The following is a 57671-nucleotide window of genomic DNA, read 5'->3' as shown; positions in this document are numbered from 1 at the left end:
TGCGACCACGCAACTCGGGGATCTCGTGTCCCATCCGCTCGCGTTTGGTGCGGAGATAGTCCTCGTTGTGGTGGTTCGGCAAGGGCGTCAACGGAATTCGGGCAGCGACGGCAATCCCCAGTTCAGCCAGGCTCGCGACCTTGTCGGGATTGTTGGTCAGCAGCCGCACCGACCGGACACCGAGATCGCGAAGAATCTGCGCTGCCGCACCGTAATTGCGGGAGTCGACAGGGAGGCCGAGTTCGGAGTTCGCGTCGACGGTATCCCGCCCGGCATCCTGGAGGCGGTAGGCCTGCAACTTCGCTGCCAGCCCGATCCCACGACCCTCGTGGCCGCGCAGATAGACGACCACTCCCCTGCCCTCGATCGCGATCCGTTCCATCGCCTCGGACAACTGCGCACCGCAGTCACAGCGACACGACCCGAAGACGTCGCCGGTCAGGCACTCCGAATGCACGCGCGTCAACACCGGTGCACCACCGGATATGTCACCGTGGACAAGCGCGATGTGCTCACCCTCGTCGAACGCGGCCCGGTATCCGAAGGCGGTGAAGTCGCAGGTCTTCGTCGGCAAGTACGTTTCTGCCACCCGTTCGACCAAGACCTCGTGGCGGCGCCGGTATTGGACAAGGGCATCGATCGAAATCATCGCCAGCCCATGGGTATCGGCGAAGCGTCGCAGTTCCGGTGTGCGCTTCATCGAACCGTCGTCGTTGACCAACTCGACGAGCACTCCCGCAGGTCGGAGGCCGGCCAACGTCGCAAGATCGACTGCGGCCTCGGTGTGGCCGCGCCGCACCAGCACACCGCCGTCGCGATACCGCAGCGGGAAAATGTGACCCGGCCGCGACAGGTCCCCTGGCACAGCACCGGGATCGGCGAGCACCCGAGCAGTTCGCGCCCGGTCTGCTGCCGAAATGCCCGTGCTGACGCCCACCCGCGCATCCACCGAGACCGTGTACGCCGTGCGCAACGGATCTTGATTGTGCGGCGTCATCAGTGGAATGTCGAGACGGTCGAGGAGTTCCCCGGTCATCGGTACGCAGATCACCCCACTCGAATGGCGAATCGTGAAGGCCATCAACTCCGGTGTCGCCTTCTCGGCCGCGAAGATGATGTCGCCTTCGTTCTCGCGATTCTCGTCATCGACGACGACCACCGCTTTGCCTGCGGCGATGTCGGCGATCGCCCGCGCCACGCTGTCGAACTCGACCGTGCTCATTGCAACTCCTTACCGAAATCTCTCCAACACAAGGGCATTTGCCATTCCGCCTGCCTCGCACACCGTCTGCAATCCGAGCCGGTGGTCGGCGTCCTCCATCGCGTGCAGCATCGTGGTCAGCAACCGACATCCCGTCGCGCCGAGCGGATGGCCCAGCGCAATCGCTCCCCCTCGCGGATTCAGCCGGGCGCTGTCTGCACCCAACTCCAGCTGCCACGCCAGCGGAACCGATGCGAACGCTTCGTTGACCTCGAAGTGGTCGATCTCCTCGACACTCGAGCCGGTGCGCTGCAAGATCTTCCGCGTTGCCGCGATCGGGGCCGTCAACATCAGCATCGGATCGTCACCGCACGCGTAGAACCCCCGAAACCGAGCCCGCGCTTGCCAACCCATACGTTCGGCGGCCCGCTCACTGGCAATCAACACCGCACTTGCACCATCGGTCAGCTGCGACGAGCTGGCGGCGGTGAGCTGCCAGTCCAGGTCGGGAAAGCGTTCGGCGTACTCGTCGGTCCGGAAGGCAGGCCGCAGATCGTGAAGGGAGTCGACGCTGGTGCCTGGCCGAATTGTTTCGTCCCGCTTCACAACTCGGCCTGGCGCGCGGATGGGTACGATTTCGCGCACGAAGGCACCCGACGAGTCCGCCGCGTGCGCCAATTCGTGTGAGCGTGCCGCGAACTCGTCCAGCTGTGCGCGGTCGAGACCCCACCGCTGCGCGACGAGTTCCGCTGCGACACCCTGCGGTAGCAATCCTGGTGAGTACCGATCGTGCACCGACGGCCCGTAGCTGTCTGCGCCCTGACGATTCGACCCGATCGGAACCCGACTCATCGACTCCACACCAGCGGCAATCACGATGTCGTACGACCCCGCCATGACGCCCTGGGCGGCGAATTGCACTGCCTGCTGGCCAGATCCGCACTTGCGCTCGATCGTGACCGACGGAACGTGCTCGGGCAGACCCGCTGCCAACCACGCCATCCGGCCCACGTTTCCCGATTGCTCGGACGACTGCGTGACGCAGCCGACGAGCAAGTCGTCGACGTCGGACGGGTCGACCCCCGACCGCGCGACCAGCGCGGAAACAACCTGGGCCAGAAGCTCGACGGGATGGACGTCGGCCAACGATCCGCCCGGACGGCCCCGACCCATCGGCGACCGCACCGCATCGATGACGAGCGCAGGACTCACCACCTCGATACCACCAGCTTCTGATCGGTGTAGAAGGCCAGGGGCGCATCGCCACAGACGTGCATATCGCCGTAGAACGATGCGCCGTAGCCGCCCATGGTGACGTTGGCCGGCGGTGCGGGAAACGAGTTGATGCCGACGTTGCCCGCGCGGACCCGGCGTTCGAAGGCAGCGGCCACCGCACCCGACTGTGTGAAAATGGATGCGGCGTTACCGAATTCGGTGTCGTTGGCGAGCGCGATCGCAGCGTCGAACGACTCGACCCGGTGGAAGTTGATGACCGGTCCGAACAACTCCATCCGCTCGACCGGATGCGCGGGATCGAGTCCGGCAATAATCGTCGGACCGATGAAGTAACCGTTCTCCGTCTCTGCGCCGCCGGACGGCTTCACGTTCCGGCCGTCGAGGACGAATGTCGCACCGAGTCTTTCGGCTTCCGCCAGTGCGCCCAGGATTCGCTCCTTGCTCGCCGCGCTCACCACCGGGCCCATCGTCACGTCGTCGTCGAACCCGTTGCCGACGACGATCTGATTGGCAATGGCGACAACGCGTTTCAGCAGTTCGTCGTAGACTTCGCCGATCACGACGACCCTGCTGCCCGCCAGGCACCGCTGCCCGGCCATTCCGTACGACGACGAGATGATGCCTGCGGCGGCCTTGTCCAGATCGGCGTCGGGAGCGACGACGATCGGGTTCTTGGCACCGCCGTTGGCCTGCACCCGTTTTCCGGAAGCGGCCGCTGCCTCGTAGATGGCCTTTGCGGTCGGTGACGAGGTGATGCACGACACGGCCGCCACCGACGGATGCGATATCAGGTGCTTCACCACATCTGCGCGGCCATGGAGCAGGGTCAGCACACCTGCGGGCACCCCGGCCTGCTGCAGCAGCCGAATTGCTGCGGTCGACGCGATCGGATCTTGCTCGGAGGCCTTGATGATCAACGTATTACCCGTGACAAGTGCCCAGGCGGAGAACTGCACGGTGTTCATCACGGGAAAATTCGACGGTGTGACTGCGACGCACACTCCCAGCGGCTCGCGCACGCGGCGGGCGTCGAGTCCCGTTGTCACGTTGATGTTTTGACCGTGATACAACATCGGCGCAGCGAGTGCGGTCTCGAGGAAATCGAGCGCACGAGCGACCTCTCCCCTGGCTTCGTCCAGCAACTTACCCTGGTCGAGTGTGATCGTTCGCGCCAAGTTCTCGGCGTTCTCTTCGAGAATCGTCTTCATGCGGTAGAGGATTCGCACTCGTTCGCCGAGCGGTCGCGCTCCCCACTCGACGAATGCACGCGTCGCAGCCGCGACCGCAGCTTCGGCATCCTCGATCGTCGCAGGCAGGAGATCGGCGAGCTTCTCGCCGGTCGCAGGATTGAAGATCTCGATTGCATCGCTTCCGGATCCCGGCCCCCACTGGCCGTCGATCAGGTTGGCGGCGGCCGGCTTCGTTTCGATTGTCGTCATATCAGTGCCTCTTTCTCGAAAGTTCTCTCAGGACAGGGTGTGTAGTTCGCGCGTTTCGGCACCGTGCCGGACGCCGATATCGCCACCGACGTTGTGTGCCTGCAGGCGCGGAAGAACCTCGGAGGCAAGCAGTTCGAAATTGCGCCGAGCGACGTCCGGCGCCATCCCGCCGAACGAAGGGGCGACAAGGACGGCACCGGCGTCGAGGCGTTCGACATAGTCGAGAATGCGGGACACAACCTGATCCGGCGTGCCCCACACCTGCAGGTCTGCCAGGAAGTCGCAGAAACCGTCCACGCCGTGCTTCTCGATGTTGCGGCTCAATCCGGCGTAGTACTCGTAGCCCTCGATCTTCGCGAACCCGACGTTGTCGAATTCGTAGTGCTGGACCGTGGATTCGGCGTATCGGCGGAGATAGACGGAACGCATCTGTTGCGCCTCGGCCTCGGTCTCGCCGACGCCGACGAACACACAGAGAACTGGCTTTGCCGGCTCCTCACCGTTGATCTCCAGGTAGCGGTTCCGGTAGGCCTTCATCTCGGCTTCCGCTTTGTCCCATGGCTTTTGTGCAATAACCATCAGGCCGACCTGGAGGCTCGCCATCAGATCGATCGACTGCGGTGAGACCGCCGACGCGAAGGTGCGACCACGAAACGATGCGTACGGTGCCGGACGAAGTTCCATCGCGGGCTGCTTGTACAGCTCGCCGTCGTACTCCATCACTCCGGACTCGAACCCGTTGAGGATCGCCTCTGCGTATTCGGCGAAAAGCTTTCGCGACTGCCCCATTTCGACGCGGAATCCGTCGAACTCGACGCGTCCGAGTCCCCGACCGATTCCCACGACGGCTCGGCCTTCCGACAGATGATCCAGCAGGCAGAAGCCCTCTGCGACTCGGACCGGATCCTGCCATGGCAGTACGGACACCATCGTGCCGAGCTTGATGGTGGACGTCTTGGCGGCCAGCCACGAAAGGAACTGCGGCACATCGGGAGTCATGCCGTAGGCGGTGAAGTGGTGTTCAGGTGTCCACACCGAATCGAAGCCGACCCCTTCCGCACGCAGAGCCAGGTCCAGTTCGTGCCGAAAGGCCTCTTCGTCGGTCAGCTTTCCGTCCAGGTTCTGGAAAACGAGAGTCAATCCTGTGTGCATATCCGCTCCTTCGATTCAGTCGTTCCGACTAGTTGGTATTTGGTAGACGCGACGAGATATCGAGTGCCGCCGCATCGTGGCTGTTCTAGTGCGGGCGCAGTTCACCGCGGAGCAGGTCTGCGGCTACTTCGCCGATCAGTACTGTCGCTGCGTTCGTGTTCGCCGAGACGATGCTCGGCATCACCGAGGCATCGGCGACACGCAAGCCGGCGACACCGTTCACACGTAGCTGCGGATCGACCACCGCCTCGGAATCCGCGCCCATCCGGCAGGTACCGGAAAGATGAAAGAAGCTGCTGACCGATTCACGAACGGCCTGTTCCAGTTGCGGCCGATCGAGTTTCAGCAAATCCGTTGTCTCGCAGTCTCCGCCCCACTCGTCGAATGCGCCGGACCGTGCGAGAACGTCCACCGCCTCGATTCCGGCAATGAGCTGACCCATGTCGTAGTCGTCGGTCAGATAGCGTGGGTCGATCAGGGGCGGCCGTGCCGGATCGGCGGATGCGAGGCGGACCGTTCCGCGACTGCGTGGCCGCATGTGACCGATCCCGAAGGTGAATCCGTTCGGCACGGCCTGCTGCCATGGCAGGTGGTAGTCGACCTGGATCTGCACGATCTGCAACTCGGACCGAGTCTGGGCCGCATCGGTTTTCATGAACAACGTGGATTCGGCGTAGTTGCCGCTCGGCACGGGCAACGGTCGATCGGCACGCATCCGCACGCCGGCGAGCAGAATGTGGTCTTGCAGGTTGCGTCCAACTTCGGCCGAATCGACGACAGTCCCGATCCCGAGGTCCTCCAGCTCGGCAGCAGGGCCGATGCCTGCGAGCATGAGCAAACGGGGCGTAGCCACCGCACCGGCGCACAGAACTACCTCGCTCGCAACAGAATCCGTGATCGCCCGACCGTCCCAGGTATACCGGACGCCGGTGCAACGGCCACCCGACACCACGAGGCCGGCAACGTCCGCGCCGGTGCGAACCGTCAGGTTCGGGCGGTCGAGCGCGGGCCGCAGATACGCCGTCGCCGTGCTCTGCCGGACACCGTCCGCGATCAGCAGATCGTGACATCCGGCCCCGAGCAACTCGGGTCCGTTGAGGTCCTGCGACACTACGTGACCGACCGCCCTCGCAGCCTCGACGTGTGCCAGGGAGAGCGGGTGTGGAGCCTCGATGGGACGTGGGGTGAGCGGCCCGCCGCGGCCGCGAAACCGTGGGTCGCCGTGCGGTGCATCCTCGGAACGGATGAAGTACGGAAGAATCGATTCGTAGTCCCAGCCCGTGGCCCCCGCCGCTGCCCAATCGTCGTAATCGAGTCGGTGGCCGCGCAGATGCGCCATGACGTTGATCGAACCCGATCCGCCGAGAACTCGACCGCGCGTCGCAGGAACGGTGCGTCCAAGCGTTTCCTGCGGGACGGTCGTGTAGCCCCAATCTGCTTCGCTGCCAGCCAGACTCGGCCATGCTCCCGGTGCCTCGATGTCGGCCCGGCGGTCCGTGCCACCTGCTTCGAGCAGCAGAACCTGGACTGCGGGGTCTTCGCTGAGTCGGCCTGCCACAACACATCCGGCGGTTCCGCCGCCGACGATGATGAAGTCGTAGGTACTCATGGCGCGATCCCTCTCTCGAAAGCAGCTACATACTGTCTAGCCGGTATGTAGTGGATTGATATCGAGGCTACTTCCGGCATTGCCGGCCGGTCTATTCGTGTAACTACGCATTTCGTTGCGTTCTCTACGTACGTAAGTCCGCCGAAGACGGCCCGCTATATACCGATTGGTATGCTACGAGCTCTTGTCGCCGCCACGACTCGTGACCCACGCTGCGATCTGCGTCCGGTTCGCAAGCCCGAGCTTGGACATGATCCGATCGACGTGCTTCTCCGCGGTGCGAACCGAAATCACCAACGACGCAGCGATTTCCCGGTTGGTCAGACCGCGAGACACTAGCTCGCCCACTTCTCGTTCCCGCTTCGTCAAGGCTGCGAGCTCGTTGTCCGACTCGTCCGGTGCCGATTCGGGCGTCTCACGTAGCGCAAACGCGGCTGCCGCGTCCGCGGACATGGCAGCCCCCGACGCGTAGGCGACGCGAAACCCGCGTTCCGACGCCCGGCGCCGTACGGTGTCCTCCCACTGCAAATGAAACGCCCACAGCCGCTGAATACCTTCGAGAGGCATGCCGACCTGACGGAGTAGAGCGTCGGCCGCCCCGAGCAACCGAGCGGCTCGGTCGACGTCGCCGTCGGACGCCGCGATCCACGACATAGCCTCGAGGCATACGGCTATGCCGAGTTGGTCACCCAATTGCCTTTTCAGAACCAGGCTTTCGCGCTCCAGCTCGAGCGCTGCGGCAACGTCGCCCTGGCGCAACTTGTCGATTCCGTACGCCCACAGCGAGAACGAACGCCACCACGACTCACCCATCGCTGTGGTGAGGTCGTTGCATCGGCGGTGCCACCGTGCCGCGCTCTCGGTCTCCCCTGAGAAGCTGAGTGCGAGGCCGACCTCGAACGTCGAATGAATCTCGCCGTTGCGGTGACCCAGCTTCGCAAACGTCGCTACGGCCTGCTCGACACGCTCGACGGCGAACGGTAGATCGCCGCGAAACAGCGCACTCAGTCCCCAGGTCTGGGCAACGAAGGCTGCGAGGACACCGTCGCCGGTGTGAGTCGCGATCTCCTCTGCCTGCTCGAGAAGGGCGGGGACGACGTCCTGGTCACCTTGCAGTACGGCGAGCCAGGCACTGAGCCGAAGACCACGTCCACGGTCGACGGTCGGCTCGACCGCCACCCCACCGAGCTCGTCGAGCCACTGCCGAGCCTCTGCCAGAAATCCTCTTGCCAACCAATAGTTTTCGATGGACCAGACCAGCCGCAGGCCACTCTGCGCATCGTTCGTGAGACACGAATTGAGGGCAGTACGCAGATTTGCGTGCTCCCAGCGCAATCGCTCCAACCACTGCGCCTGACGAGGACCCGACCAGTCTTCGTCTGCTCGCGACGCTAGCGCGACGAACCACTGCCGGTGTCGACGTTCCAATTCGATCGACTCGGCCTCGTCCAGTCGTTCCGCTCCGTACTGCCGAATCGTCTCCAGAATCTGGTATCGCGGCTCACGGGCTTCCGCCACACGGGTGAGGATCGACTTGTCGACGAGTCCTGACACCAGATCGAGCACCGCGTCACGTTCGATAGCGCCACCGGATGTGACCGCTTCGGCGGCCGCGAGGTCGAAGCCGCCGGTGAACACAGCGAGCCTGCTCCACAGCAGCTGCTCCTCCGGCGAACAGAGATCGAAAGTCCAGTCGATCGATGCACGCAGCGTCTGATGCCGTGCCGGCGCCGTGCGGCTGCCGTGTGTGAGGAGACGGTAGCGATCCCCCATGCGGGCAAGCAGTTCGGACAGTGGCAGCACCCGAAGGCGAACTGCCGCAAGCTCGATCGCGAGTGGTATCCCGTCGAGCAACTGACACAGTTCGACCACCTGCGGTTCGGTCTCGGTGTTCAATTCGAATCCCGGAACCGCCGTGAGAGCACGGTCGACGAACATCGAAACAGCTTCGCTTTCGGCGATAGCGGTCCGGCTCGGCGTCCCGTACGGATGCGGTGCCGACAGCGGTGGAACCGACAGAGGTGGAACCGAAACCGAGGCTTCACCATCGATGTTGAGCGCCTGCCTACTCGTCGCCACGATTCGTAACCGTGGACACGATCGCAAGAGAGCGTCGACAAGTGTTGCGGCAGCGTCCACGAGATGCTCGCAGTTGTCGAACACGAGCAACATCTGCCGATCGCGCAGATGGTCGACCAGCGTAGACAACTGCCAGCGGGAGGACGTTTCCCTGATGCCGACCGCAGCATTCACCGTGTGCCCGAGCAGGGCGGGATCCTGAACGTCGGCGAGAGCCACCAGCCGGATGCCCTCTTCGAAGGCCCGTGCCGCGTCACGTGCGAGTTGGAAAGCGAGCCGGGTCTTTCCGACGCCACCGGTACCGGTCAGGGTCACGAGCCGCGCACGCTCCAGCGCATGCCGAGCGAGTGCCAACTCGTGACGCCGACCGATGAATCGCGTCAGCTCCAGCGGCAGATCCCCTGGATCTCCTGAGGCGCCGTCGCCGGGTAGGGGCAGGACCACTCCCGTAGTCTCCCCTACCCGGCGCGCTCCCGCGACGATCGGACGAAACGAGGACAACATGTCCTCGTCCAGACCGACACGTGCGGTTGCCTCGCCGTGCACGAGTTCAGGCCGCCAGGTCATGATCGCGACACCGTGATCGCCTCAGAGTCCGATCACGACGGTCTTGAGTTCGAGGAACTCGTCGAGGTTTTCTCGGCAGGTTTCCCGGCCCCATCCCGATTGCTTGTACCCGCCGAACGGCAGTGCGGCATCGACAGCCTGGTAACAATTCACCCAGACCTGGCCGGCCTCGATCGCCCCGGAAAGGCGGTGCGCGCGAGCGAGATCGCGCGTCCACACCCCGGCCCCGAGACCGAACTCGGAGTCGTTGGCGAGACCGAGCACCTCGTCTTCGGAATCGAACGGGATCACCGACAGCACCGGCCCGAAAATCTCCTCGCGAACCAGACGTGACCGAGCATGAACGTTCGTCAGAATGGTCGGTTCGACGAAGTAGCCCTCTGCGCCGTGGCGCCCACCACCGGTCACGACGTCGACGCCTTCCTTTCGGCCGAGATCGATGTAGCCGAGCACCTTGTCCCGATGCTCCGCCGAGATGAGCGGTCCCATCTCACTGGACGGATCGAGGCCGGGGCCGAGCTTGATACTGCGGGCTCGCTCCGCCAGACCGGCCACGACCTCGTCGTATACGCCGCGCTGCGCATACAGTCTCGAACCTGCGACGCAGCTTTCGCCCTGGCAGGCGAAGATCGCGAGCGCTGACGACGGAATCGCCTTGACCAGATCGGCGTCGTCGAAGATCAGGTTGGGCGACTTGCCGCCCAACTCCAACGACACCCGCTTCAGCGTTCCCGTGGCAGCCCGCGCGATGGCCTTGCCTGTTGGTCCGGAGCCGGTGAAGCTGATCTTGTCGACACCCGGGTGCTCGACGAGTGCCGCGCCGACAGTCTCGCCGTAACCGGTCACATAGTTGAACACGCCCTCCGGAATACCCGCTTCCAGAACAAGATTCGCCAACAGCGCGATCGAAAGCGGCGTCTGCTCGGCAGGCTTGACGACAATGGTGTTCCCTGTCGCCAGCGCTGGTGCCAGCTTCTTGACGGCCATCATCAGCGGCAGGTTCCACGGCACTATCGCAGCGACGACACCGACCGGTTCACGCACGGTGTACGCGTGATACGGACCGCCGAAGTTCATCGGAAACGACACGGGAATCGTGTCGCCAGTGATCTTGGTCGGCCAACCCGCGTAATACCTGAGCACGTCGATCGAGAAGGCGACGTCGACATACCGCGCCTCCATGATCGGCATCCCGGCGTCGAGCGATTCCAACTCGGCCAATTCCTGTGCGCGCGCCTCGATCAGGTCGGCCAGCCGCCAGATCAGTTTGCCGCGCTCCTGTGGCGTGATCCGACTCCATGGACCGCGCAGGGCTGCACGCGCGGCGGCGACCGCGCGATCGACATCTTCGATGTCGCCGGCTGGCACCTCCGCAACGACCTGTCCGGTCGCCGGATCCTCGACCGACAAGGTCGCGCCCGATGCTGCCGAGACCCACTCCGAACCGATCAGCATCTTGTGCGCGTCCTGTACCCGAGTGCGCAGGTCCGGTGAGAGCAGTGTGGTGGTCATGCCGACACCACAAGCTTCGATGCGCTGAAGTTCTTCATCAGCGGAAACACTTCGCTGCCCATACGTTTTATGTCCTCGACGTAGTCCGGGAAGATCAACATGTAGCCCGCGACGTCGATCTCGGCCCACTCATCCAGTTGGCGCGCAATACTTTCCGGCGAACCGGTGATGAAGTCGGTCGACATCTGCACTGCGCCTTTCTGATCCATGCTTGCCAGCAGCTCGGACGTCCCGCCCTGAGCGGTGTCGGTGACGGCTCCGCTCACCATGTATTCGATCGCACCGAAGTCGGCGTGGTCGACGAAGTTCTGCAGCTTCGCCTCCGCTTCCTCGTCGGTATCGGCGATGACCACACCGAGCGCGACATATGGCTTGATCGAGCGCTGCGCCTCCTCCATCTGCTGGTTGAACCGATCGACGACTTCCGCGAGCGCCTCCTTGCCCCCCAACGCCAGGCGGAAGGCGTAGTCGGCGTAGCGCGTCGTGAACTTGATGGCGTCGTCGGAGGCACCGGCGCAGACGATGTTCATGTGGTGCGGCGGCTTCGGTCCCATCCGCAGGTCCTCGTACTGGAAGTACTCGCCCTGGAAGTTGGTGACGCCGTTCTCCCAGAGTTCCCGTACCACCTGGCAGTACTCGCCGGCGTACTTCCAGCGGTAGCTGTTGTACTCGTAACCCGGCCACACCTTCATAACTTCGAGTTCCCTCGGGTGCCAACCACCTGGAACGATGTTGAGCGAGAAACGGCCGTCGCTGATCGAGTCGATGGTCATCGCCATCCGAGCCGCGATGGCCGGGTGGATCGCGAGGATGTTGACCGAGCCGATGAGCTTCATAGTTGTGGTGTCGCGTGCCAGGGCGGCCATCTGGGTCATCGACTCCAGGGCGTCGTCCCAGAACCCCGTCGTTCCGCCGTGGCCGCGCAGGCACGACAGCGACAGTGCGAACGAGAAGCCGTTCTCCTCACCGGTCTGAATGATCTCGCGCATGTGGGAGTAGGTCGGTGAGTACTGCGGTGCGGTCTCGGACATGATGTAGCCGTTCCGAGCGCTAGGAATGAAGATCCCGAATTCCATTGCAAGACTTCCTGTCTGTTCGAATGTTGGTGGTGGTTGGGTAGGCCCGCAGATCAGCGGACCAGAGTGACTTCGTCGGCGGTCGGGTCGTCGCGCCGGACCGAATCCGTGTGCTCCGAGTAGGCGGCAAGACCTATGACGGCTCGGTCCAGTTGTCCGTCGAGCCCCTCGTCGACTCGAGGGTCCCGCAGACCGACTGTCTTCTCGACCGCGACCACGACGACGAGCGCCGAGACGAGTCCGAGAGCGAGGAAGACCCCGACTCCGATGAGTTGTTGCACGAGTCCGATGGAGGCGTGCTGGAACGCGTAATCGCCTTCGAGCCCGAAGTATCCGCCCTGCTTGACGCCGCTCGCGAAGATCGCGGTCATAAGGGCGCTGTAGATCGCGGGGCCGAGCGTCAGCGGCACGACCTTGGGATCGTCGAGCTTCAGACGAATCATCAGCTTGTAGCCCGCGAGCACGATCAAGGGCGCGAAGAACGCGGTCACACCGGCCTGCCATGGCTTGACCACGTCGATCAGACCTGCGACTCCGATCCAGCCGCTCACCGGCGCGACGAGGAAGAAGAACGGGTTGTTGCTGATCTTCCAGGTCAACAGTCCGCCCATCGCGGACGCCGCGAACGCCATCATGAGGTTGGTGACGACGATCCCCATCCCCGAATCGTTCAAGGTGATTCCGAAGTACCCGGCACCCGGCACCAAGAATCCGTTGACCAGCACATATCCGCACAATCCTGCGAGAAAGAGGAGCATCCCGACGACGGTGTACACGAGGTTGTGCGGTGCAGGCGGCACAGCTGACGTCCCACTGAAAACGCCGACCCGCGGCTTCGCTCGCCACACCAGTACGAGCGCCCAACAGCCGAGCAGGATGTAGAAGAACGATCCACCGAAATCGTGTGTGCCTGCATTCGAGAGCGGCCCTACCGGTCCATAGACGAGGTAACCGCCGAAGGGGACGACCAGTGCACCGAAGACCAGAGCGACCAGCGCCAACGGCATCGTCTTGACACGTTCGATCACGGCGCCGGCCAGCAATGCGGCGAGGAAAGCGGCGAACAATATGAAGATCGCAAAGAACGCGTGGTAGGAGTCAGCGCCGGGAACGACTGCGGGATCGATGTTTTGGGGCAATGTGTTGATATTCGGTCCGCCGAGCCACCAGTCCCCGATCGCCTTGCTCAGTCCGTTCGACACACCGAACGCCTGGTTGAACTGCCAGTCCCAAATTGCGAAACCGACGATCGACATTCCGGCCGCGGCAACGAAGGCGGCGGCCAACTTCTGGATGAGCGTGTGCATGACGTTGCCCGAACGGCTCAGCCCTGCGTCGAACAGAATCACACCCGCGAGGGCGAGCATGATGGCGATAACGCCGACGACGTACAGAATTGTCGTCAGTTGCGCACCGATCGACACTTGATCTTCGTACATTTGCGGTCCTTTCCGTGGGTGCGGTGGCTACTGCTTCGGTCGACGAGCGATGGCGTCGATTTCGACCCGGCAATCGCCTGCGATACCAACGACGAACGTGGTGCGCGCGGGAAACGGCCCTGGCGAGAAGACCTCGGTGTACGCCTCCCAGAACTCCTTGCGGTACGAGTCGTCGCTCAGGTAGCACGTCGTCTTGACCACATCGCGGAGACTGCTTCCCGCTGCTTCGAGCAGGCCACGAATCTCGTCGAGCGCGATCTTGGTTTCGGCGGCGATCGTGTCGGCTTCGGGCTTGCGCCTTACAGTTTCGAGGTCGAGCGCCATACCGCCGGCGAAGACGAAATCGTCCGTTGCAACGCCGGGAGTCATTCCGTATCGGGGGTACGGCAGGTTCCACGGATTCAGATATTCGGGCACAGTTTTCTCTCTCCTACAGTGAGATGCGTTGCCGGCGTGCCCATATCGTGCGAAGTGGCAGCCGTCACACCAGAATCCACGTGCAGCAGAGGCGGCGCGAGCAGGAAACTACGTATCTACTACGTATTCGCGCTCGTACGCGCCCTTGTCTCCGGCCCCGAAGACGACTGTGCGCGGTTGGGGAGTCGAAGGACTCGCCAACCGCGCACAGTGTGATTCGTTGCTGCTATCCGGATTTGGCCGTCGGTTCCACGAGCCCCTCCAGCAGAATGTCCGCGTAGATGTTGCCGAGCTCCTTGGGAGTGACGGAGCCGCCGAGATCGAGCCACACGTGCGTCCACGCGCCCATGCCGATGATCCCGAACGCAACCAACCGCGCAGCGCCGACTTTGCGGAATACTCCCTCACGCATTCCGCGGTCGATGACCTCGACGAAACAATGCTCGAATTCGTCGCGCTTGCGCTGGATCTCGGCGAAGACGTCGCCGGACAGAAAGCGCCTCTCCTGCAGGAACACGGTGATCTCCGACTTGTAGATCGACATCGGCTCCAGGAGTGCTTCGCTGATCAATCGCCGAAGCGTCTCGTCGGTGCTCTGCTGTGTGTCGGCAAGAACCTGGCGCGCGCGGCCGAGTTGATAGTTGATGAACTCGTCGTGGACCCGGCGAAGCAGGTCTTCTTTGCTGGCGAAGTGGTGGTAGAACGCACCTTTCGTCAGTTCGGCGTCGTCGACGATGCTCTGGACCGACGTTGCCGCGTAGCCGTTTTGCTCGAACAGCCCGACTGCACTCTTCAGCAGCGCGCGCCGTGCACCGTCGGGGTCGCGAACCCGACGCCCGTCGGGTCGGCTGCTCGATTTCTTCGGTGGTACCACCCGTTCACCTCTCTGCACCACGGCTCGATAACGCACACTCACGTGCGACGAATATACGCGGACCTACCGACGAGTCGGTAGGATGAGGAGTGCTGGGCTAGGTAAACCATTGTGCGCCTTAGCTTTATGCTACCTAGCCAACTTGCCGGCATGGCTGGGCAGTTCGCTGATTCGATCGCAGTGCTTCTGCTCCGCCCGAGAGCCAGTCGCCGACCACGTCCGGGAGCCGACTGAGCTCCGCCTCCAAGACGAACAAACCACGAGTCGGAACAACCGCGCCGAGTTCGACAAGGAGGGGACGCAAATGCACTTCGCAGGCAAGAGCATGTTGTGGCGCACCGCCGACCATCACCGGGATCGCCACGACACCGTCGAGTGCACCCGCGCCGTAGCGGTCCACAAACGACTTCAGCAGTCCGGTGTAGGTCGCCTTGTAGGTTGGCGAGGCAACGACGAGTACCTGCACTGTGCGCAACGACTCGAGGTCGTTCTGCACCTCGGTCGCATCGGGATCATGCACTGACGCTGCATGATCCGCTAGTTCGACGACCTTTCCGACGCTGCCCGACAGAGCGGATGCCACCTGGTCTGCGACCTCCAGAGCAACGGTTGTCGTCCGTGACCCCAGCCGCGGATTTCCGACGACGACGCCGACCACGGGCGTCCTCGGCATCAGACGCCCGCAGCGGTGAAGAAGGCCCGACGTGCGTACGCGAGCGCGTGGCAGTCGTCGCTTGCCTGACCGTCGACGACTGCGCCGACGACGATCACATGGTCCCCCGCGTCGACGAGTTGCTCGACCCTGCAGACGGCAAAGGCGGCACTGTGCTCGTCGAGTATCGGCCCGCCCGCCACGCCCACCGGTGCAGACCACCTGTGACCGTCGAACTTCGAGTCGGACTTGACCGCGAAGTCGAGCGCCACGTGCTCACGGCCACTCGCGATATAGTTCACCGTGAAGGCACCACTCGAACGCACCGCCTGCAAAGTGTTGGAGCCGAGATCGAGGCACGCGAGCACCAACGGCGGGTCCAACGACACCGAACACACTGCCGACACCGTCAGCCCCTGTGGTCGATCATCGGCGCCGGTCGCGGTCACGATGGTCGCGGGTCCGGGCGCGCACGCCATTATCTTTTTGAATGTGTCCTTGTCGATCGTCTTGTCGATCATCGTGAATTCTCCTTCGCGAGAGGTCTGGTCGAGCGTCCTGCGGCGCGGATGGCGTCCCGCACACCAGGGTTGAACGAACTTGCTGCCTGCGCCCACGACTCGAAGCCGACCGACACAGCGAAAGGACTACTTGCGGCGACGGCCACCGAGCGCTTGATGTCTCGAGCGAGTGACGGTTCCAAGGCGACTATGTCGGTAGCGATGGCGAGCGCGGCAGCCTGCGGGTCGGCAGCAAACACATCGGCGAGTCCCTGTGTGTGGGCCTCCGCGCCGTCGAAGGTGAGTCCGAGTAGCAGCGCCCGCAAGGCGCGCCCCGCACCGATCCGGTGCGTCAGAAACGAAGTGGCTCCCCCACCGGGATGGAGACCGAGTTTCGCGAAGCTTGCGCCGAACGTGGAATTGGGTCCTGCGACGACGATGTCGCACGCCAGCGCCACGTTCATACCCGCACCGATCGCGTGTCCGTTGACCGCTGCGACTGTCGGATACGGGAGTTCGCGCAGCCAAAGGAAGCTCTCGTAGTACGACAGTTGGCGTGCGCGGATCTCCGACGGCGACGCACCATCGACATCGAACAGCGCAACCAGGTCCGCGCCCGCACAGAACGACGAACCGGAGCCCGTGACGACGAGACAGCGAGCAGCGGCATCCTGCCCCAATTGTGTTGCGGCAGCATTCAGTTCCTCGCGCATGGCGGGACCGATCGCGTTTCGCTTGGCAGGGTCGTCGAGCAGAAGAACCCGCACCCCGTCTGCGCGGCACTCGATCCGAACCTTGGGAGTATCCGTCGGTGTTGCCATGATCAGCTCGAGGTCGACCGGACCGCGACGGCCTCGATCTGCACACGGAGGTCCGACGCGATACCGAGGACGAACGTCGAACGAGCCGGATACGGCCCCTCACCGAAGGCGGCACGGTAGGCCTCGATGAACTCCCCTCGATAGGCGTCGTCGCGGAGATAGCAGGTCGTCTTGACGACCTCGCGCAGAGTGACCCCCGCCTCGGCAAGGATGGTGGCGATGTTGGCAAGACAGATCCGGGTTTCGTCCGCGATCGTCGTGGCATCGTCGCGTCGACGCATCGTGTCGGGATCCATAGCGAGGCCGGCCGCGTACACAAGCACGTCGGTCGCTGTGCCGGAAGACAATCCGACGCGGGCGAAATCGCCGATCGCGGGCGGGTTGAGGTAGTCGATCACGTGGGTCTCCTTCAGGTGTTCACGATCGGTCATGTGTTCACGATCAGATCGAACGACCGGTTGTAGAGGATGTCTTCGACAACCGGGCGCGGAATGGGTAGGGGCATAGCGAGATCGGAGATGGCGAGGAAATCCTCGGCTGCTTCCCTCGGGTCGAAGGACGGGAAGTCCGAACCGAAGACGAGGCGATCCGTCACGTGCCCCTCTATCGCCAACCGTAGTCCGTTGTACATCTGCCAGGTCTTGATCGGCAGCGTCGACACATCCGCAAAAACGTTGCGGTTCTTCATCATCAACTCGACACACTCGTTCATCCATGGCTTGCCGAAATGAGCGAGCAGCAGGTTCGTGTCCCGGAATTCGCGCGCAACCTTGTCCAGCAGAGTCGGACTCGCGAATTCGTTGAACCCGTCCGGCGCGAAGACGCTCGCCTGGTGGAACATCAGGAAGATGCCGAGATCTGCCGCCGCCCGATACACCGCGTATGCCTCGTCGGAATGTGGGTGGAAGCCCTGGTAGGGCGGCGACAACTTGACTCCGTGCAAGCCGTACTCGCGCACCGCAAGTCGCAGTTGGTCCGCTGCATCGGGCTGGGTTGGGTCGACACTGCCGACTGCGATTGCACGATCGCGGTTGTCGGCCAGATACTCGCCGACGAATTCGTTCGGTACGAACATCCCGATACGCGCGACCTGCAACCCGATGATCAGAAACTTCTCGACACCCGACGTCGCCATCACGCGGCTGTGTTCGGCCAGATCTGCCGCACCGAATCCGGGACGGCCGACGAGCTCGGTACCTCGATCGGTCCAGACCGGTCCGAGGTGCTCGGGCAAGTAGATGTGCGTGTGCCAGTCGGTGAACGTTCTATCCGCCATCGTCGACTCCTTCTCGCGCCGAACAGAATTCAGCGTGTCGCAAGCGTCGCGGGTGCGATCTTGCGTAGCTCGGGCATGACGCCGCTGGCAAAAAGCTCGAGGGACCGGTCGACGTCGGAGTGCGCGACGCCGGGGAAGCCCATCTGCACGAGCCAGTTCTGGATGCCGTGGGATCGGCTCAGCCTGCACATCCGCTCGGAGACGCTCTGTGGCGAACCGATCATCAGGTGGTCACGCTCCATCAACAGATCGAATGGATCCATTGCGCGGTAGCGAGGATCGGCTGGATCCTCGTCGGCGTCGAGCCAGACTCCGATTCCCCTTACTCGGCAGACAAGTTCGAAGAATTCGACGACGCTCGCCTCGGTGATTCGACGCGCCTCCTCGTCCGTGTCCGCAACGTAGGTCAACCGAAGGACGCCGACGTCCTCCCCTAGCGCTGGTGCGTGCCCGGTGACTGCCTCGCGCTCGGCGCGATAGACGTCGAGGAGATTCCGCAGGACCTGTCCGGTCGGGTACCACGTGATGGGCTTCAATTCCGTATGGGCCGCACCGCGGAAGCCTTCGAGGGATTCGGTTACCGCGAATTGCGGCGGGGTGGGCTTTTGCAGCGGTTTCGGAGTCATTCCGAACGCGACCAGTTCGCTGTTGTCGTCCACCCAGCCATCGGGCATCGGCGCACCCGGTGAATGAATGAACTTCGTTCCCGGCTCCGGGAAGGTATAGCGCGGACCCTTCCAACTGAACTGATCCTCGGTCCAGATTTTGCGGACGATCTCCAGGTTCTCGGCAAAGATCTCGCGACTGTTGTCGCTCCCGTTCCAGCGGTTCGCTGCAGGGTTCAGATTCATCACCTCGATCGGCAGGATTCCACGGCCGAAGGCGACGTCGAGTCGCCCACCGCTGAAGTGGTCCAGCAGCGCCAAATCCTCCGCTACGCGCAGCGGGTGCCACAGCGTCAAGGACACCGCGGCCATTCCGAGCCGGATCCGCTCCGTGCGTGCCGCGAGATCGGTTGCCAGCATGATCGGGTTCGGGCTCGCGTCGGTGCCGTCGACGTCGAAGTGGTGCTCGCCGAGCCAAATACGATCGAAACCCAACTCGTCCGCCAGCACCGCGTGCCGTCGCGTCTGCTGCAGGACCTCGTGCCACGACAGTTCGCCCGAACGGTTGGTCAGCGCATAGAGCAGGTCCAACTTCACGATTCCTCCATTACTAGATTCCGACTAGTCGGCACCGCATCTATTGCTGCCCGCCATTTGGTGAATCGGCGGGCATCCGGCGCCTGTCGATACAGCTCATCCCGTCAGCTGGATGACCACTAGCGTAGAAATACGTAATTCGCAGGTGAGCGCGTCCGTACGCATTTCGATTCGAAAATCGGCGACCGCCATGGAGACGCGTCCGGCGCACTCAGGTTGGCGCAGTTGACATTTGACGTTCCGACTAGATGGTATTAAGTTTCGCCACCAGTGCTCGAAACAACTACTCGAGAAAGGATTCCAATGAGTGGATTGAGTTTCGACGATGCCGAGATCGGCATGCGGTTCGATACGCCCCGACGAACGGTGACAGAGGCGGACGTCGTCAATTTCTGCGGAGTATCCGGTGATTTCCACGCCCTCCACACCGATGCCGAAGGTATGCGCGACAGCCAGTTCGGCGCCCGAATTGCGCACGGCGCACTCGTGCTGTCGATCGTCACCGGGCTTCGCGGCCGGCTGGGAGTTTTCACCGACTCACTGTTGGCGTTCGCCGAGATTCGGCGGTGGCGATTCGTCCGTCCGGTACTCATCGGCGACACCATCTACGCAACCAACGAGATCGTCGAGCTGAGGCCGACATCGAAACCGGATCGCGGGGTAATGGTGCAAAAAGTCGAGGTGTTCAACCAGCACCACCAGGTTGTCCACGAAGGCGAAATGGTGTCGATCGTGAAGCGGACGGTGCACGCGTGAAAGTCCGAACGCACGACTCCGAACGTGCAGCCGTGTTGACCGACATCGGGCCCGACGAGGGTGTGATCTTCGAAGCGCGAACAGGATTGGGCGCGTGGAGCGACGCCGAGGACGAATTGGCAGAGGCATTCGAGTTGAGCCGCGCCGCTGCGCTGACCGACGCTCCCGTCGTGTTTCTCGTACAAGCCAACGCGATCCTCGGACGTGCGGCGCCACTCGATTCAGCCGTCGCGACCGGCCTCCTCGGTGGTGCCAGAGCACTCGCATTCGAGCGCCGAAAGTCCGCCGGCTATTCGGTCCTCGTCGCCGTCGGCGACAACGTCGAACCGGCAACGGTCGCCACTGCCATCGATCTGCTGGTAGCCACACGTGGCTCCAACGGTCAGATCTTCACCCTCGGCGCCGAACACCTTGGAGCACTGCTGCCATGAGCACCGCACTCGTAACCGGCGCTGCCCGCGGAATCGGGTTCGCCATCGCCCGCAGACTCTCGACCGCCGGCCACCGCATCATCATGGTCGATCTCAGTCCCCAGATCCAGCACAGCGCAACCACTCTCGGCGCAATCGCTGTGCAAGCCGACATCGCCACCCCCGATGGCCGAGACGCGATCCGCGATGCCGTCCGGCGCAGTGGTGAACCGCTGGACATACTCGTAAACAATGCCGGGATCACCCGAGACGCACTCCTCGCCGACCAGACCGAAGAGATGTTCCGCCTCGTCGCTCGCGTGAACCTCGGCGCGTGTTACGAGCTGACGTCCGCGCTGGTAACCGAAATGGCAACTGGCGGAGCGATAGTCAACCTCGGTTCGCGAGCGCACCTCGGCAACGTCGGACAGTTCAACTACGCCGTATCCAAAGCCGGGGTTGTGGGGCTGACGCGGTCCCTTGCACTCGCATATGCCCCGCGCGTTCGCGTCAACGCCGTCGCGCCGGGCTTCGTGGCAACCGATATGACCGATGCGATGCCCGAACATGTCCGTGAACGCATCATCTCGCGCATTCCACTACAACGACCCGGCAGCCCCGACGACATCGCGAGCGCAGTCGCCTGGCTCGGTTCCGCCAGCGCCCGGTACGTCACCGGGCAAGTCGTCTACTGCTGCGGCGGACGAAGCCACGGCTGACCTGATGGAGAGAACTGCTGTGACAAAGCATCGACTCGTTCCAGTCGTCGGAGACGATCCCCACTCCCTCGACGACCTCCGAACCGAGGTTCGCAATTTTCTGGCCGAACAATCGGCCGAGGGCAAGATCAGCCGGGGGGTCGACTCCTGGCTGACAGGCTGGGACGAAGACTTCACCCGCGCATTGGCCGAGCGCGGGTGGCTCGGCATGACCGTCCCGACCGAATACGGCGGCCATGGTCGCAGCTTTCTGGAGCGGTTCGTCATCACCGAGGAACTTCTCGCCGCGGGCGCACCGGTCGCCGCGCACTGGATTGCCGACCGACAGATAGTCCCCGCACTCCTCAAGTACGGCAACGAGATTCAGAAGCGCACGTTCCTCCCCGCCATCGTTCGCGGCGAGCGCTTCTTCGCGATAGGGATGAGCGAACCGGACTCGGGATCCGACCTGGCAAGTGTCCGAACGAAAGCCACTCGCGTCGACGGCGGCTGGACCATCTCCGGAACCAAGGTCTGGACCTCGGGCGCCCACCTGGCGCACGCGTTCATCTGCCTCGCCCGGACCTCCCCTGTCGACTCGACACATCGACACGACGGGCTCAGCCAGTTCGTCGTCGATCTGCATTCGGTAGGCGTCGGCATCCGCCCGATCGTTTCGATGTCCGGCGATCACCACTTCAACGAGGTCGTGCTCGACGACGTATTCGTTTCCGACGACATGGTTTTCGGCATCATCGGAAACGGCTGGCAGCAGGTCACATCGGAGTTGAGCTTCGAACGCAGCGGACCCGAACGCTTCCTGTCCACCTTCACCTTGCTCGCCGAAACAGCCGAACAGATGGGGTCTGGAGAGGTGCCTCGTCATTCGGACCTCGGCCGCCTCGTCGCCCGGATCTCCGGATTGCACCAGATGTCGACGGCCGTCGCGGGAGCGCTCGAACGGCACGAACCAGCCGACACCGCTGCCGCTGTTGTCAAAGTCCTCGGCACCACCACCGAAGGCGACATCGCCGACTTCGCCGATCTGCTGACCGGCGATGGCACGCCGGACAGCTACCGCGCGATGGTCGAACGAGCCGTTGTCCAACGTCCCGGCTTCACCCTCCGTGGCGGCACCAACGAAGTACTGCGCGGTGTGGTCGCGCGAGGATTGGGGATGCGCTGATGAATGCACACACCGCCGTCGATCAGGATCTCGTCGACATGATGGATGCCGTCTTCGCCCGGCACAGGGAACAGTATGAGCCAGGCGCCGAGTGGGATCAGACGCTGTGGGCACGGCTCGGCGAACTGGGTCTGACGAGGCTGACAGGACGCGAAGACGCCGGAGGCAGCGGCGCTGGGTGGTTCGAGGCCGCAGAGTTGTTGCGAGCGGCCGTGTCCCACGCTGTGCGCGTACCGATCGCCGAACACGACCTGCTCGCGGGCTGGCTACTGGACGTGGCGGGACTGCCGGTCGACAATGCTCGGCGCACAGTCTGTGTACTCGACGACAACGGCGTGGCACGGGATGTGCCGTGGGCCGACGAAGCTGACCGCATCGTGGTGGTGTGGCGCGCCGATAACGCTTACCTGGTCGGCGATGTCGCACCATCGGACCTGCGAATTGTGAACGGCGCCAACCTCGCCGGTGAACCTCGTGGGACTGTGAGCACAGACGTCGGGACTCTGACCGGTTCGCGCGTGTCCGACACGGTGTTCGAGCAATTGCATCTTCGCGGTGCACTCGTGCGTGCGCTCCAGATCTGCGCCGCGCTCGACGCCATTCTCGAACTGTCGATCACGCACGCGACCGACCGCACTCAGTTCGGCCGACCGCTCGCCAAGTTTCAGGCCGTGCAGAATCTGGTTGCCGACATCGCTGGAGAGGCGGCTCTCGCGCGAGCCGCAACCGAAGCTGCTCTCGCAGCTGCGGTGCGCGCCGGCTGGTCCGGTGCCAACGTCGAATTCCTTGTCGCCGTGGCTCGTTCGTGTGCGGGACACGCCGCGTCCGTCGTCGTTCGCAATGCCCACCAGATTCATGGCGCCATCGGCACAACACAGGAACACCGCCTGCACGAGTACACGAAGCCCGCCCTGGCCTGGCGCTCGGAATTCGGGTCGACGCACTTCTGGGACGACAAACTCACCGAGGCCGCCAGCACCGCGGGGCGTGACAACCTATGGGACCTCGTCACCGGCCTACCAACCGAAAGGACCACATGACCGAGCCCGCTACCACTGCACACGAACTCATCGGAGACGTCGCGCCGAAGCTCGCGGCACTCACAGACGACGTACTCTTCGGTGACGTCTGGACCCGCGACGCTCTGTCACCCCGCGATCGCAGCCTCATCACCTGCGCGGCCCTCATCGCCAACGGCAACGTGGAGCAGTTGCGTCATCACCTGACCTTGGCTGTCACCAACGGCGTCACCCCCGCCGAAATCACCGAAGCAATAACACATCTCGCCTTCTACGCCGGTTGGCCGCGGGCGATGTCGGCCATCGCCGTTGCGAGGGAGATCGTCAGCACTCGATAGCGGTGCACGCTCAGCGTTCGTCGCTACCCAGCCCGAATTCGTCGATCAGTCGTGCGAGTTCGATCGGGCGATCGCTCTGGATCGAATGACCCGCGCCGGCAACGGTTTTCACCACAGCCGACGGACTTTCACGCACGAGCTCAGCCGCATCGTCATCGGTGACAAAGCGAGAATTCCCGCCTCTGACCAGCAAGGTCGGTATGGACGAGTCGCGGACGGCGGACCACAAAGGACTGAAATCCATGGCCTTGTCCAGCACGTCGTAGCGCCACGTCCACTGTCCCGATGTGTTGCGGTGGGCATTGTGGAGGATGCCGCGGCGCAGCGAGGTGCGGCTTCGTGCTGGACTCGCGGCTGCGGTCGCCTCGAGCATCTCGGTGAAGGTCGCATACGTCCGGGGCCCCGAGACCAGCGCTATCGAACCGCGTTGCTCGCGGCTCAGCTGTGCAAGACGTTCGTGCGACGCGGGCGTGACGTCGACGATGATTCGCCGTCGAAACGACGTCGAATGTTGTTCCGTGCAATGGCGGTGAGCCCACCCAATGACATCCCGATGACTGTCGCCGCCTTCGGTGCCATGCGCTGCAGGAAGGGCGCGAGAGTGGCGGCATTGGTCACGGGCGAGTAGTCCCTGTCGTCACGCCAACGGGAATGGCCGTGCCCCGGTAGGTCGACGGCGAGTGCTGATAGATCGGGCTGTGCCCTGATAAGGGCGAGAACGACCGAATCCCACGTGTGAGCGTTCTGGCCACCGCCGTGGAGGAAGACCAGTTCGTACGCGGCGGCTGCGGCGGGGTCGTCCATGTTTTCGATACTGCCACCGAGTCGATCGCAGTGAACAGCGCCGAGTACAAGACAATTGCTACTGAGGGCCTGCCTACTCGCTGAACACAACGACAGGACTTGTTGTGACTATCCGGGTCCAGGGCCCCTCGGGGACGGCGGCCTCATCTACGAACGCCCAGTCGACGCGATCCCTACTGCCGTCGAGATCCTGAAATCCGAGGCAGCCGTTCAGAGCTGGAGAAACATCGAGGCCGGCGTTGTTGAATCGGGTGTTTGCGGGGCGCGCATCATCGGCGCCGAAAACGTATCTGGCGTCGTCGTATCGCGCAGGACCAGCGTCCTGGACCTGTCCGAAGCAGATCCGATCGCCCTTCTTCAGTTTTACCCACCGGTTCTTCATGAAGCTGAACGATCGGTCCTCGGCGCGGCCGAGATATTCCGGTTCATCAGCCCACGGCACAACCTCGGCTCTACCGCGTAAGTTGGCCTCGATATTGATGTCGTCGTACGGCAGGTCCAGATAGAACGGATTCTGCAGCGGCGTAATCCGTGTCGGGAAGTAATCGTTCTGCGCGCTGCGTGGCTCGGTTTGGCATCGACCGTCGGCGACCACACCGTCGCACCCACCGAAATTGGCGTACCAGTTCGCGTCGTACGCCGACACCATCTGACTCCCATCGACCGCGTTCGGATCCAGCACCTCACCGACCCAGAACGTCGTAGAGACGATGTTCGTGTGCCAGGGGTAGTTCTTACTGTCTGGCGAACCGGCTGAATCTGCACTCGAACACGCCAGCATGACCATGGCCATCAGACCGGCCGAGCTGACGCTGGTGACAGTCCGAAGAACTGGCACTTGCTCCTTCACGAGCTGGGTTTCCACGTCGCGTCGAAGAATGCGTGGTCGTCGCTGACAAGCTCACCGTTCTCGGTGAGGCTCAGCCCGAAGCTGAGAGCTGTCGCCGCAGCCGGGACGGGTGGCGTGGTCCATCGTGCACGACTCCAAGTCCCCGCTGGCGGCAAGGGCGCACTATCCATCCAGTACACCCACACCCCGCGCGCCAATCGGTAATAGACGGCGAATCGGGTGGGCACCGTGGATGTGTAAGACGCCTCGAGGTCGTAGGCATTCCCAGCGACCACGGACGGAGCGCAGTCGCCCAGGTCGAGAGACGGAATCAGTTTGGCGTCACCGTCGACGTAGTCGGTCATGACGATTCGCTGTGCTACACCGGTGCCGCCCGCTCCAGGTGCGTCGCTGAAGGTTGGCCGATTGTCGCCAAAACTGGACTTCAACCAACAGTCCGGTTGGCCAGGAGCCGTTTGCGTTTCTAGTTGGGGGTTCTTCAGCGCGTTCTGGCCGACAGTGACAGCTGGCGGCAGCGGACCCTGAATAGGTTCTTGCACTGGGCCACCGATCACGTCACCGACTGTCCGCACCAGCACGCTGCCGTCCGCATTCTTGGTGGCGAGCCACGAGACGAACTGGTTGAACAGAGCATCTGTGACCGCTATTCGGTTGCAGTCCTCAGTGCACAGGCGGTGGAAGGTGAGCTGGAGCCAACCGCCTTTTTGCTGCGCGTCCTGAACACGCTGCTTGAAATCTGCGAGGGTCCAGGTGTTCTCCGCTTGCGACGAGGCCTTCGTGAAGTAGGGGGTTTCCGGCGGGATTGTCTCTGATGCCGGACAACTCGGGCACAGTGTCGGAGACCTCAATTCATCGAGACTTCGACCGCTGTTGTAGCCACAGCCCGCAACCGCATTCAGCAGGTCGGGTGAGGCTGCGGCGAACGGGTAGGCAAAATTGCGCACCTGGAAGCCCCAGCGGAGCAGCGTCACTCGATCGATGCAAATATCGCGGCGCGCCTCATCAGGCGACAGCGCCGTCAGGTCGCGGTGCAAGACGGTGTGACCACCGATTTCATGGCCGTCTGAGGCGATGCCGCGCAAGGCATCCAACCCGATGTAGCCGGGTTTGCCGATATTCCCGCTGTTTACGAAGAACGTGCCCCGCAGACCGTGGTCGGACAGAATGCTCGCCGCTTTCGAGTCTTCTTCGAAGCCGTCATCGAACGTCAAACTGATGACGGTTTGCCCGGGTTCGACCGCCACCGGGTTCGTCGATACGTTCGGAGCCCGAAACTGACCTGTGTCCGCGGCCACGTACGGGTCGCCCGAATCGGTCAACGTCTGGATGGGTCTCTCAGCGCGGGGCGCTTCGGTCGCCGAACAGCCGACGACGACGAGCCCAAGAACGAAGAACATCGCCGCGCCCAACCGCACTATGCCGCGAAAGCTAGCGATCTTCACAGCAACGTTTAGCTTGTCTGTGTCAGACCGCAACAGGTGCTCGCGTCGTAAGGTCGGTGTCGCGCGGGCCTTCTGCTGCCGACTGCGAAGCCGCGACGTTCAAGATCATCTGTTCCAGTCGGGTCGTAGGGCGATAGCCGACAAGGCGCTCTGCCTTGGTGTTGTCGGGCACTCGTCGCCGCATGTCCTCGAATCCCGGGCCATAAGCTTGCGCGTAAGGGACGAGCGTGATCGTGCTTCTGCTGCCGAGAAGTTCGATTGCTACCTCGGCAAGCCGCAGAATCGACACCTCCAGGTCGCCACCGAGGTTGAACGCCTCGCCGTAGGCGCTGGGCTCTTCACACAAGCGCACCAAGGCAGGCACCACATCGCCGACGTAGGAAAAGCAGCGCGTCTGCAAGCCATCGCCGAAGACGGTCAACGGCTCGTCCCGCAGGGCTTGACCAACCAAGTTGGGGACGACCATCCCGTATGCGCCGGTCTGGCGCGGCCCAATTGTGTTGAACATGCGGACAATTACGGTCCGCAGTCCATAGGTGTGCCAGTAAGCACTCGCGAACGCCTCGTCGATTCCTTTTGCCGCAGCGTAGGTCCATCGAGATTTCAACGGCGATCCGAGAATCCTGTCCGACTCCTCGGTGAGCCGGTCGGATGTGTTCTTGCCGTACACCTCGCTGGTAGACGCCAGCAACATTATGGCGTTCACCTCTCGCGCGGCATCCAAAACGATCTCGGTCCCATGCAGATTGGTACGCAAGCTTTCCAGGGGATGGTCGACGATTCGTCGAACGCCGACTGCCGCCGCAAGGTGGAAGACACGGTCCGCACCGGCAATGGCCTCGCGCACCTTGCTCCGATCCAAGATGGATCCCTCGACGAAGGTCAGGCGCTCGTGGCCGGCAACGTCCCGCAAGTTGTGGAGGGATCCGGTGGAAAGATCATCGAGCACGGTGACGTGGTCGCCCTGGCGTAACAGGTATTCGCTCAGATGGCTGCCGATGAAGCCGGCTCCGCCGGTGATCAGCGTCCTCATTCTTCGCGCCTTTCATTCTCGGTAAGAACGGACTCGCTGCGAGCGGATATTGCTACGTCCGCCTCGATCTGCAGTTTGCGTCGGGTTGGACTTGTCCATCGTCCGCTCGACCCAGACCACGCCCGCGGCAAGGTGCTCAGACACACAGCGGCATCCACGATACGAATCAACGGAAATAGTGGTGCCCATAGCAGGAGACTCGAACGCCGAAGCGCCACAACGGCAATCAGCGTCAGCACCAGGTCCGGGAGATAGATTCCCACAGCAATGCTCTGCGGTGGCCAGAAGCTGTACACGTCGAAGGCGAATCTCGAAAAAGCGTCGCCGGACCCAGAGACCGTGCTGCCATACACAGAGATCGTGAACAAGGGAATCAGAAACACGAGCAACAGGGCGCTGAGAATCAACTCGAAGATATGAACGGCCAACGCCAACCAAAAAACACCAGCGTGAAGTCCGTGCCGGCGGACGGTCTGCCAAAATCCGAGCGCCCAGCGCTGAATTTGATGAACGTAGTCGCGGAAATTGTCGGGGTCTTGGGTGAACGCCACCGCCGCGCCGGGATGAAACGCAATCCGTCCAAGTTTCTTCGCATGCACTTCGAAGGTCATATTGAAGTCTTCGATGACCAGTCCGGGCGCGGAAATATCGATCATCGACACAGTCGAGGCCCGGTACATGCTCGCAAACCCGGGAACAATCGAGACCACGTTCAGCGATTCAGCAGCCTGGCCGTATTTGAACAGAAGCTGGAGAACTGTATAAAACCGCTGACGATAGGCCACCAGCAGCCGGCCAATCCATTGTGCGGGGAGCGGATCGACCATGGACTTCGCGTAGCCCGCGACCGCGACAACGTCACGATCTCGAAAGGCGGGCAAGCCGGTCGTCATGTAGTCCGGTGAAGGTCGGGTGTCCGCGTCCATGAACATCACGACTTCGAATCGTCGGCAGAGGTCGAAATGTCGAAGGCCGGCAACAATGGCTCCGGCCTTGCCCGCGTTGACGTCCAGTTCGAGGACGTTGACGCCGGCGGCGCGACTGATGTCCGCTGTCAGGTCGGTGGACGCGTCGGACACGACGAATATGTTCTCCCGCGGAACTATCGCCGCCGCTGCTTCGATCGACTCCGCAATTACCGCTGCCTCGTTCCGGGCTGGGACAATCACCGCGACATCGGCAGCGCTGGGACTTGGCCCTTGACCGACACGGCGCTGCGGCGACCGACGCTTGGCCCGTTCGAGAAGGTACCGCAACACGCCGACGCTGGCCCAGAACAAGGTACCCACGCCAAAGATGAGCACTACATACAGTGTGGTCATCGTCTACGCCTCCACCCGTCGATACGGATCGACGATCCTCGCGTTTCGTGAATCACAGGACGTGCCGATGGGGAACATCGGTGAGCTGGTAGGTCGCGTCGAGAACCAGTGGCGCGTTACCGATCCACGAATGGTCGACCGACGGGTGCAGAGTGTGGGCAATTACCAAGTCCCAGTTTCCGGGTGTGAAGTCATTTGTGCTGTTCAGCCGACCTGCGGAGGTATGGAGGCTGTCGACCATGGCGTCGGTGTAGGACACGCATGCCCCGCCGCGCACGAGGTCGTCGAGGATCTCGACAGCCGGGGACTCGCGCACATCTGCGACGGCTGGTTTGTAGGCCACACCGACAATCAGGATGCGTGCGCCGGCGAGAGGCAGACCTGTCATCGCGAGAACAGCCTCCGCTCGCGTAACCACTGCGCGGGGGCGAGCGGCGATGGCGGCCATCGCGGCTTCGGTCAGCGGAGCAGGCATCCGACTGGCCTTGAGCTGCCAGAGCAAATAGTGCGGGTCGCACGGAATGCAGTGTCCACCTACCCCAGGACCGGGCCGAAAGGCCAGGTAGCCGTATGGCTTGGTCGCGGCGGCGTCGATGACCTCAACTACGTCGATGTCCAATTGCCTTGCAATGCAAGCAAATTCGTTGGCAAGCGCGATGTTCACGGCGCGGAACGTGTTTTCGAGCAGCTTGGTGAGCTCGGCCGCCTCCGGCGACGAGACCGGGTACACCGACGGCGCGGTCTTCGCCAGTGCCTGGATTGCGCGGGCAGCGCACTCTGCAGTTACACCACCGACGACGCGCGGCGTGTGTGCAGGGATGTGGTCCGGCGACCCTGGGTCGATACGTTCGGGGCTGAACGCTACGAACACGTCCTGCCCGGCCACTAGTCCACGCAGGCGTAGCGGTTCGACGAGGAGTTCACGGGTGCAGCCGACATAGCTGGTAGAGGTCAGCACGATCGTCTGGCCGGCTCTGGCCGACTCGACCACTGCAGCGCAGGCGCCGCGCAGGGCAGTCAGGTCTGGCACTAGATGGGCGTCGAGCGGAGTCGGCACGCAGATCAGCACCGCATCCATAGTGCTCAACGCGGACGTTTCGGTGGTCAGAGTCAAACACGTCGTTCCCAGGAATCGACTCAAGCGCTGGCGGTCAGCGTCGAGCAAGTCCACCTGCTCGGCCTTGATCGCGGCCAGCCGATCCTCGTTGATGTCGCATCCCAGCACCGTGACGCCGGCATCTGCGAGGGCAAGTGCTGTCGGCAGCCCGACATAGCCCAATCCGACCAGACCGACGGAGTGCGGACCGACCGCCACGGCGTTCGGCGGAGCGACTCTGACTGTCCCAACATCGTCACGCGCATGGAAAGGATGCACGTCTTCCAACAAAGACTTCATCACGCGCGGTGGCCAACTTGTCTCGCTATCCACGGTGACTAACTCCGCGACACTAGAGGTCGACGATGCGGGCCTAATTGGGCGCGCGGCACCCGAAATTGACGATATGGTCACCAGAGGTCTCCACGGAGCGTCGATTAGCAATGCGAACGGTCACGAAGACCGATGGCTCAACATCCCAGATCGTGTACAGGAAACTCGCGAAAACCAACCGACCGAAGGGTTACGCGCCCCGTCGAAACCCATAGTCTAATTTTTCGGCTAGACGATTTTCACCTCTCTAGTTTTAGCTCAATTTGCCGGGTATGTCTATAAAATCAGACATGAAACGTACCTAGAACCCGTTAGCCGCTACCTTCCTGCTACGCCGGTACGTTGCCTTCTTCGACCGCGTTCCTCGCGTCGAAGAACGGAGGGATCAAGATGTCGATGCGACGCCGGCTCCCCATGCCCGCTCACATGCAAAAGAAATACGTCGTGCGTGCTCTCGACCCGCTCGCGGATCCCCCCTCGAGCGTCAAGCAGAACCGATGATTGCTCGTTGTCCCGCGCGTTAGGCGGCACGTCGAGATGCGCGATGAGCAGCTACGCCACGACCCACGGATTGGGATGGGTGAACCGTGAGACGAGCGCAATTGCTGCCATCGACTCATCGAGCACCTTCTCGATGACCGAGGAAGATTCGGTCCGTCGGACCATAAGCGCGTCGCTCGATGCCGAGCCTGTCCGCCAACGGGCAGCAAGCGTCGAACGCGGCGTTTACGACGCTGGACCACTTCAGCGGGGAAAGACACGGTGGGATCGACGATCGTGGCAACCTCGAACGCGCGCGAACTGATCCTGGCGAGCCCGAATCGGACATGATCTTGGCGGCCCGTTTCTCCGACACCGCTTCCTCGGCCACGCGGAGGTCTGCGGGCAATCGGCGCGAGCCGTACAGCAGGTGGATTCGTGACGGGTGAGGATCTTCATGGTCAGGTCGGCTTTCCGATGCGGCCGATCAGCCAATTCTGTTGCTGCCGAACGCTTCGCACGCTTGGAGTAACCGGTGGTCACTACTCGAGCAGTCGTGCACTCGGGCGATTTCAACGGTCGCGCGACCGCGCGAGCTCAGTACGCTCGGCCAGGGCCGGGGGCTCCGCGTTTCGCCTCAGCGACCACCGTCCAAGCAGGCCTTCGTTGAACTCCGAAATCGCATGCGACGTCGGCGATCGTACGGCCGTAATCGATCACCCGATGGGTGCCTCGACCTTGCTTTCGGCCGTGCGAGACCGGCGGGTTCAGGACACGGCATGGAGGACGGAATGTCGGACCAAAGCAACTTCGCGAACGCGATTCGCTCCTCATGTTTCCGAAAGTGGGCCCAAAGAGTCCAGATTTCTCATCGCAGACCAGGAATAGTGGTTCGATCAGCCCGAAAGGACACCTCGACGGCAGTAATACGTGGTGGTCCCGGCTGGGATCGAACCAGCGACCTTCCGCGTGTGAAGCGGACGCTCTTCCACTGAGCCACGGGACCGGGGGCTGTAGTAACACCGCCCGAACGAGGAGGAACTTTAACACGGTGGCTCTGGCGCTTCCCAATCCCCCGCGCCAGCGTGGACGAGGTGTCCAGAAAGGAGCGATCGGTGAGCAACTGCTCACCGCTGGACGATTGAGGCAAGAATCCGGCGCTGGCCAGCGGATTTGTGACTTCACCTGTACGTCGGCTAATGTTTCACCTCGCACCCAGCGAGGCCGGAAACAGCCTCACAGGGACGAAATGCGGATGTGGCGCAGCTGGTAGCGCACAACCTTGCCAAGGTTGGGGTCGCGGGTTCGAATCCCGTCATCCGCTCGAGAAGGTCGATTTCGACCTTACGGTGGAGTGGCCGAGTGGTGAGGCAACGGCCTGCAAAGCCGTGCACACGGGTTCGATTCCCGTCTCCACCTCGCGCGATTAGCTCAGCGGGAGAGCGCTTCCCTGACACGGAAGAGGTCACTGGTTCAATCCCAGTATCGCGCACCACAGTCAGACCAGGTCAGGCCCCCTTTCGAGGGGGCCTTTCTTGTTGGCGTGGGGTAATCATGGGGTAGCGGAACATCGAGCGACCAACACGCTCCGCACGGAAGGACGTCGAACACCAGGCCCGAACTGCTGCCTCGACTTCGTCAACCCAGCGCGGCACACACCGCAGTCGACTTCGATTCAACGGATGCGATCTGCCGAAGCGCGACAGGTGCCGCCACGAGTGCGGTAGAACTCTGGACGTGAACCCCAGAGATTCCGACGCCGACGGCGGCGAACCGCTGCGCGTAGGAGGCTTCAGGTTCTACCTCGACGATCGAAGGTGGGAATGGTCCGACGCGGTCGCCCGGATGCACGGCTACTCCCCCGGCGCAGTCACTCCGACCACCGAATTGCTGCTGCACCACAAACACCCCGACGACAAGTCCACCGTCGCCGCACTTTTCAACGAAGTCACACGCAACGGTGCGCCATTCAGCAGTCGGCATCGCATCATCGACACTGATGGCCGGACTCGCCGAGTAATTGTGGTGGGCGACCGTGCCGTCGACTCCGCGGGACAGATAGTCGGCACAGGCGGCTTCTACATCGATGTCACCGACTCCCAACGGGCCGAGCAAGCCGTTATGGACTCAGTGGTGCACGAATTCACCGAATCTCGCGCCACCATCGAGCGCGCCAAAGGCGTCCTCATGCTCGCCTACGGAATCAACGCCGAGCGCGCGTTCGACGTGCTGGTGTGGCGATCACAAGATGCCAACATCAAGCTGCGCGAACTCGCTCATCAACTCCTGCACGCAATTACCGACGTAGAGCTTCCTGTCACCGTGCGCGAGCAGATCGATCACCTACTGCTCACGCTGCCGCACTAAACTGTCCTGACGAACTCAGGCAGCTGGATTCGCCACATCCGCTGGGACAGCAATACTGCACACCGAGGTACGCATCGCCCTCGCCGGTCAGCACTCGAAAGCCACGCAGGCAAATGCACTCCCCGTGCATTGTTGCCGTCACCGGCACATCAGCGCGAATCGTGACAGCGCATGACGGACATAACGCGACCTCGGAAGCAGCGGCAGCGCCCACGATTCTGCACTCACGAGCGAGCGACTGCGTCCCAACTTCAGCGGACCATTCTGCACGACGCCCCGAACGCTGTCCCTTTGGCGCGTCGACCTGCATGCTTTTGTCGGGCTGACAGGATTTGAACCTGCGACCACTTGACCCCCAGGACGGTTGTCACCGCGTTCCTGCACGTGACGCACGTTATGCACTGAGAGGTATGCCGCCTCGACCTGCGGGACGTGCATACGCACGCGTGACGTGTGGTCCAGAAATGGTCCACAAATCGGGTGGGCGATGCGGGATCGACGCCACTCAGGCGGTCACTACGGGGAGAGGGTCATCTGACTCGCGAGACCTAGGTAGCGCAGGGCAACCTCGGAGATTCGCCGTCCCGTTTCGGCGCTGTCCGACGTGGGCAGCACAACATGGCTGATCGTCAGCCGGATCAACGCGTCGACACCATCGATGACGTCATCGCTATCGAGCTGAGGGAAATGCTTTCCGATCCAACCCACTAGCCGTGCGGACGCGAGCTCGAGCATCGACGCCGACATGGTCAGCAGCGGCAGCACGCCCGTCTCTTCGGGGCGGCTGTCGGCACCTGGGGAGGTCAGCACCGACTTCAGCAACGGACTGGACGAAGCCTCGTCGAGCGTGTAGCGAACGGCAGCCGGGATCGCTTCTTCGAGAGCGTTCCGGTGGTCATCGAGCGTCGCCCCAATCCCCACCAAGAATCTCTCGGCCTCCTCCAGAACGAGTGCGTCTCCGAGTCCTTGCTTGTCACCGAACTCCTTGTACAAAGTCGGACGCGACACTCCGATAAGGGCTGCGACCTCGCTCACTCTGACCCGATCCCAACCCTTTTCCAGGGTCAGCGCGTGCGCGGCACGGATCGCCTCCTTGCGCAAATGCCGCCTAAACGACAACCGAACAGATTCATCGACCACGCAACGAACTGTATCAGGTGGCACTTTTGTTCATAAATTTACAGTTACCGACGCATAGTCCATATGTAAACGCTGGGAAGCACCATCCCGACATACCGTATGCGTTCGGACTTTTTCCGTCGAAATGGCAGTCTTTGGAAATTTGTTGACACCATGAGACTTTTTGTATCCAATAGTGTGCGTGGCGAACAAATTCGGGAGTTGCGCAGTCAACGCAGCTGTCGCCACAGAGAGTGAGGTATGCAATGCACGACGCCAAGGACATCAGTCTCACGTCATCGAATCCATGCATGTCGGATTGGCTAAGTTCGATGCAGACGACTGAGCATGATTCGGCTCTGCTTCCGCCCCACCACGGGGACTGCCTCGGGTGCGGTCCCGCGAATCCGCATGGGCACCACCTGCGCGCATACCGACATGGGGACGGTGTAGTCGCAGGTCACGTCTTCGACGGACGCCATGTCGGCGCGCCGGGAATCGCTCACGGCGGCGCAGTGGCGACGGTCTTAGACGACTTGTTCGGCTTCGTGCTGTATGTGGTCGGTGAACTGGCAGTGACACGCAAACTGGAAGTCGACTACCTCGCCCCGGTATTACTCCAGACCGAGTACACCTTGCACGCCCAGATGCTGTCGCGAAACGGGCGCAAGCTGCGACTCCGGGCGAGAGTGGAAGACCAAAACGGGCGAGTTGTTGCCACTGCCGACGCGCTGTTCATTGTGGTCGGTCCCGCGCACTTCACCAGTCGGGCCCCAGTCATTCAGGCCCGACGGTGACCGCACCGCCGCGCGAGTTGCTGCTCGCTGCACTGCTCGCCGATCATGGCCAGGCTGGCCCGTACGACGCTTTCCGCCGGCTCCGCGAAGCGCATCCGGCGTTGTTGACCCAGTCTGGTGTATTGGTGTTGAGCCGTTACGACGACTGCGCCGCCGCTCTGCGGGATCGCAGGCTCGGGAAGGTCGACGAGTCTCTCGGGTTCGGGCTGACCGACATCCCAGAAGAATTACAACGCCAAGCCATGCACCGCTTCCGGCGCACGATGCTGTTTCGCAATCCACCCGACCATCAGCGCCTACGACGACTCGTTGCTGACGTATTCACTCCCCACCACGTCCAGGACCTCCGAGCCCGAATAGTCCTCCAGATCGATCGCCTACTCGACGGCATTGCCGATAAGCCGGTCGCCGATATCATCGCCGAATTGGCATTGCCGTTGCCTGTCAACGTAATCGGCGACCTCCTCGGAGTTCCTGCCGAGGCTCGCTCCGCCGCCGCTCCGCTGGTTCGCGCACTGGTCGCCTCACTCGAACCAAGCGCAAACACTGCCGACCTAACCCGAGCCTGTGAGGCCGAAGACCAACTCGCCCAGTACTTCTCCGAACTTATCGCAGCAAAACGGGCTGATCCGTCTGACGACCTGCTCAGCCGGCTCGCCGCCGCCCGCGGTGACGACACTCTCGACGACGATGAATGCGTCGGTACCGCTATCTTGTTGTTCGCGGCAGGATTCGAAACCACGACAAACCTGATCGGAAACGGCGTCGCCGCGCTGCTGTCGCACCCCGATCAGATGGCGCTCTTACGCCAACGTCCGGATTTGGCCGCCACCGCAGTCGACGAACTGTTGCGCTACGACGCGCCCGTACAAACCAATGGACGGACCGTTCTCGAAGCAACCCGGCTTGCCGGTATAGACCTGCGACCGGGCCAGGTCGTGCTCACCCTTCTCGGCGCCGCGAATCGAGACCCCGACCGATTCCCCAATCCCGACGTGCTCGACATAACTCGAACCGGAACCGTCCCACTGTCATTCGGCGCTGGCATCCACTTCTGCCTCGGTGCACCGCTGGCTCGACTTGAAGGAATCGAACTGTTCCCACGCCTCGTCTCACGCTTTCCGCGGCTCACGCTGGCGAGTGAACCCATTTGGCGAACCGGAATGTCGTTTCGCGGATTGTCTAGCCTGAAAGTAGTCTCCCGATGACCCGTGTCCTGATCGACTACCCACATCAGAAGGCCGGCCATTGCGGATCGGGCGCGTTGCGCGACCTCATGGAATGGGCCGAGCTCGGTTGGGGCAGGCCGCCAAGCGAGGGCCTTGTGTTCACTCTCGGAGGGGCACTCGATTTCGCCTATATCCGGGACGGCAGCCTGCAACCCCCGCTGTACCTCGTCGGACGCGGAGCCGATATGGAACTCGACCTGCTCGACCGACTCGGCGCTCATACGGATTTACGCCAGACTGACGACGCCGACCTCGGGTGGAAATGGGTCACCACCGAAATCGACTCCGGACGACCGGTCATGGTATGGGCCGATATCGCCGAACTTCCTTACCTGCGCGTGCGGTTCACGATGAGCCGCCACGACATCGTCGTCATCGGCTACGACGCCTCTGCCCGAATCGCCTATGTCGTCGACAACGACCGTGACGCCGTCCAAACGGTCCCTTACGACGCGTTGGCGCGGGCCCGCTCCTCTACCGGCTTCCCGATACCCACGCGCCACACCACCTACGTCGTCGACTGGCCAACTTCCGCACCCGACCTCCTCACTACCGCGGCCGACGCTTTGCAGCGATCCGCCTACACACTCCGCAACGGCGGACCCGGCATTTTCGCCGCCGCGTCACCGAATGTGGTTGCCGGAACAGGACTTGCCGGTGTCCGCGCCTTCTCCAAAGATCTGTGTCACTGGTCTGACACCTTCGACACACCGACACTCCATGACGCCCTCAGCGCACTCGCTGCCTTCATCGAAAAAGCAGGCACCGGCGGCGGACTCTTCCGCCGCCTGCTCTCCCAGGGATGCACTGACCTCACCACCCACTCCCCTGATCCGGCCCTCCAGGCCGCCGCAGTCGCGGCGGGCCGAGCTGCACAAGCCTGGACGGCCGTCGCAGTTGCCGCTACAACCATCGACCACACCGCACAGCAACGCGCCACTCACGCCGCCCAACACGCCGCACTCCTACCACACCTCGAGGAGACCCTGGTCAGCGCGCTCGCCGATGCCGCGCAGTCACTGAATGCCCGGGCGGAATGACATTGCACAGAGTTTGAAGTGACGATTCGATGATCGCGTTGGATCCCCGCTCACACGGTCGCTAGAGCCGCTCCGGTCAATGGCGGAGCGATACGACCCGACAGGCTGTTCAATGCCACCCTTAGCGTCGCCTCGATGGCACGGAGGCCGTTTCGAGTCGCGCACCCGCGATCATCCAAACCGAACTGGCGATTTCCGTTCGCGCGGGTCTGCAGTCCGTCGGGGCCGGCAATGCTGGACAAGCGCATTTCCGGTGGCCTCATCCCCAGCCTCCACGGCCAGGTTCAGCAATATCGGATAGCCTGTCCCTTAGTTATGGACCTGCAGGTACTGTTCCTTCGACCGTCCCCGTTCTCAGTCGCGTCATGCAAACGCGGGAATCAGGATGACCGAATAATCTTGACAAGGCGCCTATTTCAACCAGTCTGTGGCTTCTTGATCGGGGTAGGAGAACGTCGCTCCAGGCTGTCTCGGTAGCCGTGAACCGTTGAGAACCTTGAACCTATGCATTACACGAAGTATCGTCTAATTCTCGCCCCAAGTACGTGGTCGTTTGCGGGCGAGAAGGCGCTGCGATGCGGCAAAAGCACATAGCATGGATGCCCCGGAGGAGATTGAAACCCCTGCAATACCCAACACACGCCTCTGCATGAGCATAAGGCCGTTGCTTTCGACGTGTACAAAGCCGTCGGTGGCCCCGAATGGTCGCGGATCGTGACGATGTTGGCGATGTTCGGCGTCGCCTTCCCGCTCATCGCCGCGGCGACGTTGGTTTCGGTGGTCCAGGATTCGGAGGGGCGCAACCCGATCCGGGTGGCCCGCGGAGTCGTGGCGACGCTGCGGGGACCTCTCTTCAAGGGTATGACACCCGTCCTCTTGCGATACGTCAAACCGGGATCTCATCCGAGCGACATCGATACCGAGCCGCTCCTAGAGCGTTGGCGAGCCGAACTGTTGGCGCCGAGGGCATTCTCGTGGACCATCTCAAATAGCAGCAATATTGAGTATCATCACATTGAATTCGAGCGGCGCGCGGCGCCATCGTCGGCAATCGCCAACGCCGCAAACAAACACAGCGTTTCGTCCGCCTCGCGCAACGTACGCGATCGTACGAGCCAGACTGGATCAAACGCGACGGGCGCTTTATCAGGTTGGTGGCAATATCGGTGCCCGGAACGTGCGACGGCATCGAGGCGGACGATGGCCGTCCGGTCGGCAAGGATGCCGACTACGTCGGTACGGCGACGGTGCCTAGTTCGACCGTTGTGCGGTTGTTGAACCAAGATCTACCTAAGAATGTGAATGCGAGCAGGTCCACGCGCGTGGTCCCGATGCGCGGCGACACTCGGTAAGCTTGTCGCGAGCGCGTCGGCCTTCCGATTACATTGCACATCAAACGATTTCGGTTCGGTTCGATCGTTACCGGATGCAGCACGGCCGCACCCAACGGTCAGGCCGCTTCGGGGTGATCGACGTCAGAGTCACCCTGAAAGGGTGCCGCATCGGGCTACCATCTCGTGCCGGGCGCACCGACCGCGGGCAAACATATGGGTTGACCGTCGATTTGACATTGCAACGCCCCGGTGAGCCGCGGAATTCTACTTTCCGGCAAAGTCCTCGATGCTGGTGATGTCGATGGCGAGGATCTCGCAAACCCATCAGCGTCGAAGCCGGTCGCAACAATGAAGCCAATGTTGACCACACGCCCGCTGTACCCAACCTCTAACACGTGAGCGGCGGCGGCGGCGAACCTACCGGCATCTTGATCGAGCGGACGCGCATGAGACGACGCCACTTGTGTCATGCGTTTGGTCCTCAATCCAGTTGGGGCAATGTCGACTGGTTCCGGGTTTCCTTAGACTTTCGAAGGCCACCAGTTACCACGGCCAATCAACGAGGCGAGGGCCGGAACGGTGACTGTTCGCACGATAAAGGTATCCAACAGCAGTCCGGCTCCGATCACAAAACCGATTTGAATCATGCCCTGGAATTGACCTGCCATGAGTCCGAACATGCTCGCCGCGAAAATGATTCCGGCAGAGGTGATGACGCTGCCAGTGGACGCGACGGTTCTAATGACGCCGACGCGAATACCTCGGGACGACTCGTCCCGCAGCCGGGAAATGAGCAGCATGTTGTAGTCCGCCCCGACCGCCACCAACACGATGAAGGCCATGGGTGCCAACATCCAAGACAGTTCCTGACCCAACAAGAGCTGAAAGACGATAACGCCCAGACCCAAAGCCGAAACATAGGACAACACAACCGAAATCAGCAGATACAGCGGCGCGAGGACCGCCCGCAGAAGCAGAATCAAAACCAACGCGACGATGATCAACGTGGTGATCATGATATGTAGGAAGTCGTCGTTCAGGTATTTCTTGACGTCCTCGGTCAATGAGGTGGCACCAGCAACCTCGACGGTACTGTTCTCCAAACTGGTGTTGGGCACTGCGCCTTGTGCCGTCTGCCGAATCTTTCCGGTCAGCTCGATTGCCTCGTCGCCGAATGCCCCGTACTCCGTCGAAATTAGATAGCGAGCCACGTGCCCGTCCGCACTGACGAACACAGATGCCGCGGTTTGAAAGTCGATACTGTTGACGACGATGGCTGGAATGTAGAATCCCGCCATGTTTTGCGAGGAGGCTTTATCTTTCAGCTCCAGCAGATAGTTGGCCGCCTGCTCGAGACCAGCCTGCAGCTGATCCTTGGCGGGGCCAAGCTCTTCGAAGCGGCTACCGAAGGCTTGCGCATCGACTGCCATTGTGCCGATGGTTCCTTGTGCCGTCCTCACCAGTCCCCCAGGATCGTTGGGGTCTCCACCGAGGGCAACGATCGCAGACTTTACCGAGGCGAGGGTATGTCGAGCTTCTCCTAGGGTTTCGGCGATCGACGGCCCTCCAGTCAGCGTCGTCAACGCGTCGCGCAGTCGCGCTACGCGGGCACCGAGCGAATCGTCGCCGACCCCCACGAACAGTTCGAGCTGAGAGCGCAGTTGTACACAGGGCGGATCGACGTCGCACATTGAGCTGGTATTAAGTACGTTGATCAACGGCTCGGCAGACTTAGCAAGATCGGCAAGTTGCATTGCGGCATTAGCGAATTCATCGAACGTACCATTCATTGCCTCGAGCTGATCAGACGCGCCCTGCACCTCGGCTAACCCGGCGTCCAGCCCGTCGAAACCCCCTGCTCTGTCTAGCAAGTCGCTCGCTTCTACCGCTGCGGCGAACACGGGCTCCGACATTTCGCGCAAATCCGTGATGGCTGCAACCATCTGGTCGACTTTGTCGAGCATTGGGGTAAATTCTGCTGCGCGCGAATCGATCTCGCTGGCGGCATCGGCCAGGCCGGACCCGACGCGACCTGCCTGATATGAGACCGAGCTTTCCGTCAGCGGCTTGCCGTCGGGCCTCGTGATTCCGCGAACAGCTGTGACTCCCGGGAGTTGCGCCACTCGCGCAGCCATCTGTTCGAGATCCGCGAGGCCTTCGGGCGTCCGCATATTGGACTCGCTGTCGATCACCAGATACTGCGGTAGTACAAAGTCTTTGGGAAAGTGCGCATCGAGCATCGTGTAACCCTCGTTGCTCTGCAGATCGTCAGGTAGACCACTGCGGTCGTCGTAACTAACGTCTATAAAGGTTGCACACACAGCCAGCCCCAGCAGAAGCACCAGACTCATCGCAAGGACACGCACCGGCCGTCGAACCACGGCCACACCGACCCTCTTCCAGGCACGAGCCGTGCGGTCGCGTTTAGGCAGGGCTTTTCCTTTACCCGCCGCTACCGAAAGCACCGCCGGCAGCAGCGTGACTGACGCCAGAAAGGCAAGGGTGATACCTATTGCGCACGCGGGACCGGCGGTGGCGAAGAACCCTAGCTGCGTGAAAGCCAACGACGCGCACGCGAGTGCCACGGTGGCCGCTGATGCCGCAATGACCTTTCCGATTACGCCCGCAGCTTCGCCTATCGCGCGATCATATGCGAGCCCACCGCGGACGAACTCGTGGTATCGGCTGATGAGGAAAACCGCGTAATCGGTGCCGGCGCCGGCCAGAACTGCCGTCATGAACGCGACTGTAAAAGCCGACACGCCGAACCCTGCGAGGCCCAACGCGGCCGCAACTCCTCTCGCTGCCACGAGCGTTATTCCGATCATCATCAGCGGAAGCAGGGCGGTCACGAGCGACTGATAGATCAGCAGCAGAATCAGCGTGATAAGGACTCCGGTCACCACCGTGATCAACGCCATGCTGGATTCACCGATGACTACCATGTCGGTACCTGTGGCTGGCGGCCCCGTCACCCGCGTCTCTAGGTTCGAGTCTTGGGTCGTCTCTGCGACTATATCTCGGACCCTAAGGTCTGAAGCGTTGCCGTCGGGCGTACCGATGTCGCCCTGAATGCCGACCGGCAGATACCACAACTGGTTGTCGTGGCTGGTGAAGAGCGCTTTCCCCTGCGGCTCGTCAAGGAAATCCTGCACTCTGAGGACGTGTTCGGTGTCCGCCTTCAGCGCTGCAACCAGATTTCTCAGGACCTGCTCGTCACCTTGATCCAGGCCGGACTTGTCTTCCAGGACCACGATGACCGTCGTGCGGGAACCCTCTTCGTCGAATGCCTTCGCCATCCTGTCCAGAACTGCGAATGTGGGCGAGTCAGGAGGGAAAGCAGGAGCCGACTGTTCGCGCACGACACTCTCCACCTGAGGAAAAGCGATGTTCAACGCCGCCGCCAAGACGATCCAGAAGCCGATCACCCACCATCTTGCGCGCACAACGAAGTGCCCCAGCCGATCGAAACTCATGCCTCTGTTGGCCTTCACTGACCCCTACCTGACTACTCAAAATGTCGGTCCCACGCGCACCATTGCGGAAGCGCCCAGTTCACCTCGGATTTCCCTTCCCAAGGGAGAGGACCGATCATCATTCCAGATTCGATACTATCGGTATCGTATCCTAACCTATAGTTGTCGGGAATAGGTGGCGCCGCTGCCCAGCTCGCCACCGGCATCGAACGTCGTTACAGTCATCGTGCCGGCCGAGCGGCCCGATCGCCGTGGAGAGCCCGTATGCCGTCTCGCGACTCCGGCGATGCGGGACTCGCCGTTGCCGATCCAATGATTGCGACTCGCTCGCCGCATCGAGCCGAACGGCTTGAAGTGGTGGCACTGAGGCTAAATCACAAGTTAGGCAGCAATATTCGAAAGAATGAGTCCGGGCCTCCCCGTATCGGTGATGCCGTTGCGAGCGAGCTTGCGGTGCCTCCTGCGGTGAGGGCTCCTGCTACACACCCAAGCGCACGCTTCCCGTTTCGTCGCTACCGGGTTATCTCGCCGATCGTTCGCATCGCGACTGCTGGTCGTGGATCGAAAGTCCGCGCAGCCCTGGAGCGCACGATGAGTCAGCCGCAGGACTCGAAATGCAGAGTCACAGTTCGATCGGTACTGGATCTCGTGGCAGGTGTAGCTGACGCTCGGCGATGATGTTCAGCTGTATCTCAGTCGTGCCGCCATAGATTGTGGTTGCCCGACTCGCGAGCAGGTAGCTGGCCCATTTACCGGCAGTTTGGGATTCGTTCGCGGATGCGCCCTCGTGCCCGAATTCGGCGTGCACGACCTCGGCGGCGTGCTGGCCGAAGCGCATGTTCAGCAGCTTCGCCACACTCGACGATGCGCCGGGATCGGTACCGTCGATCTGCAGCATTGTGGAACGCAAGTTGAGTAGACGAACTGTGTAGCCCTCGGCAACGAGGCGTCCGATGCGATCTTGAGCAATGGCGTCGAGTTCGGTTTTCTGCGCGTAGCGCACGACGTCATTGCAACTCGCGTAGAGCGGAAGATCTTTGTTAGACAGTGACACTCGCTCGTTCGAAAGCGTGTTGCGGGTGACCTCCCACCCCTTGTTCACCTCGCCGACGACATCCTCGTCGGAGACAAAAACGTCCTCGAGGAACACTTCGTTGAACAGCGCAGATCCCGTCAGCTCCCGCAGCGGTTTCACGGTGACGCCAGCCGCTTTCATATCGATCAGGAAATAGGTGATCCCTTCGTGCTTCGGAGCCGTTGGATCGGTTCGCGCCAAGCAGAAACCCCGATCAGCGAACTGGGCCAACGAATTCCACACTTTGGTACCGGTCAACCGCCAACCGCCGACCACCTTGGTGGCTTTGGTCGTCAAGGATGCAAGATCCGACCCTGCGCCCGGCTCACTGAACAACTGACACCAGAACACCTCACCGCGAAGGGTCTGTGGCAAGAAGCGCTGCTGCTGTTCGGATGTGCCGTACGCGATCAGCGAGGGCACCATCCAGTTGGCCAACGCAATCTCGGGTCGCACGATCTTGGCTGCCTTGAACTCCTGCTGAATGATCACCTGGTCGACTGCGTTGGCATTACGACCCCATGGGACCGGCAGGTGCGGCAGAACCCAACCCCCGGCGGCGATCCGCTCGGTACGCTCGTTCGCCGGGACGGCGGCCAGTTGTGCTACCGCGCACCGGATCTCGCCCCGTCGACACTCGGCATCGTCCGACAGTGTCACCTCGATCGAGGGCAAACCCGACTCGATCGCGCGCTCCGTGACCGTGCGACTCCAGTCTGCGCTACGCCCGATTGCGGCGGCGATTCCGATGGCACGCCGGTAATAGATGTGGGCATCGTGTTCCCAGGTGAACCCGATACCACCTAGCACCTGGATAGTGTTCTGGCTGTTTGTGAGGGCCGCACGCGGTGCGAGCACGGCTGCGATTGCGGCTGAAAAGTCAACATGGCTCGAGGTGGCATCGTCGAGCGCGCGGGCTGCGTCCCAAACGGCAGCGGCTGCTCGCTCCGCGTCGACCAACATCGCTGCGCACTTGTGCTTCACAGCCTGGAACTGGCCGATGGGCCGACCGAACTGGTGGCGCACCCTCGCATACTCCGATGCGATGTGCGTACACGCCGATGCGACCCCGACCGCCTCGGCCGAATAGAGAACGGCGGCGATGCTGCGTAGCCTCGCCACGTCGAGGACACCGAGCACCCTGCTAGCAGGAACAACCTGCGCGGCTATTTCTATGTTTGCGATGGGACGCAAAAGGTCGACGCTCTCCACGTCACGAACGGTTAGGTCGGCGGCATCCAGTGCAATCCACGTCGGTCGCGTTTCGCCTGCTCTGAGCGAAACCGGCAGCACTACAACGTCTGCGGCCGAGGCGCCGACTACCGAACTGGCGGTGCCTTCGACGTGAAGCATGTCGTTTTCGATCCGCCCGACCACGTTGGAACGTAGCGACGTCGCCGCGCATTGTGAACCATCGGAGAGGGGCGGCAAAAGCTCATCCTTCGCGTCACTGTTGCTGCTCAGCTCGACGACGGCGGCCGCCAGCACCGTCGGCACGAACGGACCAGGTGCGGCGGATCGCCCGAGTTCTTCGATGACCACCACCAATTCGGAGTATCCGAACCCCTGACCGCCGAACTGCTCGGGAAGATGAAGCCCGAATAGCCCAATGTCTGCAGCCGCGCGCCAGTAGGCGGGCAGGATCTTCACCTCCGCATCGAGGGCTTCGTGTAGGTCGGCGGAAGTGACGGTCCGCTTGGTCAGCGATCGCACCGACTCTGCAAGTTGAAGGTGATCCGAACTGATAGCTATCGACACGGTACTGATCCTTCCCTGGGGCCTACAGACATCGTCAGTCAGCGCCTGACGGGATCATCTGGAGTGAGGGCGTTGATTCGGCGTGGGCGGGAATCGCCCAATTCGAGGTCACTTCGCGGGTAAAGCACCGTCCATTCCGCCGACGTCGGTGATCAGCCAATCCGAGTTTGTGTCGATGGTGATGTTGTAGGTGACCGTGGTTTGCGCACCCGCTGGAGTCTGCGCGCTCGTGGACGTCACGTTGAGGAAGACGTTGACCTTGTAGATTCCGTCGGTCTCGGACTCGACCACGGCGTCGATGGGGACGGCTGTCGAAGTCCACTGGAGCGGGACGAGGATTTCCTGTAACTGCGGTGCTGTCGCGTCGAACTTGTTACCGAGTTGCGGCGACGTATTGGCCTTCAGTTTCCCAAGCCACGCACCGACGTCCTGGAAGTTGATGTTCGATGCGCCAACTGCGTAGTCAGTTGCCACCTGTTCGGCCCGCTGATCGGCGGCGGCCCTCGCGTCCCTGTCACTCAGATCGCTTTTGGCCGAGAGCCAAAGCCCGCCGAAAGCCGACACCGCGGCAACCAACACAACGATGACCACACCGTAGACCATGGTCGAGGTTCGGATCGAGATAGTCGCCCGCTCGCGGTCATGGATGGTAGTAGCTAAATTTGGAGCTGCACCGGAGGTCTTCGGATCGTCGTCCTCTGCTATCCGCTTCTCTGTTCTGTTTGCTGCGGGGGGTATCATCGGTGTTCCGATCTTGTTGCGGTGGAGATCATTTGATATTTATTTGCAGACGAAGCGCGCCGTCGTCACCGGTAGCGTTCAGCGCTTGCGAAATTAGCGCGCTGATGTCGATTTGCGGGATCGACGCCTCTGATGCGGCGGCGAGCGGTTGGATGATCGGCACAAGTCTCTGCAAGTCCGGACCGACCTCGATCAGGTAGGCCGACACGTTGTTCAAGAACGGCACCAGCCCGTTGCCTAATACATAGTCGTCGGGAATTTTGCCGATCCTCGCTAGTTTCCCGATCGCCTCAGCGATGAGGTCTGCCTGGGTTCCGGAATTGCCCCATTCTGGGCCCGCCGCGGCCATCGAGGGGCCGGCCCATTCCATATCCGCGCCGATCGCCTGTAGATCGGTCATCGTGCTGCGAATTTGTGGGCTTCGACTCAGGATGGTGGCGGCCAATAGGTTGGTCGATTTTGCCAGCTGCGGAATTATCGATTCGGTTCCGGCCAAACCCTGATCGAGCGTGTTGACGATACTGCTGAGCGCCTTCGGATCGAGTTGGTTCAGTAGATTGGTCACTGTTCGGGCGACCTCAGGGATCGACAGCGGCATCTGGATTGTTTTGGTGTCGATTCGCTCGCCGCTTTCGAGATAGGGTCCGCCGTCCCGAGTAGGAGTGAATTGGACATACGGTTCGCCGAGCGCGGAGAGATTCTCGATCATGACCGTGCTCGCCGTGGGAATCCGAAATTTGTCGTCGACCCGGAATTTCACCTCGACTCCCCCGTCGACGTTGTCGACCGACGTGATCTCGCCTACCTTGACACCTCTGAGAAGCACTGGGGACCGCGGAGCGAGGCTCCCCGAGTTCGTCAGCAGCATGGTCGCGGTCGTGTAGTCCTTGAACCAATCCACGCGTACAACACCGAATGTCAGGTAGCCGATACCGAACACCAACACACACGCGATCGCAGTGAGTGACACCAGTGAGCTCAACTTCATCGGACTGCCCCGATCATCCTGAGAGTGTCGATAATTCGATCGACTTGGCCTTCGTTGGACAGTTCCGCGACGGCAGGTGAACCCTCTATGTCGACGCCGACGATGTTCACCTTCGGTCCGTGATCGGCGAAGGGAATGACTTTTTCGCGAATTAACGCCACCAACCTGTTCAAATTCGACGGTGCCTGCAGATCCAAAGGTCGCGCTGTGAAGGCAAGGGGCATGAACGCCTTGGCTGCAGCGTTGCCCGCTGCCGCGAGTGGTGACACCCACGCCAAAGAACGCGTGATCGCTGCGAACCCGTCGTAGAGGCCCAAGAGCCCGATGAGCGACGTCATTGCGTCGGTCGCTTGAGCGACGCCCGCTTCAGTGAGTAGTTCGGCGAGTATGGTCGAATCTTCCATAACGACACCGGTGGTGGCCTGCATTCCGTCGAGGAACGCGTCTGCCTGGTCAAGGTTTGCGGATACGTCCTGAACGTCTGCACCGACAACTTGGAATATCCTGGCCGTTTCCTTCGGATCCGCAGGCAGCACAGAGTTCATCCGGGTGATGATGTCCTGCATTTCGTGGATTGCTCCGCCTTGAACGAAGGTTGCAATGCCGGCCATCGTGTCTTCGATCTGCAGTGCAGGTTTCGTTTGCTCTCGTGTGATGGTTCCGCCGTCGGGAATCGGATTGTCGAAGCCGTTCGACGGCGTAATGAGCGCGATATAGATATCGCCGAGGACTGTAGCTTGGCGGAGCTCCGCGGTTGTTGCGGGTGGGAGCTTGACCGATTTCGCGATGTCGACATCAGCGACGACATACCCGTCGTGTGCTTCGGTCGGATCCACGAGTGTCACAGAGCGCAAGGTGCCGACCCGGATACCGTTGGACGCCACTTTGGCGCGCGCCGGTAGATTCAGTGCATTTTCGAACTCGATTCGGACGCGGTAACTCTCTCCAGACACTGTAGTTCCGGGCAATGGCACTGAGGACGGGTCGAACGCGCAACCGTTCAGAGTCACGGCTGCTGCCAAAAGTAAAGCGACCACGGTCGCAAGCCTCCGCGAAACGCGAACTCGCGCCGGCGCGATCATCGCGCACCGGCTACGGCGAGTACGAACTGGACTAGCTGTACGTCCGCGAGCCCGTCCGCCGAGGACGCGCACCGACCGGGAGCGATCACGTTCACCGCTGAACACACCTGGTTCGCGTTCGACTGCGCAATAGCAACGCTCGGTGGGGCATACGTCAGGGCGGGCTTGCCGCTGTGAGGGTCGGTCGAACGTTGGAAGGCTCCGGCAACCGGCGGAATCATCCGGATGATTTCCTCAATGGTGCCGACGTTGGCGCCGATGAAATGAAGCAGTGGAACCGAGGCATCGAGGACCTGCAGGATAGGGCCGCCGAACTTGGTGGTGACGTCGTTGAGCCACGGGATGATGGCGCGGAGGTCATCGACGATGGGCGCCACCGGTGCCAATACTTCTGAGTTCACCTGTTCGAGGACCACGGCAAATCGAGTAAGCATGTCCTTGATGTCGCCCCAACCGGTGGAAACGCTCGCCGACAGGGAGCTGAGCGCGTCGACCAGCGCCCCAATGTGCCCGATCGCTGCATCAGGTGAGCTCAGTGCCCTACCGAGCTTGTGGATCAGGTCGTTGATCTGTGGACCGGTGCCGGCGGTTGCGTTGTCGAATGCGGTGATCCCGTTGGCGATCCGAGCGTTTTCTGCGGGATCATCGGATCCGTTGAGTTCGTCGGCGAGTTCGCTGAGCGCGTTCAATGTTCGAGTCAAACTCTTGGGCGTAAGCGTATGTGTGATGCACGTGTTCGGGTCCCAGTCCACACTCGCGTTGGCATCACCGATTACGGCCAGGTTGCGGTTGGCCACAATTGTGTCCGACACCGTGGTCGCCGATATGTTTCCGCGCAACGGATGGACGGCATCTACATCGAAGTCGACGCGCACTGCCTCGCCCTGGGGTTCGATACCGGTCACGGTGCCGACCGCCACGCCGAGCATAGTGACCTGGTTCCCGTTGTAGAGACCGACTGCGTCGGGCATGAGGGCGCAGTAACTCTGAGTCCTTTTGGCCGGATCGAACACGATGAAGTAGGCGACTACCACGATTGCGCCGGTCACGATCACTCCAAAGATTGACATTAAACCGCGCGAAGCAAGCAGCCGCTCCATTGTCTCAGCACGCCTTTCCGGGAACGGGTATGCATAGATCGGGCGCCGCGATCGTGGCCGACGATTGGTCGACAAGAACGCCACCCTGCGGTGAGACCAGATTCTGTAGTCGCGACAGCAAGTCCTGCACACTCACGACAACGCCCCCGAGTTTCCCACTCAGCCGCTCCAGTTCGGGAATCGCTTCGGCAAGTTTGTGGGCCATCGGCTTCAACGTGGACTGCCACGTCGGCTCGAGCGCCGCGATACGCGACAGCACCTCACCGATCACAGTAATCGATTCGTCGATCTCCGCTCGTTTGTCGATCGCGATCGTCTCCATCAGATTAATTCTCGTGATCATGTCTCCGAGTACCGATTTCGACGCGTTGATCGCGGTCAGATATTCGTCGACAAACGCCAACATTCGGGAAACGTCGTCGTTCTGCTTGTCGAGGACGTCGACTAGCGATTCAATTGCATTCCCTGTTCGCCGAATCCCGTCCGGGCTCGACGTGATCGCCGTCTGCGCGGCCGCGAAATTCTTGCGTAAGGTCTCGCCGTCTACATCGGCGATAGGCGCGGCGGCATCCTGAAACACCCGGGAAAGGCTGTACGGCAGCCGGACGTGGTCGGCTGGAATCGATCTATTTCCCAATGCGGATGTGCCCGCAGGAGTGACTGCAACGTAGTGGCCACCCACGATGGTGAGCATTCGGATGTCGAGCGATGTCTGGTCGCCAAGGAAGACGTCACTGTCGACGGTGAATGTCATCTGGACGGTGTCGGATTGCAGCTCGAGCGATGTCACCTTCCCGACCGGCACTCCTGCGAGTCGAACGCCATCTCCCACTTTGATCGATCCGGCTTCGGACAGATCGGCGGTGTAGGTCGACTTGCCCAATGGCACAACGAAGATGACAGCACTGACGACGAGGGCAAGCGCAACGACAACTGCACCTGCAATGCCCCACCGCAGCTCGTGTCGCTCAAGTGCGGCACCGTGAAGAATCGGCTTGTCGCTCGCGAAGCGAATCCTTCTGGGCGAGATTTGATTCACCGTTTGCATATCGATATCCTTTGCCCGCCGATGAGCACGTCCAGGGGTCCCGGAGCCGACGTGTCCCCGTTCGTGCAGGTGAGATTCACGCCCGGCCCGGTGTCAGGGATGAGGGCATTGAGCGTTTGAAGCAGCGCAGGTAAGCGGCCGAGAACCTCGACCGCGTGCTGCGGATCGGGGAACAGTAACTTGATATCAGTGTCGAAATCGGGATTGGTCTCGGTTGTAAGCCCCAGGGTGGCAAGTAGATCGTTGATCGGCCCCAAGATGGGTGGAGCGATGAGTGCGAATTCGATAATGCTGCCGATCTTGTCGTGCAACGTGGCGATCAAAGTCGAAAGTTTTGTGATCAGCAAGACCAGCTGCCCCGACTTCCCGCCGATCTTGTCGGAGACCGCCCTCAGGTTCGATAAAAGGACCGAAATGACGGCTTGGCGGTCGGTGACGTAGTTGCTCAGCGTCTCGATCGACTCGAGTGCCGGTCCGATTCCAGCGCCGTTACCTTCGATCACGGCGAGCATGGTCTCCGCGAATTGATTCAGTGCGCCCGGTGAGAATTCGGCGAGAACGGGTTCCAACCCGTTGAAAAGTGCTGTGATATCGAAAGACGGAATGGTCTGCGACGGTCCGATCGTCGTTCTCGCCGCTATCTCAGTAGCCGACACCGCCGGTTGCTGGATGTCGACGTACCGTTGGCCGGTGAGATTCTGATAGCGGATCGCGAGTTTGCTCGTGTCGTAGATCGCTCGCTCGCGTTGCAGGGTGAATCTCACCACCGCCTGGTTGGCGTCAAGCGCGATCGACTGCACCTTGCCGACTTGTACGCCGTACATGCGCACGTCGTCGCCGGACTTGAGTCCGTTAGCGTCGGTGAAAAGAGCAGCGTAATCATGGGTGTCTCCCGACACTGGCCGTTTGACCGCTTGGACTACGAACACCAGCAACACAGCGATGACGACCGTGAACAGTGTCAACTTCCACGAAACTTGGACGACTGATTTCATCGCGCGCCTCCCGCTAGAGGAGCCGAAGAGGTCCCGAGCAGTGGTACCGACAACGCTGGGACGCCACGCAGGGTCAGCGCCAGGTTGAGTATCGGTCCGTCCGGTGTCTCTGTGAACGAGTTGTCCAGTCGGTCCAGTATTTCGCGGAGCTGGGAGCCGGATAGTTGCGGAGAGGGCACCATCTGACTCGTGATGTTCAGAATCGGCGTCAGCATGTCGGCGTAGCCGGTGAGGTAACGCTGCGCTGTGAATAGCGTGTTGGCGACAGCCGGAAAGAAATCCTTCGCGATGGTGTTCACACCGGTGTCGAACAGATCGCGCTGAGTTCGCAACACTTCGATGTTTTTGAAGCGGTCCAGCAGCTTGACGGTGCCATCGATCAGCTCGGCGGCGCCCGTCAGCGTAGATCCGTACTGACCGAGTAGGAACGAGACGGGGTATTTCTGTGTATCGGCGAGGTTCTGACCGGTCGCGATCATGGCTTCGATCAGCGGGGTGAACCACCCGAGATTGGCGGCAACCCTCGTCAGGTTTTCGGCGAGCTGCGGGGTGAGCACCTCGGTGCTCGTCTGCGAGAGGGACCGTATAAGCGCGCCCATGGTGGCGTCTTGCGCCCTAGCCGGATCGTCGCTGAGGTCGATTATCGCGTTCTCCTGCAACGGCGAACCGCCGTCCCTGCGTTTCAGCTCCACCTCGCTGATCCCGAAGAGATTTGCCGGTGCGTAGTCGATGGCAAGGTTATCGGTGACGCCGAAAAGCTGTGACTGGTTGAGCTTCAAGGTGATCAGCTGTCGCCCGGCCTCCCCACTGTCAATCGCGGCAATCGAGCCGACGTTCACCCCGTCGAGACGGACTTGGGTACCTGGCGCGATTCCGTCCCCGATCCGATCCGTCCGTAGAACGATCTCCATCCGGTTGTCCCCGCGGGCATTGTCGATCACGATCCAGGAGATCGCCACCACCGCGACCACCGCTAGAGCAAGCACACCCGTTACTTGTGAGCGGCGCTTAGTGGTCGATACGCCTGGAATTCCGTATATCGGCATAGCCCTATCCCGTGAATTCGATCGATGAATTGAAACCCCACAGCGCGAGGGTCAGCAACATGTCGAGGGCGATGATCGCCACGAAGCTCGCGCGAACAGCCCGACCAGATGCAATACCCACCCCCTCCGGTCCGCCGGTCGCGAAAAAGCCTTGGTAGCAATGGATCAGGATGACGGCGATGCAGAAGACGAGCACTTTGATCACCGCTGCGGTCACGTCCCAGCCGCTGATGAACTGAAAGAAATAGTGGTCGTATACGCCGGAGGCTTGTCCGTGCAGCAAAACGATGACCAGGCTGCAGGAGAAATAGCTCAGGATCAACGCGATCAGAAACGTCGGCACGATCGCGATTGCCCCGGCGATCACCTTGGTCGTGACAACGAAAGGTATCGACCGCAGGCCCATCGCTTCCAGCGCATCGATTTCCTCAGAGATTCGCATCGATCCGATCTGAGCAGTCATCCGACAGCCGGCCTGGGCCGCGAATCCGATGCCAGCAGCGATCGGGGCCAACTCGCGAGTGTTGGCGAATGCCGAGACGAGGCCGGTGACGGGGCCCATTCCGATGATGTCGAGGGTCGCAAACGATTCGATCCCGACCGAACCGCCCATAACCATACCGAGCACTATCAGCATCGGTACCGTGCCACCGCCCACGATGATCGACCCTCGCCCCCACGTCATGTCCGTGATCGTGCGCATTGTCTCGGCGCGATACCGCTTGAGCGTCATCGGGATCGACGTCAAGGCTTGCCACACGAAACTCAGGACGAAGCCGATTGTTTCGACCGGTGCCGAGGACCTGCCGCGTTTGCCGAAGACTCGCTTCGCCGCGCCGAAAGGTTTGGGTGCGTAACCGGAAGGGGGCATCAGGCGAGCCTCACTGGGATGAACATCGTGACCAATTGAGTGATCAATAGGTTCACGATGGTGATCGAGACTACCGACAGCACCACAGCGGCATTTACACCGTCGGCGACACCGCGTGGACCACCCTTAGCTTCGAGCCCGCGCTGGCAGGCGATCACTACGACAAGAAACCCGAAGATCATTGATTTGAGGACGGAGACCCATACGTCGGCGAGGGTCACAAACGAACCGAACGTTCCCCAGTAACTACCCGGTGTCACGTCTTGCCCACCGACGGCCACAGCGTACCCAGCCGACACGCCGACGAAGATGATCAAGATATTCAGCATCGGCGCAACAATCACCATCGCGACCATTCGAGGAATCACGAGCCGGTGTATCGGGCTGATACCCATTGTGCGCAACGCATCGATTTCCTCGCGAATGTTGCGGGCGCCCAGATCCGCTGCGATCGCCGCGGCGCCTGCGCCGCCCAACAGCAGACCCGTCGCCAGTGGGGCGCCCTGTTTGATCACCCCGAGTCCGCTCGCGGCCCCCAGAAGCGAGTCCGCGCCGAGCTGATGAATCAAGTTACCGACCTGCACCGACACGATCACGCCGAACGGCACCGCCATCAGGATCGCTGGTAGCGCCGTCACAGTGATCAGATACCAGCACTGTTGAAGCATCTCTCGCCACTGAAACTTCAAACTGACAATATCGCGGGCCGCCCCACCGACGGACTCCTTGGCGACATCCACTGCACGGCCGAACGTTCGCAGACTCGAGACGACCGAGTCGGAGAAATTCTTTCGCACGATCCTTACATATGGGGCAGCTACCCTGTCTGGAGCGCCTCGCGTAGCGGTCGCATGTACATTTGCATCCGTCATTCCTTACCCCTAGATTTCGGCTGAATTAATCGCACATAAATCGCCGTCTATGAGGGACCAAAACGGCGGCCGGCACGGATGACCCAGCAGGCTGGGGAACATCGTCAGACTTTCGCAGGAGTGCTGCTGGATCAGCCGCGCACCCACAATCGAACGTGCTTAGTCGAGTCACTGGTCGCCATTCTCGACGCGCCGTGTTGAGGTTATTCCGGCCGGGATGGCGGGCCGAAGCGTTTCTATGCCGTAGACGTAGTCGTTCAGGTCGTAGTGGCGGTTCTGCCAGTACATTTCGCCATGGGTGGACGGCCGAAATGGCGAATCTCCGTGGTGGTCGAGGTAATACGTGTTCGACCCCGCGCATGTTGGGGTGAACAACATGTTCGATTCTTGTCGCTTCAAGCATTTCTTGAAGTACGCATCGTGGACGTTTCGGCGGATTTCGCAACTTGTAGCACCACGTTTGTTCGCCTCACCGATTGCCCGGCTCAGGTGAGCTGTGGTGGCCTCGATCATCCAGATGTAGGAACCGAGCACAAACCCGTAAGGCCCGATGACAAGGAATAAGTTAGGAAAGTCCGGGATCGACACACCATGATAGGCCTGGAATCGATTATTTTGCCAGAATTCTCCGAGCTCTAGACCGCCGCGTCCGACAACCGGGAAAGGCGGCATCGACCCTTTGTCCCACAGCTTGAAACCTGTGGCACAGATCAGCACGTCGAACTCGTGCTCGATTCCGTCGACCGTCACGACACCCTTCTCAGTGACCCGCTCGATGGATTCGGTCACCAAGCTCACGTTGTCGCGATTGAAGGTCTTCAGATACGTGTTCGACATGGACGGACGCTTGCAGCCGAACCCATACTGCGGGATCAATTTCTCGCGGGTGACCGGGTCGTCGACCTGGGAGCGCATCCATTTGCGCATCTGATGCTCCGTTGCGCGTCTGCTGAGGTCGTTCAGCCACGCCGGTCCCACCAGCATGGTGCTCATAGCGAGTTCTGTTCCGACCGTGCCGACAGCGCGGAATGCGGACCGAAGAGTTCGACGGCCCAGAATTCGTCGACCACGAGACCCGATCTCCGCGTCGGGTTTAGGACCCAACCAGATCGGCGTTCGCTGAAACACCGTGAGTCTGCCGACCTGCTCGGCGATCGCCGGCACCAGTTGCAACGAGGTCGCGCCGGTGCCAATGACAGCGACCCGTTTTCCCGTGAGATCCACGTCGTGATCCCACAGTGCGGTGTGCATCAACGAACCTGCAAACGAATCGAGTCCGTCGATGTCGGGCAGCTTCGGCCGCTCGAGCCCACCGACGGCGGGAACCAGGAACCGGCACGTGATCTGTTCCCCGCCGTCGGTACGCAGCCGCCAAAGGTTCTGCGTCTCATCGAATTGAGCGTGTTCGATCTTGGTGTTCACGCGTAACTTCTCACGCAGGCCGTGCTTGGCGACAATGTCTTTCGCATACCGAAGTAACTCCGCGCCTGGGGCGAAAACGCGCGACCAATCTGCTCGCTGCTCGAAGGAGAAGCTGTAGATGAACGACGGGATGTCCACTGCCACACCAGGATAAGTGTTGGCCAGCCAAGTCCCTCCGACGTCGCCCCATTTCTCCACTATCAGGTAGTCGTGGATGCCTTTACGCTGCAGGGCGATAGCGGAGGCAATTCCACCGAACCCGGCCCCGATGACGACGACTTCGTGATCGGGAACCTCTTCTTCAGAACTGGCCGTCGTCTCGACTTGCGTACTCGAGGTCATGCGCGGGATCCTGTCGTTGTCAGTTTTTCATTATTTGAGATGGTCGACGAGAGTGCCCTCGGCACCGAACAATTCAGCGCGCCAGTACTCCAGAAGCGCCTCGTTGTCGATGTCGGACGGGTGGAAGCCCGGCTTCATATAGCGCAGCAGGGGTGGCGTCAACCCTTTGAAAAGCGGCCCTCGCAGCGTCGCGACAGTTCCGCGTGCAATCCGCACCGGATTGCGCCCATCGGGATCCTGGACCAGCGACACCAACGTCGCCACAGCGATGAGTGGGAATGCAAGGCTGGACATTCCCGCCATCATCGCAATCCGCAACCACTCGGTACCGCCGACGGTCTTGTAAACATCGAAAGCCACCGCCTTGTGCTCGACCTCTTCGAGTGCATGCCACATCAGCAGGTTCTTGACCTCCGGATCGTGGGCCATGTCTTGCACCTCTTGATTCGACAGGATGCGCTCAGCGAGGATCGCCGTGAAGTGCTCAGCGGCCGCGGTCATCGCCAAAGGCATGAGGCTGGGTAGCCAATCTTCCAAGCGCTGAATCGGCTTGAAGACTGCATTCATGAACTTGGTGCTGTAACCGATCTCCACGAGCTTGTCGTTGAGGGAACGATGTTCTTGTCCGTGCGACATCTCCTGACCGATGAAGCCGCGAATCTGCTGGCGTAAAGCAGGGTCCTTGATCTGGTCGCTGTATCGGCGCACCGACCGGATGAACAACTCCTCGCCAGGTGGAAACGACATCGATAGCATCGCGATCAGGTGGCTGAAAACGAGGTCGTTGTTCGCGAAGTGGCGCACCATCGGAGTTGGCTCGCCGAATTCGAACTTGATTCGGCGGAGCTTGACTCGGTCCACCGGGGCGATTGGTGCGGGCTTGCCGTGGTCGGCCGGATTCAGAGAAGTGGATCTGCGAGCCGTAGTCATTGGTATTCCTCCAGTAGATACGTTTGCTATCACACACTGTGAACGCAGTATGCGTTGGGCCTCATCGGGAGCGTCAACGACGGCTCCTTGTGGTCGCCGGCACCCGGAACAGCAACGCGCGACGCCGCTGCCTTCCGCCGCACAAGCTCGTCTACTGCCGGTTCGAGCTTCTCAGAACAGTACATGTATGCGGTACCCCATGTCACGTATTTTTTTCAGAAAAACTAGACAAGCCCGCTGACCGCCTTAGTCATTTCAGCGAACAACGGCGGCCGATTCGCCCCGGGCAAACTACCCTGAAGCTGAATTCTGTTGTGCTCCCACATCATTGAAACCTATCGAAGTACATGCACCAAACACTTGCGTGCGAAGCCGACGTTCACCCGGGGTTGGGAACCGAAGGTACCGCAATGCAGCCGAAGTGCGAGAGATCTAGCCGACAACTGTCGCCGACGTACACGACCCGGGCGACAGTTCTGCCCGTTCGAGGGCATCCGAGACTACCGTTTCTGTGGATCGCGACAGCTGATTCTTCGCCCGTGCGGCAACCGAATTGGGTGCCGACGCGGCGTACCGCTGGCCGCGAGTTAGGCCCGGTTCGACCCCAGAACGCTGGTAGACCAGCGGTATCGAACATTGCAAACCCACTCGGACTTTGCTGGTCCACCGCTCCGGCAGGCCAAAGTGAATTCGAGCCGTCGCAGTTGTCTACCAATCGCGGAGGCAGCTTTGCCTTACGGCATGAGACTGACGATGTAACCGTTCAACCTAGATTCAAGCGCATTCGAGATCATCTAAAGGACACGAGTACGGCCCCCCACTGGACTGGAGGCCGATCGTCACCTGGCGGTTCCTCGCCGTTTGTTGGACTAACGGGCAAAACGAGACGAACAAGCCGCTACCTCAGCACGAGCATGCAGGCGGTCCGCTTGGCTCCAGCCGAAGAGGTCGAGCGATTCGCGGCCAGTTCAACCAAGGAGAGCCGGCCAGCGATGCAAACGAAGCGCTCACTCCGACTGACACAGATCCAACTCCGCAGTCGACTACCGTTCTCCATCTGCACTATTCCGCACAGGCAACGGCAGTATCGAAGTCCACAGGGGTGAGGCAAAGTCGATAGTCAGGTGGGTTGAGCTGCGGGTTTGATATGCGACACGCCGAAGAATTCAGGTGTGGGCGCAGGCGCGGCGGGACCGTTGATCATGAAGGTTCCTATGCCG

The 57671-nt window shown here is 61.6% G+C and carries 49 protein-coding genes and 4 tRNA genes (1 of these 53 running past the window's edge); 14 read left to right on the top strand and 39 right to left on the bottom strand.

Annotation, left to right across the window (positions count from 1 at the left end; genetic code table 11):
• From JGU71_RS00265 to JGU71_RS00185, 17 genes are all read right to left on the bottom strand, one after another.
• On the bottom strand, positions 1 to 1222 hold the 5' portion of the coding sequence (locus tag JGU71_RS00265) for a bifunctional 3,4-dihydroxy-2-butanone-4-phosphate synthase/GTP cyclohydrolase II (RefSeq protein WP_199700901.1). It extends 17 nt beyond the left edge of the window; 1222 of the gene's 1239 nt are visible here — the first part of the coding sequence; the start codon lies at positions 1220 to 1222; the stop codon falls past the left edge of the window.
• A gap of 9 nt (positions 1223 to 1231) precedes the next feature.
• On the bottom strand, positions 1232 to 2413 hold the full coding sequence (locus JGU71_RS00260; protein WP_199700893.1) for a thiolase family protein: 1182 nt from the start codon (positions 2411 to 2413) through the stop codon (positions 1232 to 1234).
• Entirely contained in the window at positions 2410 to 3876 is a 1467-nt protein-coding gene (locus JGU71_RS00255) for an aldehyde dehydrogenase family protein (RefSeq protein WP_199700891.1), read from the bottom strand. Before JGU71_RS00255 ends, JGU71_RS00260 begins: the two co-directional genes overlap by 4 nt.
• A gap of 27 nt (positions 3877 to 3903) precedes the next feature.
• Positions 3904 to 5028, bottom strand: coding sequence for an LLM class flavin-dependent oxidoreductase (locus tag JGU71_RS00250; protein ID WP_199700889.1), 1125 nt, complete (start codon positions 5026 to 5028; stop codon positions 3904 to 3906).
• A gap of 85 nt (positions 5029 to 5113) precedes the next feature.
• Positions 5114 to 6637, bottom strand: a complete 1524-nt coding sequence (locus tag JGU71_RS00245) for a GMC family oxidoreductase (protein ID WP_199700887.1) — start codon at positions 6635 to 6637, stop codon at positions 5114 to 5116.
• Between the two features lie 174 nt (positions 6638 to 6811).
• Positions 6812 to 9283 carry an ATP-binding protein gene (locus JGU71_RS00240; protein WP_199700885.1) on the bottom strand — a complete coding sequence of 824 codons (2472 nt, stop codon included), beginning with the start codon at positions 9281 to 9283 and terminating at the stop codon, positions 6812 to 6814.
• 21 nt (positions 9284 to 9304) lie between these two features.
• A complete protein-coding gene (locus tag JGU71_RS00235) occupies positions 9305 to 10795 on the bottom strand; it encodes an aldehyde dehydrogenase family protein (RefSeq protein ID WP_199700880.1) in 1491 nt (496 codons plus the stop codon).
• Positions 10792 to 11871 carry an LLM class flavin-dependent oxidoreductase gene (locus tag JGU71_RS00230; protein ID WP_199700879.1) on the bottom strand — a complete coding sequence of 360 codons (1080 nt, stop codon included), beginning with the start codon at positions 11869 to 11871 and terminating at the stop codon, positions 10792 to 10794. The genes JGU71_RS00235 and JGU71_RS00230 overlap by 4 nt, the downstream gene beginning before the upstream one ends.
• 53 nt (positions 11872 to 11924) lie before the next feature.
• Entirely contained in the window at positions 11925 to 13310 is a 1386-nt protein-coding gene (locus tag JGU71_RS00225) for an ammonium transporter (protein WP_199700878.1), read from the bottom strand.
• 27 nt (positions 13311 to 13337) lie between these two features.
• Entirely contained in the window at positions 13338 to 13727 is a 390-nt protein-coding gene (locus tag JGU71_RS00220; protein WP_199700877.1) for a RidA family protein, read from the bottom strand.
• 226 nt (positions 13728 to 13953) lie between these two features.
• Positions 13954 to 14601: a TetR-type transcription factor C-terminal domain-containing protein gene (locus JGU71_RS00215; RefSeq protein ID WP_307829427.1), complete on the bottom strand. Its 648-nt coding sequence runs from the start codon at positions 14599 to 14601 to the stop codon at positions 13954 to 13956.
• A 133-nt stretch (positions 14602 to 14734) separates the two neighbouring features.
• Complete coding sequence (locus JGU71_RS00210; RefSeq protein WP_199700876.1) at positions 14735 to 15274, bottom strand: NADPH-dependent FMN reductase; 540 nt, start codon at positions 15272 to 15274, stop codon at positions 14735 to 14737.
• Positions 15274 to 15774 (bottom strand): flavin reductase family protein, encoded by a 501-nt coding sequence (locus JGU71_RS00205; protein ID WP_199700875.1) that lies wholly within the window; start codon positions 15772 to 15774, stop codon positions 15274 to 15276. The genes JGU71_RS00210 and JGU71_RS00205 overlap by 1 nt, the downstream gene beginning before the upstream one ends.
• Positions 15771 to 16574, bottom strand: coding sequence for an enoyl-CoA hydratase-related protein (locus JGU71_RS00200; RefSeq protein ID WP_199700874.1), 804 nt, complete (start codon positions 16572 to 16574; stop codon positions 15771 to 15773). The genes JGU71_RS00205 and JGU71_RS00200 overlap by 4 nt, the downstream gene beginning before the upstream one ends.
• Positions 16575 to 16576: 2 nt before the next feature.
• Positions 16577 to 17005, bottom strand: coding sequence for a RidA family protein (locus tag JGU71_RS00195; protein ID WP_199700872.1), 429 nt, complete (start codon positions 17003 to 17005; stop codon positions 16577 to 16579).
• The gene (locus JGU71_RS00190; RefSeq protein WP_199700871.1) at positions 17002 to 17850 is read right to left on the bottom strand and encodes an amidohydrolase family protein; all 849 of its coding nucleotides are present in this window, start codon (positions 17848 to 17850) and stop codon (positions 17002 to 17004) included. Before JGU71_RS00190 ends, JGU71_RS00195 begins: the two co-directional genes overlap by 4 nt.
• 29 nt (positions 17851 to 17879) lie before the next feature.
• The gene (locus tag JGU71_RS00185; RefSeq protein ID WP_199700869.1) at positions 17880 to 19052 is read right to left on the bottom strand and encodes an LLM class flavin-dependent oxidoreductase; all 1173 of its coding nucleotides are present in this window, start codon (positions 19050 to 19052) and stop codon (positions 17880 to 17882) included.
• 303 nt (positions 19053 to 19355) lie between these two features.
• On the opposite strand from JGU71_RS00185, the gene JGU71_RS00180 reads away from it, so the two are divergent.
• Genes JGU71_RS00180 through JGU71_RS00155 form a run of 6 tightly spaced genes read left to right on the top strand, consistent with a single transcriptional unit; the run spans position 19356 to position 23459 of the window.
• On the top strand, positions 19356 to 19808 hold the full coding sequence (locus JGU71_RS00180; RefSeq protein WP_199700864.1) for a MaoC/PaaZ C-terminal domain-containing protein: 453 nt from the start codon (positions 19356 to 19358) through the stop codon (positions 19806 to 19808).
• On the top strand, positions 19805 to 20239 hold the full coding sequence (locus JGU71_RS00175; protein ID WP_199700863.1) for a hypothetical protein: 435 nt from the start codon (positions 19805 to 19807) through the stop codon (positions 20237 to 20239). Before JGU71_RS00180 ends, JGU71_RS00175 begins: the two co-directional genes overlap by 4 nt.
• Complete coding sequence (locus JGU71_RS00170) at positions 20236 to 20937, top strand: SDR family oxidoreductase (RefSeq protein ID WP_199700862.1); 702 nt, start codon at positions 20236 to 20238, stop codon at positions 20935 to 20937. Before JGU71_RS00175 ends, JGU71_RS00170 begins: the two co-directional genes overlap by 4 nt.
• Before the next feature lie 19 nt (positions 20938 to 20956).
• Complete coding sequence (locus JGU71_RS00165; protein ID WP_307829426.1) at positions 20957 to 22102, top strand: acyl-CoA dehydrogenase family protein; 1146 nt, start codon at positions 20957 to 20959, stop codon at positions 22100 to 22102.
• Positions 22102 to 23142: an acyl-CoA dehydrogenase family protein gene (locus tag JGU71_RS00160; RefSeq protein ID WP_199700853.1), complete on the top strand. Its 1041-nt coding sequence runs from the start codon at positions 22102 to 22104 to the stop codon at positions 23140 to 23142. Before JGU71_RS00165 ends, JGU71_RS00160 begins: the two co-directional genes overlap by 1 nt.
• The gene (locus JGU71_RS00155) at positions 23139 to 23459 is read left to right on the top strand and encodes a carboxymuconolactone decarboxylase family protein (RefSeq protein WP_199700851.1); all 321 of its coding nucleotides are present in this window, start codon (positions 23139 to 23141) and stop codon (positions 23457 to 23459) included. The genes JGU71_RS00160 and JGU71_RS00155 overlap by 4 nt, the downstream gene beginning before the upstream one ends.
• A 10-nt stretch (positions 23460 to 23469) precedes the next feature.
• On the opposite strand, the gene JGU71_RS00150 is transcribed toward JGU71_RS00155, so the two are convergent.
• The 8 genes from JGU71_RS00150 to JGU71_RS00115 all read right to left on the bottom strand — a co-directional run bounded on the left by JGU71_RS00150 (position 23470) and on the right by JGU71_RS00115 (position 31825).
• Positions 23470 to 23832, bottom strand: coding sequence for an alpha/beta fold hydrolase (locus JGU71_RS00150; protein ID WP_233528547.1), 363 nt, complete (start codon positions 23830 to 23832; stop codon positions 23470 to 23472).
• Positions 23833 to 23897: 65 nt separating this feature from the next.
• The gene (locus JGU71_RS00145; protein ID WP_199700849.1) at positions 23898 to 24263 is read right to left on the bottom strand and encodes an alpha/beta fold hydrolase; all 366 of its coding nucleotides are present in this window, start codon (positions 24261 to 24263) and stop codon (positions 23898 to 23900) included.
• Positions 24264 to 24336: 73 nt separating this feature from the next.
• Positions 24337 to 25101, bottom strand: a complete 765-nt coding sequence (locus JGU71_RS00140) for a hypothetical protein (protein WP_199700847.1) — start codon at positions 25099 to 25101, stop codon at positions 24337 to 24339.
• Between the two features lie 8 nt (positions 25102 to 25109).
• On the bottom strand, positions 25110 to 26555 hold the full coding sequence (locus JGU71_RS00135) for a polysaccharide deacetylase family protein (protein ID WP_199700845.1): 1446 nt from the start codon (positions 26553 to 26555) through the stop codon (positions 25110 to 25112).
• Positions 26556 to 26577: 22 nt separating this feature from the next.
• Entirely contained in the window at positions 26578 to 27588 is a 1011-nt protein-coding gene (locus tag JGU71_RS00130) for a dTDP-glucose 4,6-dehydratase (RefSeq protein ID WP_199700844.1), read from the bottom strand.
• The gene (locus JGU71_RS00125) at positions 27585 to 28910 is read right to left on the bottom strand and encodes a glycosyltransferase family 2 protein (RefSeq protein ID WP_199700843.1); all 1326 of its coding nucleotides are present in this window, start codon (positions 28908 to 28910) and stop codon (positions 27585 to 27587) included. Before JGU71_RS00125 ends, JGU71_RS00130 begins: the two co-directional genes overlap by 4 nt.
• 52 nt (positions 28911 to 28962) lie before the next feature.
• The gene (locus tag JGU71_RS00120; RefSeq protein WP_199700842.1) at positions 28963 to 30306 is read right to left on the bottom strand and encodes a nucleotide sugar dehydrogenase; all 1344 of its coding nucleotides are present in this window, start codon (positions 30304 to 30306) and stop codon (positions 28963 to 28965) included.
• Between the two features lie 1444 nt (positions 30307 to 31750).
• Positions 31751 to 31825 (bottom strand) — tRNA-Val (locus JGU71_RS00115).
• 245 nt (positions 31826 to 32070) lie between these two features.
• Here JGU71_RS00115 and JGU71_RS00110 point away from each other — a divergent pair.
• The 4 genes from JGU71_RS00110 to JGU71_RS00095 all read left to right on the top strand — a co-directional run bounded on the left by JGU71_RS00110 (position 32071) and on the right by JGU71_RS00095 (position 33186).
• Positions 32071 to 32143 (top strand) — tRNA-Gly (locus JGU71_RS00110).
• A gap of 24 nt (positions 32144 to 32167) precedes the next feature.
• Positions 32168 to 32238, top strand: a tRNA-Cys gene (locus JGU71_RS00105).
• Between the two features lies 1 nt (position 32239).
• Positions 32240 to 32314 (top strand) — tRNA-Val (locus tag JGU71_RS00100).
• A 242-nt stretch (positions 32315 to 32556) separates the two neighbouring features.
• Positions 32557 to 33186, top strand: coding sequence for a PAS and ANTAR domain-containing protein (locus JGU71_RS00095; protein ID WP_307829425.1), 630 nt, complete (start codon positions 32557 to 32559; stop codon positions 33184 to 33186).
• A 516-nt stretch (positions 33187 to 33702) separates the two neighbouring features.
• Here JGU71_RS00095 and JGU71_RS00090 read toward each other — a convergent pair.
• Positions 33703 to 34326: a TetR/AcrR family transcriptional regulator gene (locus JGU71_RS00090; protein WP_199682952.1), complete on the bottom strand. Its 624-nt coding sequence runs from the start codon at positions 34324 to 34326 to the stop codon at positions 33703 to 33705.
• Positions 34327 to 34571: 245 nt separating this feature from the next.
• Between JGU71_RS00090 and JGU71_RS00085 the strand changes: the two genes are divergently transcribed.
• From JGU71_RS00085 to JGU71_RS30505, 4 genes are all read left to right on the top strand, one after another.
• A complete protein-coding gene (locus tag JGU71_RS00085) occupies positions 34572 to 35102 on the top strand; it encodes a PaaI family thioesterase (protein WP_199700839.1) in 531 nt (176 codons plus the stop codon).
• Entirely contained in the window at positions 35099 to 36310 is a 1212-nt protein-coding gene (locus tag JGU71_RS00080) for a cytochrome P450 (RefSeq protein WP_199700838.1), read from the top strand. Before JGU71_RS00085 ends, JGU71_RS00080 begins: the two co-directional genes overlap by 4 nt.
• Positions 36307 to 37371: a BtrH N-terminal domain-containing protein gene (locus tag JGU71_RS00075; protein WP_199682955.1), complete on the top strand. Its 1065-nt coding sequence runs from the start codon at positions 36307 to 36309 to the stop codon at positions 37369 to 37371. The genes JGU71_RS00080 and JGU71_RS00075 overlap by 4 nt, the downstream gene beginning before the upstream one ends.
• Before the next feature lie 645 nt (positions 37372 to 38016).
• Entirely contained in the window at positions 38017 to 38649 is a 633-nt protein-coding gene (locus tag JGU71_RS30505) for a metal-dependent hydrolase (protein WP_372433090.1), read from the top strand.
• Between the two features lie 577 nt (positions 38650 to 39226).
• On the opposite strand, the gene JGU71_RS00065 is transcribed toward JGU71_RS30505, so the two are convergent.
• The 13 genes from JGU71_RS00065 to JGU71_RS00005 form a co-directional block, all read right to left on the bottom strand.
• A complete protein-coding gene (locus JGU71_RS00065) occupies positions 39227 to 42181 on the bottom strand; it encodes an MMPL/RND family transporter (protein ID WP_199700837.1) in 2955 nt (984 codons plus the stop codon).
• Between the two features lie 622 nt (positions 42182 to 42803).
• On the bottom strand, positions 42804 to 45014 hold the full coding sequence (locus JGU71_RS00060; protein ID WP_199700836.1) for an acyl-CoA dehydrogenase family protein: 2211 nt from the start codon (positions 45012 to 45014) through the stop codon (positions 42804 to 42806).
• Positions 45015 to 45122: 108 nt separating this feature from the next.
• Positions 45123 to 45605, bottom strand: a complete 483-nt coding sequence (locus tag JGU71_RS00055) for a hypothetical protein (protein WP_307829423.1) — start codon at positions 45603 to 45605, stop codon at positions 45123 to 45125.
• A gap of 178 nt (positions 45606 to 45783) precedes the next feature.
• Positions 45784 to 46743, bottom strand: coding sequence for an MlaD family protein (locus tag JGU71_RS00050; protein WP_199700834.1), 960 nt, complete (start codon positions 46741 to 46743; stop codon positions 45784 to 45786).
• Complete coding sequence (locus tag JGU71_RS00045; protein WP_199700833.1) at positions 46740 to 47825, bottom strand: MlaD family protein; 1086 nt, start codon at positions 47823 to 47825, stop codon at positions 46740 to 46742. The genes JGU71_RS00050 and JGU71_RS00045 overlap by 4 nt, the downstream gene beginning before the upstream one ends.
• Positions 47822 to 48874 (bottom strand): MlaD family protein, encoded by a 1053-nt coding sequence (locus JGU71_RS00040; protein ID WP_307829422.1) that lies wholly within the window; start codon positions 48872 to 48874, stop codon positions 47822 to 47824. Before JGU71_RS00040 ends, JGU71_RS00045 begins: the two co-directional genes overlap by 4 nt.
• A 55-nt stretch (positions 48875 to 48929) precedes the next feature.
• Positions 48930 to 49973: an MlaD family protein gene (locus tag JGU71_RS00035; protein ID WP_199700829.1), complete on the bottom strand. Its 1044-nt coding sequence runs from the start codon at positions 49971 to 49973 to the stop codon at positions 48930 to 48932.
• A complete protein-coding gene (locus tag JGU71_RS00030) occupies positions 49961 to 50968 on the bottom strand; it encodes an MlaD family protein (RefSeq protein WP_199700827.1) in 1008 nt (335 codons plus the stop codon). Before JGU71_RS00030 ends, JGU71_RS00035 begins: the two co-directional genes overlap by 13 nt.
• Positions 50965 to 52014 carry an MlaD family protein gene (locus JGU71_RS00025; RefSeq protein WP_199700826.1) on the bottom strand — a complete coding sequence of 350 codons (1050 nt, stop codon included), beginning with the start codon at positions 52012 to 52014 and terminating at the stop codon, positions 50965 to 50967. Before JGU71_RS00025 ends, JGU71_RS00030 begins: the two co-directional genes overlap by 4 nt.
• Positions 52015 to 52018: 4 nt before the next feature.
• Entirely contained in the window at positions 52019 to 52885 is an 867-nt protein-coding gene (locus JGU71_RS00020) for an MlaE family ABC transporter permease (RefSeq protein ID WP_199700825.1), read from the bottom strand.
• Entirely contained in the window at positions 52885 to 53682 is a 798-nt protein-coding gene (locus JGU71_RS00015) for an MlaE family ABC transporter permease (protein ID WP_372433061.1), read from the bottom strand. The genes JGU71_RS00020 and JGU71_RS00015 overlap by 1 nt, the downstream gene beginning before the upstream one ends.
• A gap of 243 nt (positions 53683 to 53925) precedes the next feature.
• Positions 53926 to 55521 (bottom strand): flavin-containing monooxygenase, encoded by a 1596-nt coding sequence (locus JGU71_RS00010; protein ID WP_199682968.1) that lies wholly within the window; start codon positions 55519 to 55521, stop codon positions 53926 to 53928.
• A gap of 30 nt (positions 55522 to 55551) precedes the next feature.
• Complete coding sequence (locus JGU71_RS00005) at positions 55552 to 56451, bottom strand: metal-dependent hydrolase (RefSeq protein ID WP_199700823.1); 900 nt, start codon at positions 56449 to 56451, stop codon at positions 55552 to 55554.
• Positions 56452 to 57671: the final 1220 nt, after the last annotated feature.

Source organism: Antrihabitans stalagmiti (assembly GCF_016482825.1).
GTDB lineage: Bacteria > Actinomycetota > Actinomycetes > Mycobacteriales > Mycobacteriaceae > Antrihabitans > Antrihabitans stalagmiti.
Note: the sequence above shows the minus strand (reverse complement) of the source record. Positions and strands in the feature narration are given on the sequence as shown.

What these genes read in the sequence shown, in the direction of transcription:
- JGU71_RS00180 (WP_199700864.1), top strand. Translation starts at nt 19,356, where the DNA reads ATGAGTGGATTGAGTTTCGACGATGCCGAGATCGGCATGCGGTTCGAT.
- JGU71_RS00160 (WP_199700853.1), top strand. Translation starts at nt 22,102, where the DNA reads ATGAATGCACACACCGCCGTCGATCAGGATCTCGTCGACATGATGGAT.
- JGU71_RS00120 (WP_199700842.1), bottom strand. Translation starts at nt 30,306, where the DNA reads ATGAAGTCTTTGTTGGAAGACGTGCATCCTTTCCATGCGCGTGACGAT.
- JGU71_RS00025 (WP_199700826.1), bottom strand. Translation starts at nt 52,014, where the DNA reads ATGCCGATATACGGAATTCCAGGCGTATCGACCACTAAGCGCCGCTCA.
- JGU71_RS00150 (WP_233528547.1), bottom strand. Translation starts at nt 23,832, where the DNA reads ATGCTCGAGGCGACCGCAGCCGCGAGTCCAGCACGAAGCCGCACCTCG.
- JGU71_RS00030 (WP_199700827.1), bottom strand. Translation starts at nt 50,968, where the DNA reads ATGAAATCAGTCGTCCAAGTTTCGTGGAAGTTGACACTGTTCACGGTC.
- JGU71_RS00195 (WP_199700872.1), bottom strand. Translation starts at nt 17,005, where the DNA reads ATGACCGATCGTGAACACCTGAAGGAGACCCACGTGATCGACTACCTC.
- JGU71_RS00050 (WP_199700834.1), bottom strand. Translation starts at nt 46,743, where the DNA reads ATGAAGTTGAGCTCACTGGTGTCACTCACTGCGATCGCGTGTGTGTTG.
- JGU71_RS00065 (WP_199700837.1), bottom strand. Translation starts at nt 42,181, where the DNA reads ATGAGTTTCGATCGGCTGGGGCACTTCGTTGTGCGCGCAAGATGGTGG.
- JGU71_RS00190 (WP_199700871.1), bottom strand. Translation starts at nt 17,850, where the DNA reads ATGGCGGATAGAACGTTCACCGACTGGCACACGCACATCTACTTGCCC.
- JGU71_RS00230 (WP_199700879.1), bottom strand. Translation starts at nt 11,871, where the DNA reads ATGGAATTCGGGATCTTCATTCCTAGCGCTCGGAACGGCTACATCATG.
- JGU71_RS00240 (WP_199700885.1), bottom strand. Translation starts at nt 9,283, where the DNA reads ATGACCTGGCGGCCTGAACTCGTGCACGGCGAGGCAACCGCACGTGTC.
- JGU71_RS00085 (WP_199700839.1), top strand. Translation starts at nt 34,572, where the DNA reads ATGCACGACGCCAAGGACATCAGTCTCACGTCATCGAATCCATGCATG.
- JGU71_RS00075 (WP_199682955.1), top strand. Translation starts at nt 36,307, where the DNA reads ATGACCCGTGTCCTGATCGACTACCCACATCAGAAGGCCGGCCATTGC.
- JGU71_RS00250 (WP_199700889.1), bottom strand. Translation starts at nt 5,028, where the DNA reads ATGCACACAGGATTGACTCTCGTTTTCCAGAACCTGGACGGAAAGCTG.
- JGU71_RS00145 (WP_199700849.1), bottom strand. Translation starts at nt 24,263, where the DNA reads ATGGACGACCCCGCCGCAGCCGCCGCGTACGAACTGGTCTTCCTCCAC.
- JGU71_RS00035 (WP_199700829.1), bottom strand. Translation starts at nt 49,973, where the DNA reads ATGCAAACGGTGAATCAAATCTCGCCCAGAAGGATTCGCTTCGCGAGC.
- JGU71_RS00155 (WP_199700851.1), top strand. Translation starts at nt 23,139, where the DNA reads ATGACCGAGCCCGCTACCACTGCACACGAACTCATCGGAGACGTCGCG.
- JGU71_RS00125 (WP_199700843.1), bottom strand. Translation starts at nt 28,910, where the DNA reads ATGACCACACTGTATGTAGTGCTCATCTTTGGCGTGGGTACCTTGTTC.
- JGU71_RS00045 (WP_199700833.1), bottom strand. Translation starts at nt 47,825, where the DNA reads ATGATCGCGCCGGCGCGAGTTCGCGTTTCGCGGAGGCTTGCGACCGTG.
- JGU71_RS00130 (WP_199700844.1), bottom strand. Translation starts at nt 27,588, where the DNA reads ATGAGGACGCTGATCACCGGCGGAGCCGGCTTCATCGGCAGCCATCTG.
- JGU71_RS00210 (WP_199700876.1), bottom strand. Translation starts at nt 15,274, where the DNA reads ATGCCGAGGACGCCCGTGGTCGGCGTCGTCGTCGGAAATCCGCGGCTG.
- JGU71_RS00005 (WP_199700823.1), bottom strand. Translation starts at nt 56,451, where the DNA reads ATGACTACGGCTCGCAGATCCACTTCTCTGAATCCGGCCGACCACGGC.
- JGU71_RS00255 (WP_199700891.1), bottom strand. Translation starts at nt 3,876, where the DNA reads ATGACGACAATCGAAACGAAGCCGGCCGCCGCCAACCTGATCGACGGC.
- JGU71_RS00020 (WP_199700825.1), bottom strand. Translation starts at nt 52,885, where the DNA reads ATGCCCCCTTCCGGTTACGCACCCAAACCTTTCGGCGCGGCGAAGCGA.
- JGU71_RS00225 (WP_199700878.1), bottom strand. Translation starts at nt 13,310, where the DNA reads ATGTACGAAGATCAAGTGTCGATCGGTGCGCAACTGACGACAATTCTG.
- JGU71_RS00200 (WP_199700874.1), bottom strand. Translation starts at nt 16,574, where the DNA reads ATGGCAACACCGACGGATACTCCCAAGGTTCGGATCGAGTGCCGCGCA.
- JGU71_RS00205 (WP_199700875.1), bottom strand. Translation starts at nt 15,774, where the DNA reads ATGATCGACAAGACGATCGACAAGGACACATTCAAAAAGATAATGGCG.
- JGU71_RS00170 (WP_199700862.1), top strand. Translation starts at nt 20,236, where the DNA reads ATGAGCACCGCACTCGTAACCGGCGCTGCCCGCGGAATCGGGTTCGCC.
- JGU71_RS00245 (WP_199700887.1), bottom strand. Translation starts at nt 6,637, where the DNA reads ATGAGTACCTACGACTTCATCATCGTCGGCGGCGGAACCGCCGGATGT.
- JGU71_RS00235 (WP_199700880.1), bottom strand. Translation starts at nt 10,795, where the DNA reads ATGACCACCACACTGCTCTCACCGGACCTGCGCACTCGGGTACAGGAC.
- JGU71_RS00010 (WP_199682968.1), bottom strand. Translation starts at nt 55,521, where the DNA reads ATGACCTCGAGTACGCAAGTCGAGACGACGGCCAGTTCTGAAGAAGAG.